Source organism: Paenibacillus sp. MER TA 81-3, from assembly GCF_023713585.1.
Taxonomy (GTDB): domain Bacteria; phylum Bacillota; class Bacilli; order Paenibacillales; family Paenibacillaceae; genus Paenibacillus_B; species Paenibacillus_B profundus.
Window position 1 is genome coordinate 57,672 of the sequence record NZ_JAMAWB010000013.1, and the last position, 57,671, is coordinate 115,342.

Annotated in this window: 50 protein-coding genes and 10 pseudogenes (1 of these 60 only partly in view); 19 read left to right on the plus strand and 41 right to left on the minus strand. The window is 46.4% G+C overall.

Going from position 1 to position 57,671, the window contains the following annotated elements; translation table 11 throughout:
- On the plus strand, positions 1–469 hold the end of the coding sequence (locus M3650_RS19130; protein WP_251576967.1) for a helix-turn-helix transcriptional regulator. 482 nt of this gene lie to the left of the window's left edge; 469 of the gene's 951 nt are visible here — the last part of the coding sequence; its start codon lies beyond the left edge, outside the window; it ends in the stop codon at positions 467–469.
- Between the two features lie 50 nt (positions 470–519).
- Complete coding sequence (locus M3650_RS19135; protein WP_251576968.1) at positions 520–1,095, plus strand: type 1 glutamine amidotransferase family protein; 576 nt, start codon at positions 520–522, stop codon at positions 1,093–1,095.
- Between the two features lie 82 nt (positions 1,096–1,177).
- On the opposite strand, the gene M3650_RS19140 is transcribed toward M3650_RS19135, so the two are convergent.
- Together M3650_RS19140 and M3650_RS19145 are read right to left on the minus strand one after the other, a co-directional pair.
- Positions 1,178–2,374 (minus strand): macrolide family glycosyltransferase, encoded by a 1,197-nt coding sequence (locus tag M3650_RS19140; protein ID WP_251576969.1) that lies wholly within the window; start codon positions 2,372–2,374, stop codon positions 1,178–1,180.
- Positions 2,375–2,626: 252 nt separating this feature from the next.
- Positions 2,627–2,971 (minus strand): annotated as a pseudogene (locus M3650_RS19145) (thiol-activated cytolysin C-terminal domain-containing protein); the annotation flags it as partial.
- On the opposite strand from M3650_RS19145, the pseudogene M3650_RS19150 reads away from it, so the two are divergent.
- Positions 2,940–3,647: pseudogene (locus M3650_RS19150) on the plus strand (IS21 family transposase); the annotation flags it as partial. The pseudogenes M3650_RS19145 and M3650_RS19150 sit on opposite strands and share 32 nt — an antisense overlap.
- A pseudogene (locus M3650_RS19155) lies at positions 3,644–4,219 on the plus strand (ATP-binding protein). The pseudogenes M3650_RS19150 and M3650_RS19155, both read left to right, overlap by 4 nt.
- Here M3650_RS19155 and M3650_RS19160 read toward each other — a convergent pair.
- Positions 4,148–5,677 carry a glycosyltransferase gene (locus M3650_RS19160; RefSeq protein ID WP_251576970.1) on the minus strand — a complete coding sequence of 510 codons (1,530 nt, stop codon included), beginning with the start codon at positions 5,675–5,677 and terminating at the stop codon, positions 4,148–4,150. The pseudogene M3650_RS19155 and the gene M3650_RS19160 overlap by 72 nt on opposite strands.
- 220 nt (positions 5,678–5,897) lie before the next feature.
- On the opposite strand from M3650_RS19160, the gene M3650_RS19165 reads away from it, so the two are divergent.
- The 4 genes from M3650_RS19165 to M3650_RS19180 all read left to right on the plus strand — a co-directional run bounded on the left by M3650_RS19165 (position 5,898) and on the right by M3650_RS19180 (position 9,413).
- Complete coding sequence (locus M3650_RS19165) at positions 5,898–6,764, plus strand: glycosyltransferase family 2 protein (RefSeq protein ID WP_251576971.1); 867 nt, start codon at positions 5,898–5,900, stop codon at positions 6,762–6,764.
- Between the two features lie 113 nt (positions 6,765–6,877).
- Positions 6,878–8,017, plus strand: a complete 1,140-nt coding sequence (locus tag M3650_RS19170; RefSeq protein ID WP_251576972.1) for a DegT/DnrJ/EryC1/StrS family aminotransferase — start codon at positions 6,878–6,880, stop codon at positions 8,015–8,017.
- Positions 8,014–8,655 (plus strand): acetyltransferase, encoded by a 642-nt coding sequence (locus tag M3650_RS19175; RefSeq protein ID WP_251576973.1) that lies wholly within the window; start codon positions 8,014–8,016, stop codon positions 8,653–8,655. The genes M3650_RS19170 and M3650_RS19175 overlap by 4 nt, the downstream gene beginning before the upstream one ends.
- Positions 8,656–8,996: 341 nt before the next feature.
- Positions 8,997–9,413 carry a class I SAM-dependent methyltransferase gene (locus tag M3650_RS19180; RefSeq protein ID WP_251576974.1) on the plus strand — a complete coding sequence of 139 codons (417 nt, stop codon included), beginning with the start codon at positions 8,997–8,999 and terminating at the stop codon, positions 9,411–9,413.
- A gap of 22 nt (positions 9,414–9,435) precedes the next feature.
- On the opposite strand, the gene M3650_RS19185 is transcribed toward M3650_RS19180, so the two are convergent.
- Together M3650_RS19185 and M3650_RS19190 are read right to left on the minus strand one after the other, a co-directional pair.
- Positions 9,436–9,960, minus strand: coding sequence for a hypothetical protein (locus tag M3650_RS19185; RefSeq protein WP_251576975.1), 525 nt, complete (start codon positions 9,958–9,960; stop codon positions 9,436–9,438).
- 222 nt (positions 9,961–10,182) lie between these two features.
- Positions 10,183–10,416, minus strand: a complete 234-nt coding sequence (locus tag M3650_RS19190; RefSeq protein WP_251576976.1) for a hypothetical protein — start codon at positions 10,414–10,416, stop codon at positions 10,183–10,185.
- A gap of 636 nt (positions 10,417–11,052) precedes the next feature.
- Here M3650_RS19190 and M3650_RS19195 point away from each other — a divergent pair.
- Positions 11,053–13,677, plus strand: coding sequence for a hypothetical protein (locus M3650_RS19195; RefSeq protein WP_251576977.1), 2,625 nt, complete (start codon positions 11,053–11,055; stop codon positions 13,675–13,677).
- A gap of 389 nt (positions 13,678–14,066) precedes the next feature.
- Here M3650_RS19195 and M3650_RS19200 read toward each other — a convergent pair.
- A pseudogene (locus tag M3650_RS19200) lies at positions 14,067–14,555 on the minus strand (YdeI/OmpD-associated family protein); the annotation flags it as partial.
- Positions 14,556–15,784: 1,229 nt separating this feature from the next.
- Positions 15,785–17,287, minus strand: coding sequence for a thiol-activated cytolysin family protein (locus M3650_RS19205; protein ID WP_251576978.1), 1,503 nt, complete (start codon positions 17,285–17,287; stop codon positions 15,785–15,787).
- 434 nt (positions 17,288–17,721) lie between these two features.
- Between M3650_RS19205 and M3650_RS19210 the strand changes: the two genes are divergently transcribed.
- Positions 17,722–17,910: a YgaP family membrane protein gene (locus tag M3650_RS19210; RefSeq protein WP_251576979.1), complete on the plus strand. Its 189-nt coding sequence runs from the start codon at positions 17,722–17,724 to the stop codon at positions 17,908–17,910.
- Between the two features lie 251 nt (positions 17,911–18,161).
- Here the strand turns inward: M3650_RS19210 and M3650_RS19215 are convergent, their stop codons facing one another.
- From M3650_RS19215 to M3650_RS19260, 10 genes are all read right to left on the minus strand, one after another.
- Entirely contained in the window at positions 18,162–19,058 is an 897-nt protein-coding gene (locus M3650_RS19215) for a LysR family transcriptional regulator (RefSeq protein ID WP_251576980.1), read from the minus strand.
- Positions 19,059–19,204: 146 nt separating this feature from the next.
- Positions 19,205–20,743 carry an acyl-CoA carboxylase subunit beta gene (locus M3650_RS19220; protein WP_251576981.1) on the minus strand — a complete coding sequence of 513 codons (1,539 nt, stop codon included), beginning with the start codon at positions 20,741–20,743 and terminating at the stop codon, positions 19,205–19,207.
- A 31-nt stretch (positions 20,744–20,774) separates the two neighbouring features.
- Positions 20,775–21,557, minus strand: coding sequence for an enoyl-CoA hydratase (locus tag M3650_RS19225; protein WP_251576982.1), 783 nt, complete (start codon positions 21,555–21,557; stop codon positions 20,775–20,777).
- A gap of 37 nt (positions 21,558–21,594) precedes the next feature.
- Complete coding sequence (locus M3650_RS19230) at positions 21,595–22,497, minus strand: hydroxymethylglutaryl-CoA lyase (protein WP_251576983.1); 903 nt, start codon at positions 22,495–22,497, stop codon at positions 21,595–21,597.
- 22 nt (positions 22,498–22,519) lie between these two features.
- Positions 22,520–22,732: an acetyl-CoA carboxylase biotin carboxyl carrier protein subunit gene (locus tag M3650_RS19235; protein WP_251576984.1), complete on the minus strand. Its 213-nt coding sequence runs from the start codon at positions 22,730–22,732 to the stop codon at positions 22,520–22,522.
- Between the two features lie 58 nt (positions 22,733–22,790).
- The gene (locus tag M3650_RS19240) at positions 22,791–24,143 is read right to left on the minus strand and encodes an acetyl-CoA carboxylase biotin carboxylase subunit (protein WP_251576985.1); all 1,353 of its coding nucleotides are present in this window, start codon (positions 24,141–24,143) and stop codon (positions 22,791–22,793) included.
- A 14-nt stretch (positions 24,144–24,157) separates the two neighbouring features.
- Positions 24,158–25,297: an acyl-CoA dehydrogenase gene (locus M3650_RS19245; RefSeq protein WP_251576986.1), complete on the minus strand. Its 1,140-nt coding sequence runs from the start codon at positions 25,295–25,297 to the stop codon at positions 24,158–24,160.
- 20 nt (positions 25,298–25,317) lie between these two features.
- Entirely contained in the window at positions 25,318–26,511 is a 1,194-nt protein-coding gene (locus M3650_RS19250; protein WP_251576987.1) for a dihydrolipoamide acetyltransferase family protein, read from the minus strand.
- Positions 26,512–26,529: 18 nt separating this feature from the next.
- On the minus strand, positions 26,530–27,513 hold the full coding sequence (locus tag M3650_RS19255) for an alpha-ketoacid dehydrogenase subunit beta (RefSeq protein ID WP_251576988.1): 984 nt from the start codon (positions 27,511–27,513) through the stop codon (positions 26,530–26,532).
- Between the two features lie 12 nt (positions 27,514–27,525).
- On the minus strand, positions 27,526–28,539 hold the full coding sequence (locus tag M3650_RS19260) for a thiamine pyrophosphate-dependent dehydrogenase E1 component subunit alpha (RefSeq protein ID WP_251576989.1): 1,014 nt from the start codon (positions 28,537–28,539) through the stop codon (positions 27,526–27,528).
- 331 nt (positions 28,540–28,870) lie between these two features.
- On the opposite strand from M3650_RS19260, the pseudogene M3650_RS19265 reads away from it, so the two are divergent.
- Positions 28,871–29,164: pseudogene (locus tag M3650_RS19265) on the plus strand (isochorismatase family protein); the annotation flags it as partial.
- 94 nt (positions 29,165–29,258) lie between these two features.
- Here M3650_RS19265 and M3650_RS19270 read toward each other — a convergent pair.
- Together M3650_RS19270 and M3650_RS32685 are read right to left on the minus strand one after the other, a co-directional pair.
- Entirely contained in the window at positions 29,259–29,699 is a 441-nt protein-coding gene (locus tag M3650_RS19270; RefSeq protein ID WP_251576990.1) for a GNAT family N-acetyltransferase, read from the minus strand.
- A gap of 45 nt (positions 29,700–29,744) precedes the next feature.
- Positions 29,745–30,002 (minus strand): GNAT family N-acetyltransferase, encoded by a 258-nt coding sequence (locus M3650_RS32685; RefSeq protein WP_369011135.1) that lies wholly within the window; start codon positions 30,000–30,002, stop codon positions 29,745–29,747.
- Between the two features lie 274 nt (positions 30,003–30,276).
- Here M3650_RS32685 and M3650_RS19275 point away from each other — a divergent pair, with 274 nt between their 5' ends.
- Positions 30,277–31,683: an MBOAT family O-acyltransferase gene (locus M3650_RS19275; protein WP_251576991.1), complete on the plus strand. Its 1,407-nt coding sequence runs from the start codon at positions 30,277–30,279 to the stop codon at positions 31,681–31,683.
- A gap of 21 nt (positions 31,684–31,704) precedes the next feature.
- Entirely contained in the window at positions 31,705–32,979 is a 1,275-nt protein-coding gene (locus M3650_RS19280; protein WP_251576992.1) for a DHHW family protein, read from the plus strand.
- A gap of 327 nt (positions 32,980–33,306) precedes the next feature.
- Here M3650_RS19280 and M3650_RS32690 read toward each other — a convergent pair.
- From M3650_RS32690 to M3650_RS19315, 7 genes and pseudogenes are all read right to left on the minus strand, one after another.
- Positions 33,307–33,554 (minus strand): annotated as a pseudogene (locus M3650_RS32690) (DUF5316 domain-containing protein).
- Between the two features lie 124 nt (positions 33,555–33,678).
- On the minus strand, positions 33,679–33,843 hold the full coding sequence (locus M3650_RS32020) for a response regulator (protein WP_285848549.1): 165 nt from the start codon (positions 33,841–33,843) through the stop codon (positions 33,679–33,681).
- Between the two features lie 131 nt (positions 33,844–33,974).
- Positions 33,975–35,330 (minus strand): erythromycin esterase family protein, encoded by a 1,356-nt coding sequence (locus M3650_RS19295; protein WP_251576994.1) that lies wholly within the window; start codon positions 35,328–35,330, stop codon positions 33,975–33,977.
- 244 nt (positions 35,331–35,574) lie between these two features.
- Positions 35,575–35,916: pseudogene (locus M3650_RS19300) on the minus strand (serine hydrolase); the annotation flags it as partial.
- Between the two features lie 250 nt (positions 35,917–36,166).
- Entirely contained in the window at positions 36,167–37,594 is a 1,428-nt protein-coding gene (locus M3650_RS19305) for an MFS transporter (protein WP_251576995.1), read from the minus strand.
- Positions 37,591–38,685 (minus strand): saccharopine dehydrogenase family protein, encoded by a 1,095-nt coding sequence (locus tag M3650_RS19310; RefSeq protein WP_251577061.1) that lies wholly within the window; start codon positions 38,683–38,685, stop codon positions 37,591–37,593. Before M3650_RS19310 ends, M3650_RS19305 begins: the two co-directional genes overlap by 4 nt.
- Positions 38,686–39,115: 430 nt before the next feature.
- Positions 39,116–39,415, minus strand: a complete 300-nt coding sequence (locus tag M3650_RS19315; protein ID WP_251576996.1) for a DUF4358 domain-containing protein — start codon at positions 39,413–39,415, stop codon at positions 39,116–39,118.
- A 60-nt stretch (positions 39,416–39,475) separates the two neighbouring features.
- Between M3650_RS19315 and M3650_RS19320 the strand changes: the two are divergent.
- Positions 39,476–39,837: pseudogene (locus tag M3650_RS19320) on the plus strand (transposase); the annotation flags it as partial.
- Between the two features lie 166 nt (positions 39,838–40,003).
- Here the strand turns inward: M3650_RS19320 and M3650_RS19325 are convergent.
- The 3 genes from M3650_RS19325 to M3650_RS19335 all read right to left on the minus strand — a co-directional run bounded on the left by M3650_RS19325 (position 40,004) and on the right by M3650_RS19335 (position 42,272).
- A complete protein-coding gene (locus M3650_RS19325; RefSeq protein ID WP_251576997.1) occupies positions 40,004–41,293 on the minus strand; it encodes a DUF4179 domain-containing protein in 1,290 nt (429 codons plus the stop codon).
- Positions 41,259–41,822, minus strand: a complete 564-nt coding sequence (locus tag M3650_RS19330; RefSeq protein WP_251576998.1) for a sigma-70 family RNA polymerase sigma factor — start codon at positions 41,820–41,822, stop codon at positions 41,259–41,261. Before M3650_RS19330 ends, M3650_RS19325 begins: the two co-directional genes overlap by 35 nt.
- 78 nt (positions 41,823–41,900) lie before the next feature.
- The gene (locus M3650_RS19335; RefSeq protein ID WP_251576999.1) at positions 41,901–42,272 is read right to left on the minus strand and encodes a hypothetical protein; all 372 of its coding nucleotides are present in this window, start codon (positions 42,270–42,272) and stop codon (positions 41,901–41,903) included.
- Between the two features lie 471 nt (positions 42,273–42,743).
- Between M3650_RS19335 and M3650_RS19340 the strand changes: the two genes are divergently transcribed.
- Positions 42,744–44,126 carry an SMI1/KNR4 family protein gene (locus M3650_RS19340; protein ID WP_251577000.1) on the plus strand — a complete coding sequence of 461 codons (1,383 nt, stop codon included), beginning with the start codon at positions 42,744–42,746 and terminating at the stop codon, positions 44,124–44,126.
- Between the two features lie 125 nt (positions 44,127–44,251).
- Here M3650_RS19340 and M3650_RS19345 read toward each other — a convergent pair whose 3' ends face one another.
- From M3650_RS19345 to M3650_RS19360, 4 genes are all read right to left on the minus strand, one after another.
- The gene (locus tag M3650_RS19345) at positions 44,252–44,695 is read right to left on the minus strand and encodes a DMP19 family protein (RefSeq protein ID WP_251577001.1); all 444 of its coding nucleotides are present in this window, start codon (positions 44,693–44,695) and stop codon (positions 44,252–44,254) included.
- Between the two features lie 110 nt (positions 44,696–44,805).
- Positions 44,806–46,473 (minus strand): DUF6138 family protein, encoded by a 1,668-nt coding sequence (locus tag M3650_RS19350; RefSeq protein ID WP_251577002.1) that lies wholly within the window; start codon positions 46,471–46,473, stop codon positions 44,806–44,808.
- Positions 46,474–46,570: 97 nt separating this feature from the next.
- Positions 46,571–46,861: a DUF4274 domain-containing protein gene (locus M3650_RS19355; RefSeq protein WP_251577062.1), complete on the minus strand. Its 291-nt coding sequence runs from the start codon at positions 46,859–46,861 to the stop codon at positions 46,571–46,573.
- A gap of 122 nt (positions 46,862–46,983) precedes the next feature.
- Positions 46,984–47,655, minus strand: coding sequence for a hypothetical protein (locus M3650_RS19360; RefSeq protein ID WP_251577003.1), 672 nt, complete (start codon positions 47,653–47,655; stop codon positions 46,984–46,986).
- Between the two features lie 377 nt (positions 47,656–48,032).
- Between M3650_RS19360 and M3650_RS19365 the strand changes: the two genes are divergently transcribed.
- Genes M3650_RS19365 through M3650_RS19375 form a run of 3 tightly spaced genes read left to right on the plus strand, consistent with a single transcriptional unit; the run spans position 48,033 to position 50,485 of the window.
- Positions 48,033–48,797, plus strand: coding sequence for a MerR family transcriptional regulator (locus M3650_RS19365; RefSeq protein ID WP_251577004.1), 765 nt, complete (start codon positions 48,033–48,035; stop codon positions 48,795–48,797).
- Between the two features lie 21 nt (positions 48,798–48,818).
- On the plus strand, positions 48,819–49,451 hold the full coding sequence (locus M3650_RS19370) for a GNAT family N-acetyltransferase (RefSeq protein ID WP_251577005.1): 633 nt from the start codon (positions 48,819–48,821) through the stop codon (positions 49,449–49,451).
- A gap of 26 nt (positions 49,452–49,477) precedes the next feature.
- Entirely contained in the window at positions 49,478–50,485 is a 1,008-nt protein-coding gene (locus tag M3650_RS19375; RefSeq protein ID WP_251577006.1) for an alpha/beta hydrolase family protein, read from the plus strand.
- A gap of 108 nt (positions 50,486–50,593) precedes the next feature.
- Here M3650_RS19375 and M3650_RS19380 read toward each other — a convergent pair.
- From M3650_RS19380 to M3650_RS19415, 7 genes and pseudogenes are all read right to left on the minus strand, one after another.
- A pseudogene (locus M3650_RS19380) lies at positions 50,594–50,908 on the minus strand (lipase family protein); the annotation flags it as partial.
- A gap of 51 nt (positions 50,909–50,959) precedes the next feature.
- Positions 50,960–51,169, minus strand: coding sequence for a hypothetical protein (locus M3650_RS19385; protein WP_251577065.1), 210 nt, complete (start codon positions 51,167–51,169; stop codon positions 50,960–50,962).
- Positions 51,162–52,400 (minus strand): annotated as a pseudogene (locus M3650_RS19390) (ISL3 family transposase). The gene M3650_RS19385 and the pseudogene M3650_RS19390 overlap by 8 nt, the downstream one beginning before the upstream one ends.
- 151 nt (positions 52,401–52,551) lie before the next feature.
- Positions 52,552–53,424, minus strand: coding sequence for a CPBP family intramembrane glutamic endopeptidase (locus M3650_RS19400; protein ID WP_251577009.1), 873 nt, complete (start codon positions 53,422–53,424; stop codon positions 52,552–52,554).
- A gap of 90 nt (positions 53,425–53,514) precedes the next feature.
- Positions 53,515–54,141 carry an ABC-2 transporter permease gene (locus tag M3650_RS19405; protein ID WP_251577010.1) on the minus strand — a complete coding sequence of 209 codons (627 nt, stop codon included), beginning with the start codon at positions 54,139–54,141 and terminating at the stop codon, positions 53,515–53,517.
- A complete protein-coding gene (locus tag M3650_RS19410) occupies positions 54,134–55,000 on the minus strand; it encodes an ABC transporter ATP-binding protein (protein ID WP_251577011.1) in 867 nt (288 codons plus the stop codon). The genes M3650_RS19405 and M3650_RS19410 overlap by 8 nt, the downstream gene beginning before the upstream one ends.
- Positions 54,997–55,380, minus strand: coding sequence for a GntR family transcriptional regulator (locus tag M3650_RS19415; protein WP_251577012.1), 384 nt, complete (start codon positions 55,378–55,380; stop codon positions 54,997–54,999). Before M3650_RS19415 ends, M3650_RS19410 begins: the two co-directional genes overlap by 4 nt.
- Before the next feature lie 831 nt (positions 55,381–56,211).
- On the opposite strand from M3650_RS19415, the gene M3650_RS19420 reads away from it, so the two are divergent.
- Positions 56,212–56,355 (plus strand): hypothetical protein, encoded by a 144-nt coding sequence (locus M3650_RS19420; protein ID WP_251577013.1) that lies wholly within the window; start codon positions 56,212–56,214, stop codon positions 56,353–56,355.
- A gap of 72 nt (positions 56,356–56,427) precedes the next feature.
- On the opposite strand, the gene M3650_RS19425 is transcribed toward M3650_RS19420, so the two are convergent.
- A complete protein-coding gene (locus tag M3650_RS19425; protein ID WP_251577014.1) occupies positions 56,428–57,555 on the minus strand; it encodes an NAD(P)/FAD-dependent oxidoreductase in 1,128 nt (375 codons plus the stop codon).
- Between the last annotated feature and the right edge of the window lie 116 nt (positions 57,556–57,671).

Here is a 57,671-nt window from a genome sequence, read left to right on the forward strand (position 1 = left end):
GGTCGAGCCTCATAAACTTGTTTTCAAGCAGAGCTATTGGTATCTTTACGGTTTTTGTTTGGAGAAACATGATTTTCGCTTATTTAAGTTATCTCGGATCTTATCTTTTGAGGTGTTGGACAGCACATTTATCTATAGACCGAATCATGAAATCAATTTCGATATCATAAACATGATGTCTGCGGCCTCGGAATCTTCGTCGGTATCCCCAATTGAAGTCATATTAGAGTGCAACAATAAGGATATGTATGCGGTCGTGGACAAAATCGGATCAACCTATTTACAGCCTAGTGATGACCGTGAGAGGAATACAAGCTTGATTCGCTTTTATACGTCGAATATGGATGGGGTCGCAGATTTGGTACTTAGCCTTCAAGGGAAGGTTCGTGCCTTAGAACCCGCTTCCCTTCGTCAAATTGTAAAGAATAAACTTGAAAACATGTATGACTTCTATAAAGATGACATATAGCTGTCATCTATTCCCCTGTACAATGATCATAAAAAAAGGGAGCTGAGAGTATGAAAAAAGAAGTACTTGTGTTCATTTCCGATTGTTATGCAGACTGGGAAAGCTCATATATTTGCGCAGAACTGAATAAACCAGACACAGAATTCAGCGTGAAAACGTTGGCCGTTCAGAACAGTCCGATCAAATCCATGGGCGGATTCACGGTTATTCCAGACTATTCAATTGCGGAGCTTCCAGCGCAGTTTCATATGCTTATCTTAGTAGGCGGAACTTCATGGATGAAGCGGGAAAATGATGAGGTGAAGCAAGTAGTAGATTTGTGTGTGGCAAAAGGAATTCCGGTTGCGGCGATCTGTGACGCGAGTACGTTTTTGGCGGATAACGGCTATTTAGATGATATCGAACATACAGGCAATTCACTCCCCTATTTGGAGGAATATGCATCAGGCTATAAAGGCTCAGAGCACTTTATTGAAAAGCAAGTAGTTTCAACTGAAAGATTCATTACGGCTAACGGAACATCAGCGGTTGAGTTTGCTAAAGAAATCCTTTCTTATTTGCAGGTCATGCCTGAAGACCAACTGGATGAATGGTATCACATGTTTAAGGTCGGTTTTTACAAGTAAAGGTCGATACGTAACTAAATAATAAAAAATGCTCATGATTGATTCGTGTATACTAGGGAATCAATTATGAGCATTACGGGGACTAATGTTGGCTAATATATTCTAAAATCTCATCAACTGCTTGTACATACCCACCTGATTCTTGAAAGGATTGCTGCATGCATGCAGCAGCTTTCTTATAAGAGGAGTCGCTTAACACATGATCTGCGGCTTCACGCAGCTGCTGCACAGTCACGCCTTGCATACGCAACGTAATGCCCGCTCCGACTTTGGAGACTTGCTCTGCAATGATCGGCTGATCCGCACTTTGTGGGATTACAAGGAGTGGTACCCCGTAATAGAGACCCTCGTGGGCACTATTCATGCCGCCATGTGTAATAAACAATTTAGCGTGTTGTAGTACATCTGTTTGTGGCACGTAGTTTTTCACGATGAAGTTTTGAGGAATCTCCCCTAAATCAGAAATATGGACTTTATCCCCGATAGACATGACGATCGTATGCTCCGTGTCCCCCAATGCTTCAAAACACAGCTTATAAAAATCAATCGCTTGGTTAAAGACGGTACCGAGTGAAATGTAAATGAGGCTTTTCCCTTGGATTGGAGTAAGGTCGAAGTCTTTTTGATTTGTCCGTGAAGAGAGGGATGGACCCACAAATTGATAAGAATGATCGAAGGCTTCTCCATCAGGTTGGAATTCCCTTGTCGTATACACGATGGTAAGTGGCGCCGGATTACAAAATACTTCGTAAGGAGAATGGATCTCCACATGATATTTTTCCTTCACCTTTTCCGTCAGGCTTTGAAAGGTATCGCTGATAGGCTTAGCGATTTCTGCTGGGACACTTGTATGAAACTGTTCTAACATGCTGACGAATGATGCCTCTGTCTGGGCAAAAGAAGTGCAGGAATTGATTGCAGGCAGCTTCAGCATGTGAGCAAGGATTCGTCCACAACCAAACATGGAATCGTGAATGATGTAATCAAAATGTTCTCCCTTGATCTGTTCAAGCACACTTGGAATGACGATATCTGCCGTAAGCAACAGACCGTTGATTCTTTCGAGTACATAATTTCGCCCACCTGATATAAAGGCTTTAATCAATTTTTGACCATCAAATGTTCGTACGATAGCTCCCGTTTCTTCCATTCGCTCCCGATAAGCTTCTATACAAAAGTATACGACCTCTTCACCACGTGAAATAAGCTCCTGCACAACTCCAATCGTAGGATTGATATGTCCCTCTGAGCCGCCATTTATAAATAAAACACGCGCCATTATTATCACTCCTTATACGGTTGGCTTCCATATTGCCAGATTAAGGGCATTCCCATACCATCACTTGAATCTAATCATGAAATTAAGTTTATCATAGTATGCAAATAGTACAAATATTTTTTGTATAACCCCCGAATAATTCTTCACTCTTGATGTAAATAGTGCAAATATTATCATAAATGAGTAAGTAGCAAAAACATGCAAAAGCAAAAAAACATCTCCCCAAATGAATGAGGAGATGTTCAGATATGATTAGTTAGTAATGGATGATTTCGGGTATAACGTTGTTCCCCAAATTGAAACTTTTATATTGCTGGTTAACGGAACGTTATATTCATCAATAACTGTTCTCCACCATTCCCAAGCAAGACCTGTACATCCTCTTGCAAAAATTCTTATGTTCTTGGCATTAGGTGGAAGTGGAATCTCTGTCGAGAAATGCGCTGTTTTATCTTGCCAATTACCTTCCCAAGTCTTATGAGTAATGATTTCTTGTCCATTTGCATCATATGAAAATTCGTCCCAAGACACTTCAAACTGAGCTGCAAATGCATCACTATGATCAAGCGTAATTTTACCTTTCGTATATTCCGTCGTCGAGACAGCTCCAGGTGTGCCTCATGAGATTCTTACAGACAACATGAAGACCGTCATGGACGAAGCGAGAACGGAATATACCGCTGGTAAAGTGAATGCTAAGTTTTGGGTACGCAGCAGACTTGGGGTTTAAAGTTAGACCTTGTATCGCAGGGCGACCTCGTACTAAGGGCAAAGTAGAAGCTCAAATGAAAATATTAGATGAGATCCATGCCTACCAAGGCCAGTTAAGCTTAACGGAGCTTCAAACCTACATTCAAACGCTATGTGATCGAGTGAACCAATCGTCCATCAAGGAACGGGAAAAGTGCCAGTTCTAGCCCTAGAAAAGGAAAAGAACTCCTTACACCCGTTACCAGCGGAGCGTATAAGAAGTTCCTATCGCATACGTCATAAGCTTGTAAAGATCAATGCATCGAACATGATCTCCTACCAATCCAGACAATACTCAGCTGCTGGGTATCAAGATAAAACGGTGGGAATACAAGTTTATGACAACCATTTATATGCTTATTATAACACGGAACTTTTGGTTCGCCATCCTATTGGTGAAGCAAAATTAAATGATACCGAGGAGCATTACAGAGAGAACTTAAGGCAGTCTATGCCAAGATATCCCGACATTGATGACTTAGCGAAAAAGAATCTTCAAGCGATTGGAGGTGCGTTTGAATGAATTTAACCTCCTACCAGCAGGCAGTTTCGTAACTTAGAATACCTGATACTGAAGCAGATGCAGGCACATTTGAATGAAGTGGTGGACTTTAGTATTCGCAACCAGATGCCATTCATGGACACACTTGCGACATCGATTGGGATTGCAGCAGCAAAGAAACGAACGAGCACCTACTTTATTAAGTGTCACGATCTGATCCAGAATCTTAAGCGTGCCATGTTAGAAAACCGACTAGAAGCAAGATTGAAGCATTATACGAAATACAAGCTGCTCATTATTGATGAGATAGGCTATCTTCCAATTGAGCCTGAAGATGCCAAACTATTCTTCCAGCTCATTGATATGCGCTATGAGAAGCGAAGCTCCATCTTCACGACCAATGTTAACTTCAGATCATGGGATGAAGTGTTTCGGAGCCGAAACTGGCTAATGCTATGGCCACTCTCATTCAATGCATCTTTATGCTTTTTCAAATCTTTCCTTATTTTCTCCCAGGTCTTTTAAGGCATCACAACCACTTTCTCTTTACAGGATGCACAATACTTCGCATACTGGATACAAGTCTCCAATGAATCGTCCGGCTCCATCGGCCACCAGCGGATCGCCCCCGCAGGTGCTTGGGAAGCGAAAAACTCCACTTCCTTGGGGATACGGCCCACAACGATAACCTCGGTGTTCTTAAAGCCCGACTCCATCCCCCTTTGGAAGGTCTTTCTTAATTGAGTATGCTCCGTTTCCGGATGAGAGTAAGGAATCGGGAACAATATCGCAACTCGGGAAGTATCTTCATGAATGACATGAGCCGTTTTGCGGGCGGGATCGTGTACGGAGGTCTCCCATATGCGGCAGTACGGCAGATGCTCCGGCAGCTCCAGCTCGGTCAGCCTCGAATGAATTCTATCGTGGTATACCCGTTCCAGTTCTCTGACCAAGATCTGAATCTGCTTATTTCTTAGAAAAGTGGTGTTGTTTCCTCTTTCGTTCCGATATTGGATATAGAGTAAATCGGGAACGGCCGCGAACTTGGAACAAAGAAACGTCCGAATCAGCATGTCGTAATCGTCGCCCACCAGCAACTCATCGCGATGACCCCCGACCAGATGATAACAATCCCGAGACCATGCTCGGGGATGATTCGGCAACCCGACCAAGTGGCGTACGGTATTGCCGTTGAGCGTCGTATGCTTGTGCGCATTTTGCCAGCGGTTCATTTCACGCAGCCAAACCCGATAAAATACGCTGTATCCAAAACCGCAATCCCAGCCGTACCAATGCGCATGAAGGTTCTCTGCGTATACCTCGGTGCAATCCCCGTAAACAAAGCCGCATTCGGGATTTTGCTGAAAAGCCCGAACGATCTTCTCCAGGCAATCGGGCATCAGGTCGTCGTCATGATCCACCTCTACTAAGATTTCACCTGTACAAAGACCTGCGGCATACCTTTTGAGCGCCCCAATATAGCCATTGCGAGAATCCTGGCGATATCTGCGTACGCGAGGGTCTTTCAAAGGAAGCAAGTCATTCTTGTAAGTTTCCTCGTTATCTCCGGAATCGTCCACAATGACCCATTCCCAGTTCGGGTAAGTTTGATTTAATAGCGATCGATAAGGACGTTGAATTCTTTCTTTTGACCTGTAGCTGGCCGTGAACACGGATATCAGAGGCGTATCGGAGGAAAAACGGGTAGGAGGAACGATTTTGTTTTCAGGGAGAGGATCCGTCGCTCTGATCCAGCAATAAAACAATTTATGCGATTCGAGTTCGTCCGGCGAATGGAAGTGCAGCCAACGTTTTTTTTCCTGAATAGGCAGCGATCTTAGGGTTGTGAAAGGTTTCCATTCATCTCCTATGGACACATAGACACGCGGCTTCCGGGGGCCGGCATCGACTAATGGATCATCAGGTCCATACATTTTCACGGTGATGTGGTTTTCTTCCAACCCCAAGATCGGTTCTTTCAATTTATCCTTCGAAATCTTGTCTGTCAAAAACAGATGAACCGTCAATAAAGGAATAAAGTCCGATGACAAGAGTTGATTCCCCTTTCTCAAATGTCGAACACAAGCTGGAGCCCAAGTGTCGATCCATTCTTTTCTTTCACATACGCAGTGTATTCCGCTGCTCTCCTATTTGTCCACCCAAAAGCCTTGTTATGAACGCACAATTCGCTTGAGACCGCATAGTCTGAGAGGTAGAAATCCTATCGTGCAATGCGGGACACAACTCATTTTTAAGAAAGGTGGAGTTATCTTGGAACATCCGTTGGTCAGTGTCGTTATTCCCGCTTATAACCGGCCCCATACGCTAAAAATCGCTATCGACAGCGTACTTGAACAAACCTACCCGAATATCGAAATCGTCATTTGCGACGACAGCTCCAATAACGAAGTGCAACAAATGCTGGAAGCAGCTTATTTGCCGTCTTATCCCCAGATTAAATATCATAAAAACGAGAAAAACCTTTTTCTTGAAAACTGGCACAAATGCTTCGACCTCGCCTCGGGGGAATATATCAATTACTTGATGGATGACGACGTATTTCATAAAGAAAAGATCTCCAAAATGCTTTACTTTTTTAACGAATTCGAAAACATCACGCTAGTCACGTCCTACCGGCAAACCATTAATGAATCGGGGAGCTTTCTTGCGCCTATCGCCGCAACGGTCAGACTCTACGAAGAGACAAGAGTGATGGATGGAAAAACGCTGGGGAACATCGCATTAACCCGCTGCTTAAATGTGATCGGCGAACCGACGACCGTATTGTTTAAAAAAGCGGACCTTACCGAACCGTTCGGGGTATACCGCGGGAAGCAATACTCGCTGATCAACGATATGGCTGCCTGGTTATCTCTCTTATCCAAAGGAAAAGCGGTTTATCTTCCGGAAGCGCTCAGCTATTTTCGATTACATGCCAGCCAAAACAACAGCGCGCTTGGCTTTAAAGCGTTCAGCGAATGGCTCGATATCACGATCGCCTCCAGAGAGGAGGGGTTTCTTGAAACGGAGGAGTTGTACAAAACCGCCCTTCTTGCTTACCGCGTACGCGTGCAGGGGTATCCGCAATTTGTAGCAGACATTCAGCGGATCGATACGATCTTGAATACGATAGAATGAGGCCCGCGAAAATCTGAGAGCCAGGTATTCGCCGTTCCCCCCGTTCATGGGGTTCATACTCTAAGGTATACACATTGATTGGAAAAAGGATTCCAGTGAGAAGAGGTTGCCTCATGTATGAAATTCCGTTCTTGCGACCGAATTTAGTCAAAAAGGAGCGGTTGCTTTCTTATTTTGAAAAAATAGAAGCAAGCCGGATTTACTCCAATTACGGACCCTTAAATCATCTGTTTGAAACGCGCGTGATTGCCCAAATGTTCGGCGGCATCGGCGCAGCCGTGACGGTGCATAACGCTACTCTCGGGCTGATGCTGGCGATTTCGCAAAGCAAGCGGCCCCGGGGCAAATATGCGGTGATGCCCAGCTTTACTTTTGCAGCGACCCCTCTTGCCGCCGAGTGGTGCGGGCTTGAGCCATATTTCCTGGATATTGAACCGGACGATTGGCAAATGAACAGAGCGCAAGTGGCGGAAACGGTCGAGCGGCTGGGCGAGCAGATCGCGGTCGTCGTCCCTTACGCCACTTTCGGTTCGGCTATCGATTTATCCATCTACGATAAACTGCTGCAGGAAGGAATTCCGGTCGTCATCGATGCGGCTGCCAGCTTTGGAACGACCGCTGTGGAGGATGCCGCACAATTCGGCAAAGGCTTCGGTGGAGCCGTGGTGTTCAGCTTTCACGCGACCAAAACGTTTGGCGTCGGAGAAGGCGGACTGGTGTATAGCGCGGACCAGGATCTCATTCAGCGAATCCGCCGGGCCGGCAACTTCGGCTTCTCCAGCTCCAGGGAATCCGTATTGTTAGGCTTAAACAGCAAAATATCGGAATATACCGCCGCTATCGCCTTGGCCACTCTTGAAGGGTTCCAGGCAGTACAGGAGAGAAGAAAAACGATCATTGGCTATTATCGCCGTGAACTGCAGCAGCAGGATTTAATGCAGCGGGAATGGTCTGTCCAAAAGAAGCAAGGCCGGGTGCCCCTGCAATTTTTCTCTATGCTGAGCCCGGACCCTCCCGGCAACCGGGAAGTCATCCGGCGGTTAGCCTCCCATTCGATTGAAGCCCGGACTTACTTCTCCCCCGCATGCCATCAGCAGAAGCAGTTTCAAAGCTACCCCCATTCCGATCTTCAGGTGACGGAACGGATTGCAGACCGTATTATCAGTCTGCCCCTCTGGGAGGAAATGAATGAGGCCACCGTTGGGCGGATTGTGAAGGTGCTTGGAAGCATTACCGAGGGGAATGCCATATGAGAAAGATCATCATCTGGGGATCGGGCGGACACGCCCGCGAGGTCAACTGGCTTTGCGAAGAGATGGGAGTGCGGGTGCTGGGGTTCGTGGACGAACGGCCTGAAATGAAAGGCCAACTGGTGAATGGAGTTCCCGTATTGGGAACGCTTGACGATATCGAAGCGATGCGGCATGAGATCGAGATTGTTTGTGCCGGGGTCGGAGCCCCGGCATTAAAGAAGCGGTTCGCTTACGATACCATCCGGTCGGGATTCCGCATCGCAGACCCGCTGATCCATCCGCGTGTCCGTTTGTCGAGGAGAGTTATCGTGGGGCAAGGCAGCATGATCTGCGAAGGGGCCATCCTTACCGATAATATCCGGATCGGATGCCATGTGATCATCAATCGAAGCGCCAACATCAGTCATGATACGGTCATTGACGATTATGTCACCATTGCCCCGGGTGTGAATCTGGCGGGCAATGTGGCCGTGGGCGAAGGATCCTACATCGGCATCGGCTCCTCGGTTCGGGAGAAATGCCGCATCGGCTGCTGGTCTATGATTGGTGGCGGAGCCTTTGTCAAAGGCGATATCCCTGACTTTACTATGGCTGCGGGGGTGCCAGCCGTCATCAAAAAACGGCTTGATAAGAATTAGGAAAGGAGAAAAATCATTTGGTTGATTATCTCAAATACGAGGGTCCTTACTATTGTCCTTATTGCAATAATACAATTGTACGTTTTCGCCCGTGGCCGGATATTTACGATTTTCCCAAGTGCCAGTATGAAATGTGGAACAAGCTGACCGCCATGTGTCCCGTGTGCTCCTCTTTCGACAGGGAAAGGTTGTATAAATTCTATATTGAAAGGGTAACGGATTTGCTCGTAAGGCCGCAAAAATTACTGCACATTGCACCCGAGAAAAATTTAAGAGAATGGTTAAAAGGATATCCGAACATTTCCTATATATGCGGCGATTTAATGCCTCAGGATTCGGAAATGGAACGGGTGGACTTAACGGCTATGCCTTACGCTGACGAAACATTCGATGCTGTTATTTGCAGCCATGTACTGGAACATGTTACCGAAGATCACAAAGCGATGGGAGAAATCTACCGCGTATTGAAACCGAACGGCTGGAGCATTCTGCAAGTGCCGATCGCTTTAAACTTCGAGGAGATTCTAGAGGACCCGGCGGTGACCTCGCCGCAGGCAAGAAAAGAACACTTCGGCCAAGACGATCATGTACGCATTTATAATCGGAAAGGATTCGTTGGCCGATTGGAAGCGGCCGGGTTTCATGTCGTTTTATTTAATTTGGCGGAAAAATACGGCATCGAGGAAGCAAACCTGTACGGTTTATCCGAGAAAGATACGCTGTATATCGGGACCAAGCAGACTGTTCCTGAACCATGAATCGACTGTCCCCCAATTGCGATTAATAGCAAAGTGCCGGCTTCCGCTTGGGAGACGGCTTTTTTTGCGGGTGAACGGGCGAAGTCTTGGTTGCTTCCGGGAAGCCAAGTGATGGTGACAACGGCCCCTTCCCGTAGCCGACATCGAAGCCTTGATCGGGGGAATCGCCGGTAAACCATATCGCCGTGCGGATGCCGGCCTTCCGATGGCACGGACGGTATGCCGTTAGGATGAACGCCAATTCACCATTCTTGTATGAGCCCCTTTCCCGATAGATAAAAGCCCCCTGATGCGCGTGAATGATATCGGCGTCCAGCGAAGTGACCCCTTCTTTCACATACAACAATCCCGCACCGGTCCCCATCCTGAGGAAAAAACCCGCGGGGATATGCTCGCACGCACCGACGTGGTAGCCGTACGCGGAGCCCTGCTTAAGCCCTTCCCTCAGACCATAGCCGGGCGGGATCTTTGGTTCCCGACCCGTCGTGTCGTCTTCTTCCCCCCTCATCGTTCCGGCTAAATAAAGCTGTGCGGGTTGACGTCCCAACTGACAGCAAATTAATCGTAATTGCGGCGGATCGGCATCTTCCCCTGTTCCTCGCTTTCCTTGCCAAAGCTGGCGCTGTCGTATGGTATGCGAACGTATCTACCCCGATTTTTAACTGAAATCGGGCCAATCTGGCCCAGTAGCAGTAATCGTCATCCTCAAAATGGCCTGGCGTAAACAGTTCGTCCACAAACCAGATCGACTCCATCAGCTCGAGTTTGCTCAGAAAGTAAAATACAACAAGCTCGATACGAATGGTGTCGGGAATAGCGAGTCGCTTCCCGCCACATTCTTGCAGTTTGTTACTTCGGAATGTCGGTTCAAGGCAACGTCCATCCCTTGCTCAACTGACTGGATGAACGGAATCAGCACCCCCGTCGAAATGACCATGTCTTCGTCGAGGAACAGCACGATTTCCTCCCCGGGCTTCTTTGGTGCAGATGCTTTTGCAGACATTGTGACCGAGCGCTTCCCCAAAGCTGCTCCCTTCGTGCCGGCGTACTTTTCTCGTTAAAAACAGGTTACCCGGCAAATCAAGCTTAGACGGCATTTCATAATATACGATTTCACCTCTGCAAAAGCCGAGGCTCGCTGCGCATTACCACATACTATATTAAAGGCTTCACTATCTTAAGTTTTTTGGGAGTGGAGCTGCATCAGTATACGGAGGTGACATCCAGTTGACCGAATCAGCATTTAGAGCTCGTGCGAGTGCAGATCAAGTTATTATACAACCAGGACCGTTCAATTTATTCTTTCAAACCGTTGAGTATGATTTGAACGGCGAGTACAACCCAGCGGTTTCTACCTTCGTCGCGAGCGAGGGTGGCGTGTATACGATAAGCGTCAGCCTTTTGCTTCTGGCGGACCCTCTAGTGGAATTCATTGCGCTCATATTGGAAGGACCTAACAACTCAGGTAAAATATTCTTTTCAAATACGAATCAACCTGGTGTGGGTTTCACAGTAAACTTCACCGCTCAAATGAATTTCGCTCCGGGTGACAGTTTGAGGGTACTTCTTGTACCCAACGCCGGAGTGCTTGGAGTAGTAGCCGATCCTATTTATACTCATTTGGAGGCTGCACGGACAGATGGAGCAGTTGGGCCGACAGGACCTCAAGGACCTCAAGGACCTCAAGGACCTCAAGGACAGCGCGGAGTTCAAGGCTTCCAAGGACCTCAAGGCACTCAAGGACCTCGGGGCGCTCAAGGCGCTCAAGGACCTCAAGGACCTCAAGGACAGCGCGGAGTTCAAGGCTTCCAAGGACCTCAAGGCACTCAAGGACCTCGGGGCGCTCAAGGCGCTCAAGGACCTCAAGGACCTCAAGGACAGCGTGGAGTTCAAGGCTTCCAAGGACCTCAAGGCACTCAAGGACCTCGGGGCGCTCAAGGCGCTCAAGGACCTCAAGGACCTCAAGGACAGCGCGGAGTTCAAGGCTTCCAAGGACCTCAAGGCACTCAAGGACCTCGAGGCGTTCAAGGCGTTCAAGGGCCTCAAGGCGTTCAAGGGCCTCAAGGCGCTCAAGGACCTCAAGGCGTTCAAGGGCCTCAAGGCGCTCAAGGACCTCAAGGACCTCAAGGCCTTCAAGGACCTCAAGGCGTTCAAGGGCCTCAAGGCGTTCAAGGGCCTCAAGGCGTTCAAGGACCTCAAGGTGTTCAAGGGCCTCAAGGCGACCAAGGACCTCAAGGTGTTCAAGGGCCACAAGGCGACCAAGGACCTCAAGGCGTTCAAGGGCCTCAAGGCGCTCAAGGCACTCAAGGACCTCAGGGCGAACAAGGACCTCAAGGTGATCAAGGACCTCAAGGCGTTCAAGGACCTCAAGGTGATCAAGGACCTCAAGGTGACCAAGGACCTCAAGGTGACCAAGGACCTCAAGGTGACCAAGGACCTCAAGGACCTCAGGGCGAACAAGGGCCACAAGGCGACCAAGGACCTCAAGGACCTCAGGGCGAACAAGGGCCACAAGGCGACCAAGGACCTCAAGGACCTCAGGGTGAACAAGGGCCACAAGGCGACCAAGGACCTCAAGGACCTCAGGGCGAACAAGGACCTCAAGGTGATCAAGGACCTCAAGGTGACCAAGGACCTCAAGGCGACCAAGGACCTCAGGGCGAACAAGGGCCACAAGGCGACCAAGGACCTCAAGGACCTCAAGGCGACCAAGGACTTCAAGGCGCTCAAGGACCTCAAGGCGATCAAGGGCCTCAAGGCGATCAAGGGCCTCAAGGTGATCAAGGACCTCAGGGCGACCAAGGACCTGAAGGGGCAACTGGCGCTCAAGGGCCTCAAGGCGATCAAGGACCTCAAGGGGCAACTGGCGCTCAAGGACCTCAAGGCGATCAAGGACCTCAAGGTGAGCAAGGACCTCAAGGTGATCAAGGACCTCAAGGTGAGCAAGGACCTCAAGGTGATCAAGGACCTCAAGGCGAACAAGGACCTCAAGGTGATCAGGGGCCACAAGGTGACCAAGGACCTCAAGGTGAGCAAGGACCTCAAGGTGATCAGGGGCCACAAGGTGACCAAGGACCTCAAGGTGAGCAAGGACCTCAAGGTGATCAGGGGCCACAAGGTGACCAAGGACCTCAAGGTGACCAAGGACCTCAAGGTGACCAGGGACCTCAAGGTGATCAAGGACCTCAAGGTGATCAAGGACCTCAAGGTGATCAAGGACCTCAAGGTGATCAAGGACCTCAAGGTGATCAAGGACCTCAGGGCGACCAAGGACCTCAAGGTGACCAAGGACCTCAAGGCGACCAAGGACCTCAAGGGGCAACTGGCGATCAAGGGCCTCAGGGTGACCAAGGACCTCAAGGCGTTCAAGGACCTCAAGGTGATCAAGGACCTCAAGGTGATCAAGGACCTCAAGGCGTTCAAGGACCTCAGGGCGACCAAGGACCTCAAGGGGCAACTGGCGATCAAGGCGATCAAGGGCCTCAAGGCGATCAAGGACCTCAGGGCGACCAAGGACCTCAAGGCGATCAAGGACCTCAAGGCGTTCAAGGACCTCAAGGTGATCAGGGGCCACAAGGTGACCAAGGACCTCAAGGGGCAACTGGCGATCAAGGGCCTCAAGGGGCAACTGGCGATCAAGGGCCTCAAGGTGATCAAGGACCTCAGGGCGACCAAGGACCTCAAGGGGCAACTGGCGCTCAAGGGCCTCAGGGTGACCAAGGACCTCAAGGGGCAACTGGCGATCAAGGACCTCAAGGCGATCAAGGACCTCAAGGTGATCAAGGACCTCAGGGCGACCAAGGACCTCAAGGGGCAACTGGCGCTCAAGGGCCTCAGGGTGACCAAGGACCTCAAGGCGTTCAAGGTCCTCAAGGTGATCAAGGACCTCAAGGTGACCAAGGACCTCAAGGTGACCAGGGACCTCAAGGGGCAACTGGCGCTCAAGGGCCTCAAGGCGATCAAGGGCCTCAAGGTAATCAAGGACCTCAGGGCGAACAAGGACCTCAAGGGGCAACTGGCGCTCAAGGGCCTCAGGGTGACCAGGGACCTCAAGGACCTCAAGGTCAGCAAGGACCTCAAGGTCCTCAAGGTCAGCAAGGACCTGAAGGGCCACAAGGGCCTCAAGGTCAGCAAGGACCTGAAGGGCCACAAGGGCCTCAAGGTCAGCAAGGACCTGAAGGACCACAAGGGCCTCAAGGACCACAAGGGCTGCTTTAAGGCGAAACTGACGTACCCGGGCCGTAATGATCTTTATTTAAAATAGATAAGTTCCGCCAATATAAACTGGCTGCCGAGGGTTCTCTCGGCAGCTTTTTTTACCTATAGCTGGAAACTGTAAAAAAGCGAGGGATACATCGTGTTCAATCCTATACCTTAATCACCAAGCGTTGCGGAAAAAGAGAATTTGCCTTTGCATGATTGTAAAAAAATGAAAAGCGAATTACTTCAACCATATTGTACTTTCCTGATCTTCAATTGCCGCGATAACAAAAGAAACACATCGGCTCAAGTTGACGATGTGTTTTAAGTCCCTAGAGCTTATCATTTACATTGTTAGTCTGGACACAAATTGATCAACATATGGCATCCGCCCTCAATGTTATGTTTGATTAATCTATTTTAATCTATTTTCTCATCGAATATACTAATCATTTAATCCCTTAATCCCTTTCCATTGAGAATTTGCTGCATACATTTTTCAACTCTTGACTCTCGAGTTTTGGATTGTTTGGGTTCAGAAAAATAAAGAATGTATGCTCTTTGCCGTCCCGGCGTCAATGCTTCAAAAGCAGTTTTCAAGGCAGGGATTTCATCGAGTTTATTTTGAAATTCTTTCGGAATGTTAAATTCTGTCGTCTTCTTAAAATTCACTTCCAAACCGGTTTTTTCAACTTCAATGGCTTCATAAATATAGGCTTTCAAGATGGTTTCCATTTCGACGATTTCTTGAAGATTGGTGAACCGAATCTGGCGCGCCGCCTGTACATTCTCCATTTGTTGGATTAGAATCCCATGGGCATCCTGTAACAAGGCACCTTTGTGAAACAGAAGCGCACAATAGTCTTTAAATCCATGTATTAAAACTATGTTTTTTTTCTCAAACGTGTAACAAGGATGTATCCACTTAAATTCTTCGGTCAATATGATCGGCTACTTGAATCACATCGGGGTCGTGTTCGACGACAATGACAGTATTGTCTTTATAGCACAGTTTTTGCAGCAATTAGCGTCCCCCATAAGTGAAACTTATTCAGGTTCCAAACTTTCCAAATGACTAACTCCTAATTAGACACCATTTAGTGACGCTTTGATTATAGGTCACCATTTGGTGTCGTATCAATCTCCTTAGGGGGAGCAAATTTCAATATAATATTTGATATTTGTTGTGTACTGGGAGGATCTCCTTTGACTAAAAAAGCATTGGATCGTTTTATTCGATAATGAAGACACCTCAATGATTCACTTTTATTAGAGACCACAAATCATGAGGACTACATTTCTATCACTGTACAAAAGGGAAAATCCGTGATTATTCTGCCTTTACTAATTCAAATCTTCTTCATTCTTTCTGTTATGATATGATTTTGATTTAATGCTTTCACCTTGGATGTACTGTTACTATTAAAATAATCATGAATTTCTTTATTTTTTCGAATCGTATTTTGATGGATTCCCAATCCTTCTGGGTCTATTTCTTTAGATTTGTCTGAAACCGTTCAGGTTATTCCCCCAACAACCTTTGACATAGTACCAACTTTTTCTCGGCAATTCCCTTTTGAATATCAACATAAGAGATCCAGTTTTCTTATCAGCGCTAATGCCAAGTGATTTGCCCACGGGAATCCTACACATTGCTGGACAAAATACTTACGGTTCCATCCCCTCATAAAACTCATTCAACCAGTCTTGTCTATCCTCGGAGCTATCTACTTCGAATGCTGTGAAAATTGCCGGCTTCACGATCTAAGAGCGCGTCTGATTTCACGTATTTGATCAATAGTTTTAATGTCTCCGGGGAAATTCGAATGAACTTAATTCTAGGACTTCAAATAAGCAATAACGGAGCTCTCACTGATTCTGTTGACTTGATCGTGATAATATTCTGTTAGGGGGATGAACGCTTATATCTCTGGGGCTGTCCCAAAAGTAACTAGAAATAAACAGGGACGCCCCTTTTCTCAAAAATGTAAAACAAAAAGAAACCGTTCTTTAGTAAGATGGAAGTACCACCCACAATTTGCTCAAGTGGGCAACGATGAAGCAAAAAGGTCGAGTTCGGGAGCAAATGTAGCCCCTAACTCGACCTTTTTTTCTAATCTAACGGTTATCTCACAGGTAGTTACTTTTGGGACAGCCCCTTTCAGAAATGACTAGTGACTGATGGCTGCTGACGGATATAACGTTGTTCCCCAAATCGAAACTTTTATATTGCTGGTTAACGGAACGTTAGGTTCATCTAAAATTGTTCTCCACCATTCCCAGGCAAGACCTGTACATTCTCTTGCAAAAATTTTGATGTTCTTGGCATTAGGCGGAAGTGGAATCTCTGTCGAGAAATGCGCTGTTTTATCTTGCCAATTACCTTCCCAAGTTTTATGAGTAATGATTTCTTGTCCATTTTCATCAAAAGTAAACTCGTCCCAAGAAACTTCAAACTGAGCTACATATGCACCGCTATGATCAAGCGTTATTTTACCTTTCGTATATTCTGTCGTTTTCGTCTCGATATAGTCTGTATTGTTGTGAACCGCAGCTATGGAATTGTCTTTCAAGAAGACACTGGTATATGAAATAGGGTATGCTGGATTCTTACTGCTAAATTCTGCATTGTCCTTGATTACATTTTGGATGACATCGAAGTCTTTTGAGACGATCTGGTTATGTGTTTGTGCATCGCCGCCTAATACAACAGCAGTAAACGAACTGTTTTCATAAATATCTTTGTACTGTCCGCTAGCTTGTATGCTAGGATTATTGAGCAATAATTTAAATGCTGTTTGTACATCGCTGCTCTTTGAGGTCGTCTCTAATTTCACGTAAATGGTTCTGCCATAAGCTACGTTAGATACCATTAGTGGCGGAGCCTCATTACTTACCCCTTTACGGACTAATTCAGCAAACGTCACACTGTCATCAAACAAGTCTGATGGATTGTTAGGAAGCGCTGCACTTACGGTATAAAAGATTTGCTTATAAGCAGCAACCATCACTTTTTTCTCGCCGCTTGCAACCGCGTTAAAGTCGATTCCGAGCGTACCGTTAAGCACTTTAGAGTTCACATTCAGTGCACTGGCAATTTGATTTTGACTGTAAACCATGGATTCTGCGTACTGTAATCTCGCAGGCAGTGTATGCGTGCCGGAATACTTCTCACCCCAAGTAGACACGAGCTGATCAACGGCACTAGAAACACTTCCATAAGTTGGATTTTGGACGGTAATTGTATTTTCACTCTTCAACCCAGGCAGATCAATGCTAATATCTAATGGTTTTCTCGCGGCCATGACCAGACTAGGCTGATTATCCGCAAAATCCTGATTTGCAAGCTGTATTGCGCCTGGATAAGTACGATTCGTGATCGAATCAATAATTGAAATATCTACGGGTGAGGTTGTGAGCGATTTTTTATCCCGTTCAACCACAATAAATTTACCATTGGACTGGGTGCCTTGTTTGGGAACAAAACTACTGATTTGATCGCCTTTTACGGCCAAAACTTCATTGCGATCATAATTTAGGCTTGCGATCCCGGCATCAATGTCATTAAGTTCGTTTGTTGCAGCGAATGAAATACTCGAATAAGTAAACACATGTAAACCAATTAATAGACTTACGAGCACTTTTATTCCTTTACCATGTTGTAGAATCTTCATAAAGATCTCCTCCTTTGATGTAAAAACTGTATCGGTATTTTGGTATAAAATTATGAGATTTCTATAAAAATTACAAAGCTCAGTAACTTTTATAACACTAGTTATAATTTTTTGAGTCTAATTGATTGGCGATCTTCTTGACGTCTGGCAAATGGCAGTCATGAGTGCTCGCTCTAAGATTTTTTCCTGTATGGCAAACCTTTTACGTAAGAGGGCATGAAAAAGCTTCACTGATTGGCTGAGAGTAAGAAGGGAGACAAAAGGACACTGTTCCTCGCCCAATGCAAATGCAACGGCTAAACGGTAGTGACAATATATCGTCAATAAGTGCTAGCCAATCTATTCCACGCATGAGAATGCATCTTATCTCAAACAATAACTTGCGGCAACTCTAAGTATAAGCAAATTGACTTTAACTTACGGAGGTGTAGAACTTGAACTGTAACGTTGGTAAAACGGAACAAGCGATTCGAATTACAATTGGAGCTGCGATCGTCTTTGCGGGACTGTATTACAGAAGCTGGTGGGGACTAGCTGGATTGGCTCCGATAATTACAGGCACAACCCGATATTGTCCGGCGAATGCGGTCTTTGGAATACAAAATTGCAAAGTTAATCATTGATCCATTTCGTTTTTATATTTTCCGTATTCAAATGACACATGGTTGAAGTTTCCGACAATGGGTCTAAAACCTTGTTATTAGGTTTTGGACTCCCCTTCCTACTTGTTCCCCAACTCCTTGGGACAATCAATATGTCAGGCTTAGGGCATGTAGCGAAGGTATAGGTTGGTTGGGTCGATACTTAGATCTCCTATTGCTTTTACAGGGCAGCCATTTTCCGCTAGCTGAGTGCTTCCCGCCCACAGCCCCGTTCATAATCCCGGTTGATTCGGCGGATTGGCCTGGATATAGGCAATAAACTCCCGGGATGCATAAGAAAGGTATTTATCCCGGGGATAAATAAGCGCCAACTCCCAAGCAATCTGCGGATGGGAAATCGAAACGGTATGAACGGCAAGATGATGCAAACGGTTCGACATCGATCTGGGGATCAATGAAATTCCTAATTGAGACGCCACCATCTCGCAGCAGAAATCCCACAGGGAGGTCATATGAGCCACCTCTGGTTGGAACCCGGCCTGCAAGCATGCTTGCCAAACTACGTCATGAAGGGCGAATTCCTTGGTGAACAGAACAAACGGCTCATTCTTTAATTCGACTAAACTGACGGATTTTCTTCCGGCAAGCCAGTGGTGACTGCTTACAATGACAACCAGCTCTTCAGATAACAATGAAACCGTTCCATACAGCCGAGTGTTCACCGGCAACACAGTGACCCCAAAATCGATATTTCCTTGCTCCATCTGCATCTCTACTTGTTTGGCGCTGTATTCTACCATTTGAATCTCAATCCTGGGATATCTCTTCTTGAATCCGGCAATTATTTTTGGGAAAAGCAATGCGCTGATTGTAGGCATTATTCCCATCTTCACTTTTCCTCTTTGTACTTGAACCAGCTCATTAACAGAAGAAGATAACTCCTCCAGCAGTTGCAAAATGTTTAAAGCCTTCTCGTTAACCAGCTTTCCTGTATCCGTGAGTACAGCCTCCCTCTCGGAACGGTCAAGCAAAGTAACTCCCAATTCGTCTTCGAGGCTTTTGATCATCTTACTGATGGATGGCTGAGAAACAAACAGGACCTGCGAAGCTTTTGTAAAATTTTTATGTTTGGCTACTTCTACAAAATAATGAAGCTGTCTAATATCCATTTGATCCGGATCTGCCTCCTTCCCCTATTGGCAAAGCGGTATCCAAACCATTCATCCTCTGGCTCAAGATTATGATATGCCGTCCACGCAAAAAACAGCACCGGCGCGCCGCTAAACGCTTGGTGCTGTTTGGAAATGCCAGCGAATTAAACCGGATATACCGGGTGCTTCCGCTCAGAGAAGACGACAACCTTTGATGAATAAGCCTCCAATCGATTCACTAACTCGTCACGCAACGAATCGGCCGGAATAATCCCGTCAATAATCATTTCGGAGGCTAGCCGGTAAATATCAATATCCTGCTTATATTCCTCCCGCTTTTGTTCGATAAAAGTGGCCCGCTCGTTTTCAGGCAGTTGAGCAATTTTATTCGCATAGACGGCGTTGACCGCAGCTTCCGGTCCCATCACCGCAATTTGAGCCGTAGGCAATGCGAGACAGCAATCCGGTTCAAACGCAGGACCAGCCATCGCATAGAGGCCTGCTCCGTATGCTTTACGGACGATCACCGAGATTTTGGGCACGCTCGCTTCGGACATGGCAGAAATCATTTTCGCGCCATGGCGGATAATTCCTGCCCGCTCCACCTTGGTGCCGATCATAAAACCGGGAACGTCGGCGAGAAACAGAAGCGGGATATGAAACGCGTCGCAAAGGGTAATAAATCTGGCTGCCTTATCCGCCGAATCGTGAAACAGCACGCCTCCTTTAACCCGCGGCTGATTGGCAATGATCCCAACCGGATTTCCGTTCATTCGGGCCAATCCCGTAATCAGTTCGCCGGCGAACAGCTTCTTAATCTCAAAGAATGACCCCTCGTCAATAATCCGGTCAATCAGGTCATACATATTAAACGGGGCATTCTGATTGGATGGGATGATTTCTTCTAATGAGTGCTCAAAGCATTGTGGTGCCGCTGCTTCCACGACCGGCGGTTTTTCGGAATAATTAGCGGGAAAATAGGAAAGATATCGTCGTGCCATCGAAATGGCTTCTTCTTCGTTGTTGGCCAGCACATCACCGCATCCGGATACCGAGCAATGCATGCGCGCGCCACCCATTTCTTCTAACGTAACCTTTTCTCCGATAACCATCTCCGCCATCCGCGGGGAACCGAGATACATGGATGCATTTCCATCCACCATAATCACGATATCGCAAAATGCCGGAATGTATGCTCCGCCTGCAGCCGAAGGACCAAAGAGCAGGCAGATTTGAGGAATTTTACCCGACAATTTGACCTGATTGTAAAAAATACGGCCAGCCCCGCGCCTGCCAGGGAACATCTCGACCTGGTCCGTAATGCGAGCACCTGCTGAATCCACGAGGTAAATCAATGGCACTCTCATTTTGTCGGCCGTCTCTTGTATTCGAATGATCTTCTCTACCGTACGCGATCCCCAAGAACCGGCTTTTACGGTGGAATCATTGGCCATCACACACGCGATTCGCCCGTTAATCTTTCCAATCGCCGTAACCACGCCATCCGCCGGAAGGTCTTCTGCCACACAGTTGGCAAATAACGCATCCTCCAGCTCGAAACCCGGATCAAACAATAGCTTCAGACGGTCGCGAACAAATCGTTTTCCTCGTTCCGCATTCTTTTGATGATAAGCCTGCGCCCCCCCTTTGAGGATCCGTAAACTACGTTCCTGCAGCTTCTCCGGATTTATTTCCATGGACATCCCCTATTCCTCCTTATCTCCAACATGCTTGTTACTCGCCCTTAAATATGGGGGGACGCTTATCTTTGAACGCCTGCAGTCCTTCCGAGCGATCCTTTGTCGGAATCGTTACTTCATAGGCATTTTGCTCAATCGCAAGCCCGGTGCTCAGATCCGCATCACATCCCTTATCGATTGCGAACTTGGCCTGCGCCACGGCGATAGGAGCATTTCGAACAATGTGGCTCGCTATTTCTAATGCTTTATCGAGAAGGGATTCAGGCGGCGTCACAACTTCCACCACCCCCATGTCCCTAGCCTCTTTGGCATCGATTTTTCTTGCCGTGAAAATGAGCTCTTTGGCGCGCCCCTTCCCGATCAGCCTCGGCAACCGCTGCGTTCCGCCTGCGCCAGGAATAATCCCAAGCGAAGTCTCCGTAAGGGCGAATGTTGCCGTTTCGGAGGCGATCCGAATGTCACATGCCAACGCCAATTCCGTTCCCCCGCCAACAGCGGCTCCGTTCACGGCGGCAATGACCGGCTGGGGCAAGGCTTCTACATCATTGATGCTCTCGCGAATCAAAGAAACCGTCCTACGCACCCGGTTCATGTCCATTCCTGCGCGCTCTTTTAAATCGGCGCCTGCGCAAAAGACTTTCTCTCCAGCCCCTGTGACTACGATACAGCGAACAGACCGGTCAAATTTACATGCCGCAGCCGCATCCCGCAATTGTTCCAGCATCTTTATCGATAGCGCATTGGCGGCTTCCGGCCGGTTTAAAGTCATGAGCACAATTCCATTTCCCATGTTGGAGACCAATACGGCTTTTTCCATGCTCCTCCTCCTTCCCTGAACCGAATCATGAGCCTGCCTATCCGTTCGAGCTGCCGACCTGAAGATTACGGCTTGGTAAATCTCTTCCTATCTTTTCCTGAATAAAACGGGCCGCGGAGAGCAGCTTTTCCTGATTTACCCCAGTTCGAATCCCCATCGCATCCAGCATGTAAAGCAAATCTTCCGAAGCCACATTGCCCGAGGCGCCAGGCGCATACGGGCATCCGCCTAAACCGCCGACTGAAGCATCAAACTTCGTGATCCCCATGTCCATGGACACCAGAATATTAGCCAGAGCCGTCCCGCGCGTATCGTGAAAGTGCAGGGCCAGTTTTTTGGCATCGAAACGCTGCAAAAGAATATCCAATACACCTTGCACCTGCTTAGGATTTGCAATGCCAATCGTATCCCCAAGTGATAACTCGCCAATCCCCATTTCGAACAAAGTTTCCGCTACCCGGATCACCTCGTCGATGGACACAGGACCTTCATAGGGACAACCGAAGACGGTTGACACATAACCGCGGACTGACTTTCCTGCTGAGAGAGCTTCTTGCGCCACTTCTCTTAGAATGGGAAAGGTAACGCGAATAGACTTGTTTATGTTCCTTTGATTATGGGCTTCGCTGGCAGACATAAAGACGGCTGCTTCATCCACATCGACTTCCAGCGCTCGCTCTAGACCTTGACGATTCGGAACGAGAGTTGAATACATGATGCCAGGCATCCGTTCAATTCCTGTCGCAACTTCAGCGGCATCTGCCAGCGCCGGGATCCACTTGGGATTCACAAACGAAGTGATTTCAATGGATTTGAGTCCGGTGCCGGACAATTGGTTGATCCAAGCGATTTTATCCTCTGTTGGCACAAAGACCTTCTCATTCTGTAATCCATCCCTCGGACCAACCTCTTTGATCGTCACACTCGCCGGCCAGTTCATCTCCCCAACCCCCAGCATACGTTTACTCCAGCTCGATCATTAGATCTCCTTCATTAACAAAGTCGCCTTCGCTCACGATTACTTCCTTTACCGTCCCGCCGGAACCAACCGTAATCGCGATCTCCATTTTCATCGATTCCAACACGACCACGTTTTGTCCCGCTTCGACTTGATCCCCAGGCTTGACAAGAATTTTATATACATTCCCCGCCATAACCGCCACGATTTTGCTCATCTGAATAACCCCCTGTTCTACGAATAGCCTTTCGTTAACTCGTCGAGGCCCTATCCGATCAAGTCATGTCTTCTCCATTAAAATATTTCGCAACGAAACTCGTTGTCGTATCGCCTGAACGGAATGCGGGATGCGCGATGACTTCTTGCAGCATTGGGATGTTTGTTTTGATGCCCTCAACCTGATAATCGGCCAGCGCCTCTTGAATCCGGTCAATCGCTTCGTCGCGATCCTTCCCTTTGACTATGAGCTTAGCAATCATCGGATCATAGAAAGGAGTGACCATGGAGCCATCATGTACAGCCAACTCATGGCGGATTCCGTCTCCTTCAGGTATAGCAAACTTCGAAATCACTCCCGGAGATGGGAAGAACGTCTTCGGATCTTCCGCATAAATCCGCACTTCAATCGCATGACCGTCGCGTTTCACATCGGATTGACCAAAATTCAAGGAATGTCCGGCCGCAATTCGCAATTGCTCTGCAACCAAGTCTAAGCCGGTAATCTCTTCTGTAATCGTATGCTCCACCTGTAGACGAGTATTCATTTCAAGGAAATAGAAATTTTTATTCCCGTCAACTAAAAACTCGATGGTTCCTGCATTCCGGTATGCGATGGATTGAGCCGCCCTTACCGCCGCTTCTCCCATTTTGCTTCTCGTGAGTTCATCCAAATAGGCAGAAGGGGCTTCCTCCACTACTTTTTGATGACGGCGTTGAATGGAACATTCCCGTTCCCCTAAGTGGACTGTATTCCCATAGGAATCGGCCAAAATCTGAATTTCGATGTGCCGGGGATTTTCCACAACCTTCTCTATATACATGGCCCCATCTCCGAAGAAATTAGAGGCACGTTTCTGGTTCCCTTCAAATGCTTGCTTCATTTCCGATTCGTTATAAACGATCTGCATGCCGATCCCGCCACCACCGGCTGAAGCCTTGAGCATGACCGGATAGCCGATACGATGGGCTGCCCGTGCTGCTTCTTCCGCATCCGCTAATGGATAGGAAATGCCGGGGACTACAGGCACACCCGCTTTTTCCATGCTGTTTCGGGCTTCAATTTTACTACCCATGCGGGCAATGACATCCGCTGATGGACCGATGAATACGATACCCGCTTCCTCGCAACGGCGTGCAAATTCAGCATTTTCCGAGAGAAGTCCGTATCCGGGATGAATCGCATCCGCTTTTGACAGACGGGCGATGTCTAAAATTTTGTCGATTTTTAAATAGCTATCTGTTACTTTGGGATTTCCCACCTCGTAGGCCTCATCTGCCATTTTGACATGAGGGGCTTCCTTATCCACTTTCGAGTATATGCTGACAGTGGCAATGCCCAGCGATTTGCAAGTGCGGATTACTCGAGCCGCAATTTCGCCCCGGTTGGCGATTAGAATCTTTTTGAACATAGATACAATCCCCTTTAACAACCGATCTGGCGTGCAATGACCATTCGTTGCACTTCCGAAGTTCCTTCCCCGATCTCTAGCAGCTTGGCGTCCCGGAAGAATCGCTCGACCTGGTATTCCTTCATATAACCGTAACCGCCATGGATCTGAACGGCTTGATCGCACGCCTTCATGCATATTTCCGAAGCAAATAATTTGGCCATCGCCGCTTCCTTCTTGAACTTCCTGCCTTTATCCTTAAGCCATGCCGCTTTATACACCATAGTGCGTGCGAGTTCAATATTCATGGCCATGTCGGCCAGCTTGAATTGGATGGCTTGAAAGGAGGATAAGCTTTGGCCGAATTGTTTTCTTTCTTTGGCATATTGGAGTGATTTTTCGTAAGCCCCTTGGGCAATTCCGACCGCCATCGCTCCGATACCGATTCGGCCTCCGTCAAGCGTAGCTAAAAATTGCTTGTATCCATGTCCTTCTTTCCCTAGAAGATTTTCTTTGGGAACGGTTACATCTTCTAAAACTAACTCCGTTGTATTCGAAGCGTGCAGACCCATCTTTTCATAATTGCTAATGACCGTAAATCCTGGTGCATCTGTAGGCACGATAAACGCACTGATTCCATCCGTCCCTTTGGAGCGATCCGTTACGGCCGTGAGCGCCAGGCTTTTGGCAAAGCTTGCATTGGTAATAAAGCATTTGGAACCGGAAATGATCCACTGAACCCCATGCAGCTTCGCTGTCGTTCGGGTTCCGCCTGCATCGGAACCGGCATTCGGTTCCGTCAGCCCAAACGCCCCCAAGTATTCTCCTGTACACAGGGGGGTTAAGTATTTTTCCTTTTGCTCGTGCGTTCCGAACAAATGGATCGGTGCCCCGCCTAACGAAATATGGGCAGAATAGGTGATGCCCGTGGATGCGCATACCCGGCTTAATTCTTCTACAGCGATAGCAAAGCTTATTGTATCTGCTCCCCCGCCGCCATATTGTTCGGGAAAAGGCAGACCCATGACTCCCAGCTTCGTTAATTTCTCGAACACAGCCTCCGGAAATTGCTTTGTGCGATCCCGTTCATCTGCGCCCGGGGCAACCTCGCCTTCCGCAAAATCACGCATCATCTTCTTTATCAACGCTTGTTCTTCGGTTAAATCAAAATGCATGATTTCATCGCCCCTTTCTTTTAATCGAGTCCGATGTCCGTGCTATAACCTTCAATCTTTTGCTTGACTCTATGCAAGAAGCGGCCGCACACCAGACCGTCCAAAACCCGGTGATCCAAGGAAAGACAGATGTTCATCATATCGCGGACGGCAATCATGTTATCAATGACGATCGGACGTTTTTCGATGGCTTCAACACTTAAAATGGCCACTTGCGGAGGAGTGATGATTGGGGCGGAAAGAACGGAGCCGAAAGAGCCTGTGTTATTAACGGTAAAAGTTCCGCCGGTTGTATCCTCTACCGCTAACCTGCCCTCCCTCGTCTTCTTGACCAATTCATCTACTGCTTTGGCAAGATCGAAAATGCTTTTTTGGTCGGCGTCCTTAATGACCGGAACGAATAACGCTTGATCGGTGGCAACGGCAATCGAGATATGAACCGCTTTCTTGACGATAATGTGATCATCTGCCCACTGCGAATTTAAGATGGGGAATTCCTTCAAGGCTTCTGCAACCGACTTGATAAAGAATGGCAAATAAGTTAAATGGATTCCTTCTTTTTTCTTAAACTCCTCTTTGATCTGGTCTCGATAACGTACCAGATTGGTGACATCGCATTCAACCATAAGCCAGGCGTGAGGGATTTCCTGCTTGCTTTTTAGCATTCGTGTGGCAATCGTTTTGCGGATGCCGGTAACCGGGATCGTCTCGTCGGCTTGAGTTAACGGAGAATGGACGGCAGACAGGTCATCCACCGAACTCTTTCCTTGCAAAATCTCCAAGATGTCTTTTCTGGTGATGCGTCCGGCAACGCCTGATCCTTCTATACGGGAAAGATCCAGGTTGTTTTCTTGCGCCAGCTTAAGCACAGCCGGCGAATAGCATTGGTTCATGGCTGCTTGCGTTGTCGCATCATCGGCTTGCTGATATTGAGCGGCGGCTGACGTCTTTGATTCAACCGGCGTGATCGCTTGTTCTTCCACCGCAATACAGCAAAGCAAAGCTCCTACCGCTACCGTTTCGTCCTCTTGAACGATAATTTCGGATATCGTGCCGCTAAAAGTAGAAGGAACCTCCGCAGTAACTTTATCTGTAATCACTTCGCATACGGGATCATACTTATTGACTTTATCCCCGATGTTTACGAGCCACTTGGAGATGGTTCCTTCCGTTACACTTTCCCCTAATTGGGGCATAACGATTTTCTCAGCCATATTCTCCTCCCGATCGGATCATAATTGCGCCAATTCTTTCATGGCCTGATATACTTTATCCGGATTGAGCATGAAGAATTTCTCCATTGGCGAACTATACGGCATAGCGGGAACGTCCGGACCGCAAAGGCGTTTAATCGGAGCATCCAATTCAAAAAGGCATTCCTCTGCGAGCACAGCTGCTACTTCAGCCCCAACGCCTCCCTCTTTGTTGTCTTCATGAATAATCAGCACTTTACCGGTTTTACGGGCAGCCTCTACAATAGATTCCTTATCCAGAGGATAGAGCGTACGCAAATCCAGAATGTGAGCGCTGTATCCTTCTTGGGACAGTCTTTCTGCCGCTTCCAACGCAAAATGCAAGGTAAGTCCGTAAGAAATGACCGTGAAGTCTTCTCCTTCCCGCTTAATATCAGACTTCCCGATGGAAACAATGTAATCCGAGTCCGGCACCTCTCCTTTAATCGATCGATAACATCGCTTATGTTCAAAGAAAAGAACGGGATCTTCATCGCGGATGGCTGCTTTTAACAGTCCTTTGGCATCATAAGGGGTGGAAGGTGTGACCACTTTTAAACCGGGTATGTTGCAAAACATGGCTTCGACGCATTGCGAATGATAGAGGGCGCCCCGAACTCCTCCTCCATAGGGAGCACGAATGACCAAGGGACAGTTCCAATCTCCGTTCGAGCGGTATCTCATTTTGGCTGCTTCATTCACAATTTGGTTTACAGCAGGCATGATATACTCGGCAAACTGAATTTCTGCTACAGGCCTCAATCCATAAGCGGAGGCCCCAACCGATACACCTGCAATGGCCGCTTCGGATAGTGGCGTATCTATAACCCGTTGTTCCCCAAACTCCTCATAGAATCCCTGTGTAACCCGAAACACCCCTCCACGTACCCCGACGTCTTCTCCTAGCACAAATACCCTTTTATCTCGCTGCATTTCTTCCCGAAGAGCTTGGGTCACTGCATCAATATAAGAAATTACGGCCATTTCTCACTCCCCCTATTCTGCATACACGTGCTTAAGGGCATCTTGCGGAGCCGAATCCGGGGCATTCTCCGCATATTCCGTGGCCTCATCGACTTCCATGAGCATCCGGTCATGGATTTCCTTCTCTTTACGTTCATCTAATATCCCCACATCTTTAAGATAAGTCCTGAAGGTTACTAGCGGATCCTTCTTCCTGGCTTCTTCCACTTCTTCACGGGAACGGTAGGTTCGATCATCGTCGTCGCTTGAATGAGGGACTAAACGATAGACGACCGCCTCGATAAGCGTTGGCCCTTCTCCTCTTCTTGCTCGATCGGCCGCCTCTTTCGTGACCTTATATACTTCTAAGGGATCATTGCCATCCACACTGATGCCGGGAAACCCATAGCCTTTTGCCCGATCCGCGATACTTTCACAAGCCGCCTGCTTTGAAAACGGGACAGAAATGGCATACTTGTTATTCTCGCACAAGAAAATGACAGGAAGCTTGTGCACCCCTGCAAAGTTCGCCGCTTCGTGAAACTCCCCTTGATTGCTGCCCCCGTCCCCAAAGGCCGTTAACACGACAAGTTTTTCCCCCTGCATTCTTCCAGATAAAGCGATTCCAACACCATGCGGCACTTGACTCGATACGACACTGGACCCGGAAAGAATATTCAGTCTTTTACTCCCGTAATGCCCTGGCATTTGGCGTCCGCCACTGTTTGGATCTCCCGCCCTGGCAAAGGCGGACAGCATCAATTCCTTTGCCGTCATCCCGAAAACAATGGCCATACCCATGTCCCGATAATACGGACACAGAAAATCTTTCGTTCGATCCAACGCATAAGCCGCTCCTACCTGTGCTGCTTCATGACCTTGGCAAGAAACGAGAAAAGGGATCTTTCCCGCACGATTTAGAATCCACATCCGTTCATCTACTTTTCGCGCCAACACCATATGCTGATACATTTCAAGAATCTGCTGATCCGATAAATCGAGTGCTTGGTGCCGGTTCTTGACTTGACCATTTCCGGTTTTATTCATATCATATCCCTCCGACAATTGTGCCGCTGCCTACTGCGGTTACCTTTATGTTACATACCGTCATTCCAATCGTGAAATATAAATTGTGCATAGAAACTATGCAAAAAAAATATAGCCAGTTTATTTGTTTGTTGGCTATATCGCCCTTGTACCAACTTGAGGCGTGGTTGCCCGGAGACGTCCGGAGCGTGGATTGTGCCGATAGGGCAGGGATTTGGGTCGTAGGTACGAATTATAAAAAACGCCTCGAACCTATTGAGCACATAAGGCGCTTGACTGACCTGAATGGTCATAAAATAAACCTGGGCTTCCCCTCGTAGATAAATTCTACAAAACTGATTTAGAGAATATTTTACAAAAGAATAATATTCGAACTGTTATTGTAACTGGTTACTCAGCTAATGGAGCGGTTCTTCACACAGCTACAGCTGCTGCATTCCGTGGATATAATGTTGCGGTTCCTGTTGACGGAATGTCTGCTGCCAATCCATATGCCGAACAGTACACAGCATGGCATTTGCTTAATAGTCCTGGAACACGAAACCGAGTCGTATTAACGAAAACTGATTTCATAACACTTTCCAGTAAACTTTTAGGAAAATCTGGATCGATGCGTATTCGGTAATGTTGTGTGTGATGATGACAACACAGTTATGAAACTTAATAAACCGAATCAGACGTTCCATGCAAGTCTTATGAGTCACTGTACTAGCTCTTTTTTATGGTATATTGACTTTTCTTTGAAACCAAGACGCTGAATACAAATTTTTCGCAGGATTGCCTTTGACAACCCCTAGCTTCACGATTTTTTCGCCGCGACGCATAATTTCATTTACAAGAAATGAAACAAAAGCTCTGCCGTATCCACGCGATTGAAAATCATGTCGAACAGAGACATGACTCAGCTCACTGCCGTCAATAATTCCGACCGCCACGATTTCACCGTCGACAAGCATCACGTATATGTTGCTTTTGTTTTCTGCAAAACTCTTCCGTTCCCTTTCATTAGGAGGGAAATAATAAGTCGGGAGCATACCTACGCGTTTATGCATCTTATAAAAAGCGATTTCGCTAATACTATGACATGTAAGATAATCATCATCCTCATATTGCCTGCCAAAAATATGACTTTCAGGTAGAGGTTCACCTTCCCGCTCCATGATGTAAGATGAATAGCTTATATAATGACCATTTTTATATAAAAATTACAGAGATGAACGGTCGCCATCGATACATGTACCCATCGAACGTTCTACTGCCTCGTTTTGGGAAAGCAATTGATCCGCCTTTACCATAAGTGCGATCCCAATACCCATTCTTCTATATTCCTTGCTGACAAATATCGTTGTCTCCGCTTTTCTCTTTAAACCATCAAATGAGAGAAAAGCTACTATTACGCCGTTATAACGAGCAACAAAAATACTGTCAGAGAAAAAATAAGAATAGAGGCTTCTTTCTGCCAGTTAGCCTAAGGAATCTATTGTTTTGAGCTTCTCCTGAAGGTTTTACATGAGATGGAATAGCTGGTATAATACTCAGGATTGTTGAGGCAACCAATGTTACAGATGAAAAACTGTGACCCAAAAGATGAACACTTGGAATCAAAGTGACAACATCTTTTCGGGTCTTTTGCAGTTATTATCAAACTTGCGATAATAGCGAGGCAAGTTTTCCGGTCATATCATTCTTAAATTCAAGCAATCACACCCATGATCCAACATAAGGAGGAAGTTAGTTTTGGTCTTTAGTTCAGTCATATTTTTGTTTTTCTTTTTACCGCTTGTTCTTACTCTATATTTTGCTGTTCCGTTCAAATTCAAAAATACGATTCTATTAATTTTCAGTTTAGTCTTCTATGCATGGGGTGAACCGAGGTATGTCATTCTAATGATATTATCCATTATCATGAACTATGGTTATGGGATTTGGATCGATGTAACGGAAAATCAACCCAAAAAGAAAGTCTACATATTAACGATGGCAATCGTTGCTAATATCGGAATTCTAGGCTTCTTTAAATATGCTAACTTCTTTGTTGATGTCATAAATGCTTCCCTACAAACGAATATTCATTTGAAGACTGTGCCATTACCTATAGGAATTTCTTTTTATACATTCCATGCGCTCAGTTATTTAATTGATGTGTATAGAAAAAAAGAAAAAGCGCAACGAAATCTATTCAGTTTGTCGCTTTACATCACATTTTTCCCGCAGCTAGTAGCAGGTCCTATTATTCGATACAATGCTGTCGCCAAACAACTCAGTAAACGCGTATTTTCTTCTATACAGTTCACTGAGGGAATCAAGCGTTTTATTCTAGGTTTGTCTAAAAAGATACTCTTAGCCAACCCACTCGGGTTCACAGCAGACACCGTGTTCGCCACGTCTACAATGGATCTTTCAACCGGGAGTGCTTGGATTGGAATAATCGCCTATACGCTACAAATCTATTTTGATTTTTCAGGTTACAGCGATATGGCGATCGGTTTAGGTAAAATGTTTGGCTTCGAATTCGCAGAGAATTTTAACTATCCTTATATTTCTAAAAGCATTTCTGAGTTCTGGAGACGCTGGCACATCTCTCTTGGCAGTTGGTTCAGGGACTATGTATATATCCCGCTCGGTGGAAGTAGAGTTGCCCAGTGGAAGATCTATCGAAATTTATTTATTGTGTGGGCACTAACGGGACTTTGGCACGGAGCCAGCTGGACATTCATTGCTTGGGGCACCTACTACGGGATTCTTATCGCTCTGGAAAAAGCCGGTCTTGAAAAGATGCTTTCTAGGATTTATCCCTTAAACCATGTTGTGGTGTTGCTGTTAGTCATGATTGGATGGGTATTCTTCCGTGCTGACAACTTTGGATACGCGACAGATTTTATTACTTCTATGTTCTATTCTCGTGGCAATGAAATATTCGATTCCCAAGCACTTTCATTGTTATCTTTAAATTGGTTTTACATTGCTATTGCTATTCTTGTTTCGACGCCGGTATTTTCAAAGCTTCAAAAGCTGCAATTCAGCAAGTCGATAACCAGAGTACAGACCGCTTTTACCTTGTTGTTCTACTTCTTCCTGTTCGCGGAAGTGATCTTATTTCTTATTAATTCGACTTATAATCCTTTTTTATATTTTAGATTCTAATTTTTCAAAAGGAGTAACGAAGTGAATAAATCTATTTCAATCGTTTATATGGTCACCTTTTTAACTATTATTTTCGGCTTCGGAATTGCTAGCATCATTTTACCGGATCAGGACATTTCCACTAGTGAAAATAGAGCGTTAAGCAAGTTGCCCTACTTCAGTATCGAAGCCATTTCAAATCGTAGCTTTTTCGAAGACATGAATCAGTATGTAAATGACCACATCGTGTTGCGTGACGAAATGGTTAGAATCTACCAGAAACAGCAAAACTCTGGGATGTTTAACGCCATGTTGTTCGAGAACATGGTCAACGCTAATAATCCACATAAACCCGAAGATGGAACAATAGTAAAAGATTCACGGATCGTGTCCAAGCTTTTGGTGACTAATAATAAGTGGATATTTCCAAATACCGACAAAGTTCTGCATACCCATAATATCGATGCTTCGACTGCCAAATTAAACGATGCGGTTAAATTTGCCCAAGATCAAGAAACAGAAACGTTTTTCGTCTTTAACCCGTCAAGAACCAAATCATTGATGCATTTATACCCGAAATATCTGCAAACCGACGCGTATGCCAAATCGAAAAATTACTTCTTATCTAAACTCGATAAACATATTAACGTCATTAATATTGGTGATAAGTTCGATACCTTTACTAAAGCACAGTTAGAAGAGCTTTACTTGGAAACCGACCATCATTGGAATATCAAAGGCGCTTTTACAGCTTATCAGGAAATGATTACTCAAATCTCTAAGATGTCGACCAAATTCGAAGACAAGCCGATGTCTTTAAGTGATATCCATGTTTCTCAATTAACGACCGGCAACTTCGAAGGCAGTTATAATACTCAAATCAATTATGCCTTAAATCCCAAAAAATCAGATAGAACGATTATTTACGAACCTCGTACGCCGTTCACCTTTAAAAATTTTGAAGTTATTAATAAAGACGGCCAACAAACCATAAAGAACTTTAATGAATTTTATGGTTTCAAAAAAGGTCGGAGCACTTATTCTTATGGCACCATCTATGGCGGCGACAGAAGAAAAATCACTTATGAGAATTCAAACGCTAATAATAAATTAAATGTCCTGCTGCTTAAAGATTCCTTCATGAATCCCATTACGCCGTATTTAGCTCAACATTTCACCAAACTAACCGTTCTCGACAATCGATATTACACGGAATTCAGCTTAAAAAAGATTCTAACGAGCGAGCATTATGATATGCTAATCATCGCTTTCCACGACGACAATCTGTTTAGCGGTACTTATGATTTTGAGAAATAGGACGACAAATACGTCTAAGCAAAGAAAGCAAAGTCTTCCGCAGAAGACTTTGCTTTCTTTTACCGTCATAACCAATAAAATCATGTATATAGCTTCGCAATCCGGCTTTAATTCAGTTCCTTGTCTGTAATCTACTGAATTTCTTCCCGCAGATGCCACTCTTTTATTCAGCATCTTCCCCATTGCTTACTACCCCAATTAATAAATAAAAGACCGGTCAATGTCCGATTTTCGATATGTGGAGATTGATCGTGGTGTGGTTTACCAGTTGTATTCGGGACAGGTAGAGATGAACACGAGAAAACGTATGCCTAATTACGTCATTGCTCAAAACCATTTCGAACCGAAGTAGAGGATGATACACGTAAGAAGATTCGGCAAACCGACCAGTAAGAAAAAAGTGGATAATTTGAACCTTCGATTCATGGATTCCTGCCTTCGGTCGCCATATCTACACGTCTGGAATCGAGATCAATAAAAGCTCCAGAAAAAAGAGCGGCTAATATTAAGGCAGCCAATCCAACATACCCGGATAACCTGATTGCAATGGAAATATCCCAAGCGGCGACGGACATAGCGGTAATGACGATAAGACGCTGACTAACACGTTCTATGTCTCGATCTGGCTCAATTTGCTCGCGTGAGAATAATTGATTCGGGTGCAAGAAGAGCAGCCGAACAGCTCGAATTCCCGACTCGTCAGCGGAATCGGAAGGTTTCGATAAATAGCTGCAGGCTGTACAGATCCAGCGTTAGATCCCCTTGATGCAGCAGCTTCGGCTGGTGATCGAGATGGCTGCACTGCTCCCGGTGCAGATGCGCCTTGATTCTTGCTTTGAGCTCATGAATGCTGAACGGCTTCACGATATAATCGTCGCCGCCAACGTCGAGACCTTGAATTCGAATGGTACCTGCTTACGCGCCAAAAATCCCCCTGCAGCAACACACTTGGTGTTCACGACAGGGGGAGCGATCGATTCTCCAATGGAACCGGATTAGAATTTCGTTGTTGGTTCCTTCACTTTATCGAAGACGATGATGCCGTCGAACTGTTCTTTCGGAACGAAGCGCATCGACATCGGCACGATGATCTCGGACGTCATGCCATCCTCGGCTGCATAGATCGGCTTGAACATCCATGCGTTGTTCTGGTTCGGGGACTTGTGCTTCGATAGATCGGCAAAGGCAATCTTATAACCGCTTCGCATCATCACCTCCTCCAGACTTCCCTTCGGCATCGGCTTGATATCGAAGCTCTTCTGCGTCGTAATGGTGCTCGCCTTGCCGCTGTTCATATACAAACCGACCACATAGGCCTTATTCTTCAGCTTCTTATGGAGCAGTTCGCCCATGCTGGTGAAGCTGCCAATCCATTTTCTTTGCTCTTTCGTCTGAATTTTGGATGTATTTTTCGCCAGATGATCATTATGCGCCCATAAAATCACTTTTTTTCCGGGGTACATCACTTTCATTAACCACTCGACGTTATCGGCCATGATCCGGTCGCGGAATTCATAGCTTTCTTTCGTATCGTACGTCCCCATCTCCATGAACTTGACCCGATCTTCGAGCGTTTTGACCGCAATATCCACCATATGCGGGTTGGCTGGGTAAGCCGCAGCGAGTTCTTTCTTGTGCTCTTGGATGAACTGGATCAATGCCTTATATTCCGGTTCGTACGCTTCCTTGACCTTTCTGATCTCCGCCTTCGCCTCCGGATGGCTGTCGTCCATGCCGTATTGGTTGAGCACTTTATAGAAATCCGTCATCGCTTGCATTTCGAAGTTGAAATACTGCTCGCCTTGATCCTTGTCCACCTTGGCAATCCAACCGGCAATGAACTGCGTTAGGTATCCCGAAGTGAATTGCATGTCATAACCTGCAAGATACAGCGGATCTTTGGTTCCCTGCTGCTTCTTGATGTAATCGAATAGATTCAGCGTCTCCTTGGAATGCCAGATCGGGAAAATCGAACGCTGCATCATCTCTACCGAGGTCCATGTGCCGGCATTCTCGTTCGTCATGAAGGCGTCCCCAAGTCCTGATTCAAACGCGATCACGTCAAAATCCAGCTCTTCATGCAAATATTTGATCAGTCTCGTCTTCATGCTGCTGTATTCCGCGACACGGTGGAAGTTCTCGCCGAGGCTGACAACCGTCTTATCCTTCAAGATCGGCTTCAAGAACGCCAAATCCTTGTAGTCCGATGAGGTTAGCGATGTAATCTCCCGTACATTCTCTTTCAATCCGGCGTTCTTCTGCGGTGCCGCCGATGCGTTGACTGGGGATAGAATGAGCATAAATGCCAGACCCAGAGCCATCACTCCTGTTAATCGTTGTGTTGCTTGCATGTTGAATATTCTCCTCCTTCGAAGTCCACTATCGTTGCTTTCTTATCTGCAGAGACATCGTAACAGGAACTTCTAAGGAATGTATAAAGATGGAGTAAAAATCTTCAATGGGAGTGACAGACCCGATCAGCCCGAATATCCACGCGCAGCCTTGAAAGTGACTGAACGCCATCCCGCTATTCTCGTAATGCGTAATCTCCCATCGCCCGAAAAATAATCTGTCGCCAATCGCTGCATGCTTGTGAATCTTCGAGAGTTGATCAATTGAGTTTTCTGCAGCATAGCTCCTGCAGCCAGAGCTTTGGAGGTAGATGCATATGCAAACCTTTCATTAGGACGATAAGTTACTGTCTGGTTTGCACCCGTATCGATCGCATAGACGCTCAGTCGAGCATCAAACTTTTTCTCAAGTTGAGCGAACTCTCTGTAAGCTGCATGATTTGCATGTTTGATTTGCTCTGTTTTTTCTTTTGCTTCTACCTGTAAAGAGGTTACCATTTGCAAGACTCAATCTGAGTATCCCGACACATATCCCTATTTTTCCTTTGCCTAGAGCGTAAACAGCGGCAGCTACGCAAAAACGTATCCGTCCCCGAAAGGACGAATGCGTCCCGGTACCACCCTATTTCGAACGCCAGCCGATGCAAAGGGCAAAGCAACCACCCGCAAGAGGAGCCTTCCAGCCCGTGAGCCCTCTCTCTGTGCATGCGTTCCGTGGCGCTCATGCCTTTGGTCTTTGCTTTTCATGCTTTGCCTGTATTCTATATTGGACTTCCCCTGCCATACCGTGATTTTCAAGAGCGAACGGCACCACGGCGCAGGACAGGGGCCTGCCGTCATTTCTCTGTACTGATGCCATGTCGTCGCTTCATCATCCTTCTCCCTGCGTACCAGCTGTATCCGAGCGGCAGCAGGCTGGCAGCGCCGATCCAGGCGCCGAAACCAAAGATGTGCAGATACGCCTCCAACGGTTTGGCGGGATCGCCGTCGTCCATAAGCCCCAATCCCAGCGCGGCGCCGAGCACCAAGCCCACGTTACGCGTCAATGCAATCATGCTCCCGATCGAGCCTGCGTCTTCCTTCACGGCATAGCTCATAATAAAGCTGTTATTCGGCGAGGCGATCAAACCCATCCCCGAACCGATCAATGCCAGCGTGCAAATGATTCCCCACAGCGGCAGCCCGCCGAATGCCCCGGAGAACAGCATGAACCCGCCTGCCATGGCGCACAGCCCAAGACACATCAAGCGCCGTGAGCCTATATGATCCGATAAATGACCCGCGACGGGACCGATCACGGCCAAGAGGAGCGGATACGCCAGCATGACATAGCCTGTATCCGCCGCGGATACCGCAGTGGTCTCGGAGATATAGAAAGGCATGAGAACCAACGCGATATTGGCCATCAGGAACGATGCGCAGCTGATCATCAGGCCGCAGGCCATGGCCGGAATACGGAATGCCGCGAGCGGCAGAAAAGGATCCTCCTGCCGGGACTGCCACAGCCAGCTCAACGGCCAGACGATTAGCAAGACAGCGTACAGTAGAAACATACTCGGAGAGCCCCACCCTAAGGCGCCTCCGTTCACAATGACGTAGATTCCTGTGCCGATGCTGCCCAGGAACAAGATGGCTCCGACCACGTCCAATGAGGCTTTCCTCGTTTCCTCCTTCTGATCAGCAGGGATAAAGCGCACCGCCAGCCCGGTTGCGACGACCGCCACGGGCACATGAATCAGGAACGCCCACTGCCAGCTCAGCCAGGCCGCGGTGAAGCTGCCCGCAACCGGTCCAGCCATGCCGCCCAGGGCAACGGCGGTGCTCACGAACCCGAGAGCCCGCCCTCTGTGCGCGCCCGGCATATGAAACGTGATGATCGCCATATTCGTCGCCTGGAACATCGCCGCGCTTGTCGCTTGCACAATCCGCATCAAAAGGAGGATTGTGAGATTCGGCGAGAGCGCGACCAGGACAGAGCTAATCGTGAACAGGGCAATACCACAGTTATGAATGCGGCGATGCCCCCAACGATCGCCTAACTTGCCCATCAAGGGAAGAAGCGACGTAATGGCGAGCAGATACCCCGTCGTCATCCATTGCACTGTCCCGATATCCGACTGGAACACGGTGATGAACCGGGGAAGTGAAACGTTCACCACCCCGGCGGTAAAGTGAGACAAGAAAGCGCTGAGGCAAATAGCCGTCATCATCCATGCCCGCTGGTTGTCAGCTGTTCCGGGCTTGTCGTGTGCGGAAGCGCTCAACAGACTTCCCTCCCCTTCAGCGGAAGAGCAGATTGCCGGGTATCGAACATGATGTACGGCCCCAGTTCCTTCAGCATGGTTGCCACATCGGTCAACTGCTCAAGATGATAGACCCCGGCCGGGCTGTGCGAATCAATCAGCATCGCGGCGGCCGCAGCCACGACTTGTGCCGTCACGGCTGATTGATCCCTGCCCTGGAGGAAGTATTCCGCTAGTGCAGGCTTCCCCTCTTTGCTTCTTCCCCGAGCTTCCGCCTTGACGGCGAACCGGTCCCCGCCGAAGCGAAGCGCCCCGAGGCTGTGGATTATCCGCTTACGCAGCCAGCCCGCTTGGAGCAGCCGGACGGCCCCCGTCCTTCGGGCTCCGGCCAGCAGTCCGGTGACCAGGGGGGAATCAAGGCAGAAGCGCGTCGCTACGGAAGGAACGTCCAATGATCGCGAAAGGGTCTGCTGGTCGGAGAACGGGAAGCGGTAGGCCAGGCGGTTGCCGATGTCAGCGCCGAAATCGAACGTTTTGCTGTCCGTGAAGCTCAGTGCCTCCACTTGCCTCCCGTTCTGCGTGATGTCGAAGCGGGCGCCCATATTGTCTGCCGTCCATTCGATAGCCGCCTCCCCATGGGCATCACCGAGCTCAAGCATTATCGCGAGATCGATCTGATCCGTCTCGCCCAACAGCCGATGTGCCCCCAGCGCCAGGAGATTGGTCAGGCCGGGAGCCAACCCCACGCTTAACAACGCCGTCGCCCCTTCCCGGCATTTTTCCACTTGGCGGAGAAAGGAGCCATTGGCCGACACATCGATATAGTGCGTGCCAGCGCGGGAGCACTCGCGGACAAAGCCCGTATCGGTCTGATCCAGACACATGATAACGAGCTTCAAGCTGTTAAGCATGGCAGAAGGTATCGGTTTCCGGATATCGATTTCCAGCGGCCTGATTCTTCCTCCGGTGGAATGGCAGAAGCACTCGGCCCGTTCGCGGCTTCGTCTGGCTGCATACACCTTGCCAGGATAACGCTCTCCCAGTCTCACGCAAATGGTCCTCCCTACATGGCCGTAGCCCCCGATGACAACAATATCCTCTTTTGTATGCATCTCTATCACCATATTCTGTAAAATTTAGTAATTAATAAACATTCTCAATTATACAGGATCGAGTTAATTTTACCATCCCATATTTCAGTGATTGCAGCATGATTTATTTGATTTATATCATTAAATAATAGCTGCATTAATGAATTTGTTGAGATGTATCTCTACGACAACCATTCGCCTGTTGACCTTGGTAAGAACCCGGACTGCCAGAGCAGCATATCGGAAGGCGTGCCGGCCAAGGAATTGCGGCATCGCTTTATCTGTCCGCAAACCGATTTCTCAAGCCAGGGACTGGAGTTGCCCTCCGATGGGAGCTGAGCGAACATCTGCAATTAAGTTTCAGCCTGTTTCCTGCTTGAACTCAATTATGACCCCCTCTGAATGTACATATAACCACATTATTTTTGACGGGTCGCTGAAAGGCTTTGATTTATTTGAATGCCTCGTCAAATGCCCGTTCGATCTGCGCAGCATCCGTTGAGACCGCAAACAGAATATAGGAAAATTGCACCTTTAGTACGCGTTTTTCGAGAAGAGCATATTCATCGGGGCGATAGTCTTTGAATTTGACCGTTTGTGCGTCGATTCGTTTTGCAATATTTGCTTTGACGTTGGAGTTAGCCGTATACAGTATGAAGTCCTCAACTTGTTCGGTGCCAAGGACGTACAGCTTCTTCAGCTTATTCGCATCCCCTTTTTTAAGCTTATCCAATATGACCGACTGCTTCATGTGCTCCTCTATCTTGGCACATGTCATGGATGTGATGCTGTCGCGCAAGCCCGATCATTTATTCCGGGCGTAGGCGATAAGATGGCGGCAACTATTGGATCAGAAATTGGAGATGCTCAGCAATTTGATGATCCCAAGCAACTCGTAGCGTTTGCGGGGTTAGATCCGGGTGTGTATAGTTCCGGGCAATTTGTGGCCACAAGCAACCGGATAACAAAGCAAGGCTCCAAACGCTACGTCGAGCGTTACATCTGGCAGTCCAATGTGGATTAAGACGTGGCACGAACCCGAAGCTAAAGGGATATTACGATAAGAAAAGACAAGAGGGCAAACCCTACAAGGTGACGGTGATTGCTTGCGCCAACAAGCTAGTGCATCACATTTACGCCATCTTGAGAAAGGGCCAGCCCTACCAAACATAAACCATAATTAACCAATAACCTCCACGCCAATGGAGGTTATTAGGTATGCATAGAAAATTATATCAGCATCTCACCGTCAAGCCAAGACATTAGGGCTTGACAAACATTAGCTGGTTTTTGTGTTGTGTAACATAAGGCGATAAGCTGTTATAACAAGCGCATGATTTTATTTTTTGTTATCTACAGGAATCGATATTCTCTTCTTATAGGTTTTAATATATTTGTATCCGTCTACCAGTAAAAATTCTGGTTTTTCTGTCGTGTTAAACGAATACGTCTGCTCCCACAGAATGTTGCCGTTCTTCAAATCCCAAGGTCGCACGTTAGAGGTCGATGATACGGGAATTGCTTTGCCGCCGGCTTGTATGGATAAGTCTTTATCCAAGAGAGTAAACTGTCTTCTCGCAATGACGACATCATAACCTACAGCCGTTTGTTTAACGCTTCGAATCCAAAACTTTTCATCACCTATTTTAATGGAACGATCGGATGGTGATGCAAGCGAGATGGGGTCTTGAATTGTGTGATATCCTTCAAAATTGACGAGTTCAAGCTCAATATGCTGAATTTTGTCTGTTGGGAACGCATCAAATTCTAGCTGAAAGTCTGGACTACTTCCCTTCCTACCTCTGGCTTCAACTTCTGTTCCATTTACATAAAGCTTGGTCTGGCCAGAAAATCTCGGGTATTTCTCTAATTCATAATGCCCCTTTATGATGGTCGAGGTTGGCGAAGCTGTAATGTAGTCGTAGTGAATCGACCCTCTATCAACAGCGATGGATTCGGAAATATCCTCTCTAATAATACTCTTCATCGCTTTGTTCGCTTCAAACTCGAAGGAGAGTGGATAGGATATTTTCTCCCCATTCAGCCATTCATTGAATGTGAGGGTTAATGTTCGAGAAAATGGACTAACCGGCTCGAAATCACCACTTCCCACGAACTGGCTTTTGTTTTTGCCGGGACCTCCGCTCCCACCTAAGTAATCCGAATCGGTTAAGAACCCTTGCACTCGCACAAGGTCGTAACGTACAAAATCATCGTACGTATATTCAGTGCCTGCAGGTCGGTCAATTGTGTAATACATGCGAAAAACATTATCGTCCGCAATCACGCCATTAATGGTTAGAACAGTGCCGTCTTTGAACGTTGTGCTTTTGTTTACCTTTTGTCCGAGTCCCTGCTCCATCATTTCGGTAAAGCTGAGAGAGTTCAAGCTGACGCCGCCAAACAACTTGAGTCCATAATAAGCCAAGGCCGGATACTCATATACGCCAATCATTAGAATGAGTGCTGCAGCAACAGATGCAATCCATGCCCGGACTTTATTTCGGTTTCTTTTTTTGTCAGGAACATGTTGAAGTGCATCTCGAAGTCTGCCCTCGAAGTCTGACGGAGCCTGGATTTGATTCAAGGTTTCTTTATGCTCCTGTAACTTCTCCTCGATCGTTGTCATAACGATCACCTCCGATCATCACTTTTAGTTTTTGTATGCCCTGTGAGATTCTCGATTTGATGGTACCAAGCGGCGCACCGGTCATATCCGCAATGGTCTGATACGGAAGATCATGAACATAGCGAAGCTCGATCGCTTCCCGCTGCTGCGCATTCAGATGAGACAGCAGCACCTGCATGTCCATTTCGGACTCGGTATCACGATAGGGATTATTGTCCGCTAATGCAGCAAGTGACGGTTCTTGCTCGTCTTCCAATGGGACGAATTGCTCCTTTTTGCGAATCATTGTTTTGCACCGATTGACGAGAATCGTCTTGCTCCAGCTGTAGAACGCTTCGCTCTTCTTCAATTGATCTATCTTCTCATATAGGACGACGATCATGTCTTCCATTGCATCCAATGCATCATGCTCGTTGCCCATGTATGTATAGGCAAGACGATAATAAGCGTCCTTATCGGCCATAATGAGCTGTAATAATGCTTCTTTGTTGCCTTTTTTGGCTTGTTTGACAAGATGGCTTACTCTCATGTTCACTCCCCTTTTCATAGATAAGAGATCGCAGGGGTCAGAAAAGTTCATTTTATATATAAAAATTATACATAAGCGTCAAATAGCCCACACCTTGTTGCCAGATGTGGGCTCGAATAAACGATTGATTACGAACACCGCCCAGTGATCCAATTCCACATAGGCGTCATCCAAGTCTTGTTCGGAGGCAAAGTCTTGGAATTCGGAAAATACCGCTTCATCTTGCTCTGTTAATTGGCGTAAGTCACCTTCTATGGTTTCTTGCAGCAATACGTTCCTGTCGGCTTCTGTAAAATAGAAGATATAATCTGCACCATGCAGTGTAACCCCTGCATCAATTAATTTTTGCCGAAATATGTCCTCAGACAGTTCTACTTGCTCATTAAGGCCTGCCTTATCAGCAAGCGCCGGCGTCAGAACCGCCATAACCTTCCCGTAGGTCGTTTCCAACACCACAACCCGACGATCTTCGCTAAGATCAGGATTGATGACTACGTAAAGACTTCATCGTGATATAGGATGTCCCCGTTCCCAAATGGCTCTCGCCAAAAGTCGGTTATTATCTGTGGAAATAAAGGCATCCCGCTTGCTTGGTTTGTTTGCATTGTCATTATGTACAGACCTCTATTCCTTAAAGTATTCATTACCGCATACTATAATTGTGAATTAAGTCATACACCGTTTCAATGTTGAGTACTCTTATATCTATTTATTGCCTGTCTTCTCTCCTGGATGTTCGCTGATAAATGTACACAGCCGTTTAATGATGTTACTATTTAGTAAGGTAGAAGATTCCAAGCATGTTGGAGGATGGATCATTTCAACTGGTGCCCTATTGACGATCGCTGGCGGAGGTGTCGCTTGGGTGACGTCGATGTAAGACGAAGTAAATTTTATAGAAATATAATAGTGGAGGCTACGATGAACTACTTACATATGGAACAATTGAACCAATGGCATGAAGAAGACGAGCATCAACGGATCGTGGACTCGCTGTTAGCCATTCCCGAGGAGGAACGGGACTATGAGACGGTCAGTAGACTGGCCAGAGCTTATAATAACTTGGGGCTTTATGAGGAAGCGCTCCATCAATTTGACAATATAGCTGAAGCGGGCCAACACGATCCGCTGTGGCACTATCGGGTAGGTTTTGCTTTCTATCATGTAAGACGCTTTGAGGATGCAGCACAGGCACTACGTACCGCTGACAAACTAGAACCTGGCGATCCGAATATCGAATTCTTAATGAGATTAAGTGTGCAAAAAGCAGAAAAACAGCAAAGACAAGAGCGCCGGATTGCTGCCAAGCAAGAAGCAGCCTTGAAAGCTAACGGATCAGCAGCGGATGCGCCTTTTTCGGATATGTCGCTTGACGATTTTTGGGACGATAGCGAGTATGCGAGAAAATCCTATCAGTCCGATTCTCCTACGGATGAGCTGATCGCCTCGATCGAGGAAGAACTGGGATACAAGCTCCCCTCCTCTTATATCGCACTGATGAAGCACCGCAATGGCGGAATTCCCAATAACACCTGCTTTCCAACGGAGGACGCCACTTCCTGGGCTGAGGACCATATTGCTATTACGGGAATTTTGGGTATCGGCCGTGAAAAAAGCTATTCGCTCTGCGGGGATCTCGGCAGTCAGTTTATGATTGAGGATTGGGGATATCCTGACATTGGCGTCGTGATCTGCGATTGTCCTTCAGCAGGCCATGACGTCGTCATGCTGGACTACCGAGCTTGCGGAAGAGATGGCGAACCGGAAGTGATTCATGTTGATCAGGAGGACGATTATGAAATTACGTTCCTGGCCGAAAATTTCGAAGCATTTATTAGCGGTCTGGTGAGCGAAGAAGAATATGATACTTCCGAGGAGGATAAGTTAGCAGATCTTCACAAGGTAGCTCACGGCAACTTTTCTCCGTTGCTGGAGGAGCTATGTGCTAACGTAATCGAAATGGAGCAGATTGAGCAAATAATCCGCCGCATCTGTACACAGATTGTCGAAGAAAAAGGTCATTTCTCTTTTCATGCGGATGAATTATCGTATCTGATGTATGATGTGCAGTTTTGGTTGTATACAAAGTCATATCCAGAGACCAGTCGTGAGCAGTACCTAGGTATTTATGAGAAAATGATCGCCTTCGGCGGTGAGTTCGGTCAAGGCGGTTACGGCCCATCCTTTATTACAGATTGGCTGGATCGCCGCAAGAAGGAAGGGCGTATCATACAGGTTAATGGACACCTTCGGTTTACGGATCAGTCGATTGAGGAATTGGTTCAGCAGCTAAGAGAAGTCTGAAGGCTGGTCAGATTAAGCATAGACAGAGCCCACGTTCGACGGACGCGGGCTCTACTTCTTTTTCGTTCTCTTGTATCCCTATGTTTCGATTATTACGCAGCTGTTCTTGTCACTAAGTCACCCTTTTACGGAGTGTGTATTCCCAACTGCTCTACGTAATATTGATGTGCTATTTCCGCGATACGATCCTCGTCTTCCCAAAATTGCTCATCCAATTTATCCAGCCGTTCGATCTCTTCCTCAGTAAGGAACTTCGGAATATCCCATAGCTGTGTAAGGCGCTTGTCTCCTGACAAACGTTCGATACAGGCATATCCGGACTGTATGATTTCGAGTGCATGAACCGCTCCGATCGCTTGTAACGCCCGAACCGCATGGAGATATGCCGCTTCTCCCCAATTGCAAAAAAACTGTATAAACCCGCCGTTATAGAGATCAGCTTCCAGCAGCCACAAGGCAACAATCTCTTGTTCCTCCGGAGTCAAAGCGTTCCAGCCTGAATCATTCTTCTTATCCACAAAAGCGATGGCAAAATCGAACCAAATATCGCAGATATCAGTCTTATCCATTTTGTTTCCCCCTTTATATGTAAGCCTTCATAAATCAGAACATCATTATACGCACAATGTCGCTGCCATCCTGATTATTTATCCGTTCACCATAGATGATTTCAAAAGCATTAACAGAGCGAGAGCGCCAGCAGCTGCTCCAGTCTTTCTTTTAGCGGAGCTTCTGCTTTTCGTGCCGCTCCCTCCAGCTTCTTCACGCTTCCAAAGACTCGGCACACGACCATCTCACATTGGTAGCTCTCTTTGTCTTGCAACGCCTCGATAAGCGCCTCGGCAAGCTCAGGGCGGTCGATGGTCAGATTTTTCACCTTAGTCCCCTCGTCAATGCCTGCCAGCAACATGGATACGATCACCTGCATATGCTCTGCCTTTACGCCATGCGCCTCGATAAATGCCTGCGGGTAGCCGTCCTGCACCATCTGGTGCTCCGTATCCACCATTCCCATATATCGGCATACCAAGGAGAAATAATCCTCGCTGTATAAGCCGAGTCCTAGTACGGCATAAGTGCCCGGCATAGCCGATTTCTCGCTTGGCTCCACATCGCTGTACCATGCGAACTCCTCCATTGCCGTATCCGCATATTCTGCAACCTTTGTGAACAACGCCGGATAGCTGAGTGCATTGGCAAAAAAACGATGCAGCTTGGACTTCGCCAGCTTTTTATACGGAAGCACATGCTTTTGACTGCTTTTCAGCTTTAAAGTGTAGCCTTTGGGAAAGCCTTTACGCAAAAGATCGATGATATAATCGAGCGCTTCTCCGTATGCTGCCTCCTCCTCAGAGAGAATCCGGATGTCGATCGTCTGCGTCACATCATTGTTGCGGGCCTCTACTCGCTCTCCCTGATAGGTACTCGCAAATTTTCCGCTGCCTATTTTCAAATAATCTGCTGCTCTCTTTGAACCCAATTGCACCGCCAGCTCCAGATACTTCAGCCGAGTATCCGGCTCGTTGAAGCCAATCTGTACGGATGCATAAAGAAAGAATTCCATTTCTTCAGCATCTTCAGAGGGATGACTCGCTTCCTCCTTCAACACCCACTTATCACTATAATCATCGGTTTGGTTAAAATGCTGCGGTAGAAAATGATCCTCCGCCCAACTTTTGAAGGCCCAAGTATATCGGCCGATCCAATAGGATTTGCGCTCTTGGTTCGTAGTCAGCTTATCGGAGAGGCGGCGGATCAAAGGATCGATCTCTCCTGCGTTCTGCTTCATGAGATCAGGATTGACCAAATGGCTGGCAAAAAAGAAGTAATCTTTTTCAGCTGGCACCACTGGCGGCTCAGATAAAACCTTTGTTTGAATAAATTGCTCCAGTGTCTGTTTTAGTTGACTCAACTTTGGCTTATTTATGACCTGTTGGTTAAGCGATAATAGCGAATGCTCCCATTCAAACTCCAATACAACTTTAAACTTGTAATCAAAGAAATAAACTCCCAGCTCCTCAGAGCGGAACAGTCGCTCTACTCGTTCGCACAAGGCAGGAAAGAATTCCTCAATTAGAAGCTCATTGGTCAACTCTGTAAGATATGAACCCGCTTCAACTTTATAGGAGCTGTCAGACCAAGAGTATGGCTCGTGAATATCGATACGTATGCTGCCATTTGCCCATGTAAACTTGCCTTTTCTCCATGCGACTCGAAGATAATCCATGACTCCAGCCTGCAATCTGCTATGTTCCTTAAACTCCTTGATCCTTTTGCTTTCTTTTGCGTAAATCGAAGTAACTTCTTTCCACACATCATTCAAAAAAGCTTCTACAGCGTGATTCAACGGTGTCTCCTCCTGACTAAAGTGAAAATGCTTTCACCTTCTACGTTGCTGCCCATATTACACTTCAACATGAGAGCTAGCCTCTTTACGATAAGTTCTAATCCAAGCTCGCCTTCCAACGCATTCCCTCTGCTGATTTCTGGAGATCCGAATCATCTTTTTCCAGCCAGTATTCCCCTTCCATCAGCTCATACATGTCCATCAGCGTTATCTTGGGGGTGGCCGGATTCTCGAAGATAGACAGCATCGGTTCTGGCCCATTGTCCCAGTTGTAGCTGTTCACGACTGCATGCAGCAGAACCGGCGAGTCTAAGAGACGAATCTTCTTGCTCATCCTGCTGAGAGATTCCTCATATAAAATCTCATCAATGGTCTCCTGTTCTTGCACCGTCAACGTTAGACGAACCGCTCCATCCGTATCGAGGAGCAGATCAGCGATTCTGTTGTCACTACGAGCCGCGTTCCAAGCGGTGGCTAAGATGCCCTGCGTAAGATCGAGACAACTTCCGTTTACGAGCCAATATATAGCTTGTGTTCGTAGAAGACTGCGGAATAACCGAGTCTGTACAGCTCGAAGTACGGTGCTAACGGATCAACCTTTAGTCCGTAACGGTGCCACTGCAAATAATAAGAGATCCAGTAATTGCAGGCAATCGAGTAATAAGCCTCATCCAGAACTTCAATCGGTTCATCATCGTCCGTATGCTCATTGATAACTTCGAACAGCGCTTCATACACATCAGGATCGCGAGATTGGCGGATGGTGTTTATCTTCCCATGCGGCAGGAGTTGAACTTCTTTAATTCCAGACAGGTATGACGCTGCATCTGCCGCACCTTCCAATTCTTCACACTCGTCCATCAACTCCTTCAGCCCTTTTATAAGCTGTTCGCCATGTCCTTTCAGTACATCTGGAGGCACATCTGCAGTTTTACTATTAAAATAGGCTGGCACCGTGTCTCCGCCAAAATCCGCGGGATCGAGGATGTCATACATCTGTTCAATACGCTGCAAATAGGCCTCTCCATCTTGAAGCGGCTCAAAGGTAGCCTCTACCCCTTTACCGCTAGGCATATACATTTGAAAATATCCATAGAGTGAATCTGCATCAATAACTTCATCGGCTTCTACTTCTTCATCCATGAGCTGGATTAAATATCTTGCGTACGACTGTTTATCCATATGTACACTCTCCTTATCGCAATTCATTAGGGACAATCCCGTCATTGTAATCGTACAGGTGAAAAAAATCAGGAAATTGGAGTCCTATGTTCCATTGATAGATCAAGTAGAAGGAAGGGATTCCATTCCTGATTATGGTTAGTATACGGGGTGAGGAAGTTAGCAATCAACCTTACAGCCCACTAGTATTTGGGGAAAGATACCTCGGTCCTACTTGGTTAAGCCTTTGTTCCCTATAAATGCTGGTTCGGTCATTAGATCAAAAGACACACTATTTCCTGTTTTATAAAATTATTTTTCAGCAAGCACTTGACCTTAGGTCTGACCTAAGGTGTATCGTTGAGATATTCCAAGTTTCCCCCATAGGAGTGAACGTGATGAAAAGTGAAATTACGATTAGTGAATTAGCGAAGCTGATGAACGTGTCTGTTCATCAAATCCGATATTTTGAAGAGAAAGGCGTTCTTCAACCCAGCTACACAGATAACAACCAGTATCGAATGTACGAGGTAGAGCAAGTATACCAGCTGGCGCAAATTCTGTTGCTTCGCAAGCTGGAGGTGCCGGTTTCATCCATTAAGGAATGTATGACTTCTTATTCTGAAGATCAATACCGACAACTGCTTCATTCTTCCCTGCGAGATATAGAAGCGGAAGTGCAGCGTCTTATGGAGCTCCAACAGTTTATCCAAAAAGTGTTGCATGAACAGCAAAACGTAATGAAATCGACCAGCTCGTATCAAATCAAGCGGCGAGACACTTCATATTTCACACGGTGGATCGAGATGTATCCCCAGACAAAGCTTACTGCCAAACAATTGGTTGAGCAGCCGAAGCATATTCTGAACTTATTCGAAATGGATATCCACTACATCGATGATGGTTCAAGCCTAAACACCTTGTGTCTGGAAACGCAAGAACCTGGCGATTTTTCTTTGCCGGAGGGGGATTACCTTTCGCTGCTGTGCATCATTCAAGAAGTGGATGAGCTTGATCAAGTCGTTGAACAGTTCTATGACTATGCTGCTGCGCAATCTTATGTTGTATTGGGACCTCTAATCCTCATTGAGAAATCGTATTTGTCTCTGTTCAGCAACAACAAGCTTCACTACGAGCTGCAAATGTTAATAGAGCGGTTGTGAAATCCGAAGGAGGCCATAATCATGACTACGGCGCGGATAACGATTGAACCGATGCAGGTCAAGTACAATGCCCAAGTTGGCCGATTGCTCGTTCACGGGTTTCGCGGGAAGTTCCAGCACCTTACGAACTTGAGTGAAGAGAAGCTTGCTCTTTTTTTCGAGAAGCTGTTGGATCACTTCCCTGCTGAACCCGCTAGCTTGAGGATTGTCGCGCTGCAAGCGGGAGAAGTGATCGGAACTTTATCGATCAAATGGAATGCGAATTCAGATGTTCAGCAAGAAAAGAGCAAGCTTCCAGCGTGGAAGAATTTTAATCACATTGGGAAATGGAACTTTCTTAAACTGTTCATAGGGTTATCCTTATTAGAACATAAGCCAGTGGCGAAGGAATGTTATATTGCTGACGTGGCTGTCCACCCCGATCATCGAAGCAAGGGAGTTGGAAGTTTGCTATTGGAATGGGCGCAGCAGTTTGCCATAGCAGAATCAAGCTTGAGTATATTAAGCTTGCACGTCGCAGGTACGAACCCACGGGCAAAACAGTTGTATGAGCAGTTATCCTTCTCTACTCATACTCAAGAATATAGTATTCTGCGCCACTTCTTCTTCAGTGAAGGAAAATGGAATTATATGACTCGAAAATTGAAATCATAGAGAGCTTTTTATAAGGAGAAAGCAAGATGAAAAAGAAAATAACGATTTCCTTGATCATGATCGTTTTGATATTGGGCGGTGCTGGACTATATATTTTGAATCAACACAACTTTGACATGGTTGAGCAATCGGTTGAAATTCCCTCGCCTCAAGGTAAATTGACAGGCACCTTAGTACTGCCTAAAAACTACACGAACAAGCTGGGGCTCGTGTTGTTCATACATGGGGACGGCCCCATTGACGCTTCCCACAATGATGGCTATAAGCCGCTATGGGAGCGGCTGGCTTCCCTTGGTTATGCTTCCTTGTCTCTGAACAAAAGAGGCATTAACGGTTCGGAAGGCAACTGGGAGCATCAGAGTATAGATGACCGTGTGGAAGAAGCCCGTCAGGCGATTGCATGGGCAAAAGAGCAGCCGATGATTGATGAGAAGCAGATCGGGGTGTGGGGAGCGAGCCAGGCGGGCTGGGTCATTCCGAAGCTTGCCAAGAAGGAGCCGCTCGCTTTCAGCCTTGTTCTATCCCCTGCGATTAACTGGATCAGACAAGGTCAATACAATACACGCAGTGAAATGCAAGCTGATGGAAAATCGGAAGCGGAAATACAGGACAAACTGGCCTATAACCGACAAGTGCGAGAGCTTTTAGAGAAACATACCCCCTATGAAGAGTATGTCAAAATCGCTCGTGAAAATAGTCTGATGTCGAGAGACAGATGGATATTCGCCGGTAAAAATCTAATGTCAGACGCTACGGATGATCTTCGTCATTTCAACTCACCTGTCCTCTTGATGCTGGGCGAAGAAGATATCCATGTCGATGTGAGGGATACCGAGCGGGTATATCGAGATATTATAAAGCCTGAGCTGCTGACCGTTGCTGTCTTCCCTGATGCTGATCACTCGATGCTCAGCAAGCAAACGGTGAACTCGAATCTACGTGCAACGCTCATTAGTCTCTTCGCTCCCCGACAAATTACGATACCGGCTTATATGGACGCGATCGAGCAATTTCTCAAGAAACTTCCTAAATAAACTGATAAATAATATGGATTCCATTCGAAAAGGATGCCCTTCATGATGTTGAGGCGCATCCTTTTTACATGTGCAAATGATATTACATTGTACGTTTCTCGGCTTTTTCTAACCTTCACTGCAAACTCCTTTGAACGGCACACACAAACTCGTATCCGGACAAAAACCAGGGTTATTCTCGCACAGTAAGCTAGCGTAATTAGGATTCTTTTGGCTCAGATTCTTAAAATAACAGACAATCTCATGATTACGAATAGCCAAACTATTCAACTGAAAGGAGACCGGATATTTCGTCTTCACATGCTGATAGAATAATCCGTCCCTCGTAAACGTTAGCAAAGCGCGGGTCTCCAATACGAGGGCTACCGTACGTATATACGAAGGGGTACTTAAACTTGTGTTTACTGCAATGTCTAAAGCTGCTGAATAAGATATCTGTTGTTTGAACTATAAGACACCATCTTAGCCGCTAATTTATATATTCTCTTGTTTCAACGCATCAATAATGTTTTCCTTCTTTACCTTTGCGCTAGAATATAACATGGCCGAACCGACAATGACGAATACGGCGGCAATGACAGAGAGAATACTCACCCAAGAAAAAGTAAATTCAATCGCAGCGATGGTTACCTTGTTTAATTCCGGCTCAATCCCAAAGTTAGTGCTTGATTCAATTTTAACCATAATGCGCGTAGTTGCATTCTACGAGAAGACCTTGCACGTAACGTTCGCGGTTTCGAGTAAAATAGTGCCTACGCTGAAAAGCTTTTATTCGGTTGTTTCGCCCCTCAACCGCAGCGTTCGTCCCGTGACAACGATGGTAATTCAGGATCTCGGTTTTCCAATTTTTAATGGTTTTCAAACAAAGCATAATCGCCGGATGTTGAATTTGTTTGCCCTGAACGAGCCAGTGATGCAGCCATTGCTTGGCGGTATGTACATTTGGTGAGCAATCGTACCATCGACTGAAACTTTCTTTCCAAGCGTGAGCTTGCTTCAGCAAAGCGGAATATCCCAGTATGTCTCGTAGTTCCTCCTGCTTATCAACAGACAAGGATTCCACACGAGGATTCAGAAGGCGATGCTTTGCCTTAAGATGTGCTTTCGCTTGTGGAGCTAGGGTAGGGGTGATCGATTTGCGAATCGATTGAACCGCCTCTACGACATACCGCTGCACATGAAAACGGTCAGCTACACGGATGGCTTCAGGAAAACATTCTCGAATCCAAGTGTGGTAATACGGAGCTAAATCCATCACAACAGCCACGGGACGCAGCGCTAAAAAAGCAGGACTCTGCTTTGCATAGATCCGTAGTTCATCCAGCTTTCGACCAGGCAAAATGTCCAGTAGCGTTTCGCCGCGTAAGTTATGAATGCCCGTATTGTAGGTGTGTCCTTTTCGAATGGCAAAGTCGTCAATCCCCAGAACAAGCTTGGACATAGAAGCAGCTTCTTTCCATCCTTGCTTTTGCAGGCGTTTACTTTCGATGGCTAGCCACTGCTCATGCTTGTGATGAAGGGTGCTGTTTGGCAGGAAATGAAGCTCTGCGCTTTGTTTGACCGTAGCCACACGTGCCGTCTGAAGTGCTTGCTGTTCAAAGGCTTTCGTATATCGCTTCCCTGGATCAACAAAGGAATAATTCCAGACGAACCCGCAATCACAGGACTTTCAGAACAGTCGGATGGCAGGAACGAGAAGATAGATTCTTTGCCCTCCAACTCCCAGATGACGAATTCGGCGAACCCGATTCTGTCCTTTACTGATGACGTGCTCCGTTAATTGGCAACATGGACAGGCTTGTCTCACAGCGATGGGAGTTACTTCGATATGGAGGGTGCTTTCATTGATTTCCAAGACTTGTTTTGTTTTTACATCTGGCAGTCGGAGTAAAAAATCGGTATACTGATTGTGCATCTGTCATTCCTCACAGTTGGATTGGTCGCACAACCATCTTACGGAATGTTCAGATGTTTTTCTATTATTCAAGCACTATGTTTTGGATTGAGCCCTTTATATACTTCACTTTATTTTTACTTCAGGCTATTGTTGATAATGTTCAATGTATTTATGAATGAGTATCGGTCCGAATCATTTTCCTTTTCTGTATCAAACGTTTTGTGCCTAATATAACGAGCGATACGATAATGCCCCCGATTTGCATCATGGCGATAGCGAATAGAAAGCTGAGTCCGTGCACTGAGTCTTGGTAGGTTATGATTGGCGGTACGCCATATACATGCGGGAGGATGGCAAACCTCATAATTTCTAAGTATGTAAGGTGATAACCAATCGATGCCCAGAGACTTCCGGTCCATAAACGGAGTAACTGCAAGCCTACTCCAAAACAAAAAATGATTACGATATAAGAGATGTCAAGCGATACTCCGGGTGCAAGTCCAACGAACGCTTGAATTAGGGCAACCGCTGTCGTGACGGCTACAAATAGCAATGTTTGAAGTAATACGGATAACCAAGCTGGGAATCGATGACGTAACACATCATACAGAAACCCTCTCAATCCTAGCTCCTCTGGCAAAGCTTCATACAAAACTGCAAACACAACATTGATGAGCAGCGCAGCGAACCACTGATCGGGGGCATGCCATTTTTCAATGACAATCCAACCTTGAGAACTGGCTATAATGAAGCCCATTGCACCCAGTGCAATTGCCAAGAGAACCCCAGTAAAAAAGTGATATCCCCTTTTCCAGGAATATATCGGCGTCTTCGGTTTTATGCCAGTCATCCGATAGAGATGCTGATATAAATACAAAATAATAGGAACCACCAGCCCGCTCATTACAAGACCCTTAACCAAATATTGAGCATGCTTCGATGATCCGAACAACTGAACAGTAACATCACCGGAAGATGAAGCTAGAAACAGAGCAGCGACTAATGTTGACCATCCGGCGAGCAATAAACGTATCCATTTCATATTTTGATTTTCTCTCAAGTGCATCACATCGTAGTCCCTTCATTCCTTACAGGAGTCGTTTTATTTTCTACAAAAGAGATTAAGCGCTCTCTAAAGATCCTTTCTAGTAAACAGAACTGCAGCTATAAAGTAGGAAGCAATGAACAACAACATGATCCCGATCAGAATAAGATATACTGTTAGGTTACTATTTGATCCGTTCTCGTTGATCATATTCATAAACATAGCCGTAGGCTGCGCCATTGCAATTAGTATGATGTAGAGCACACCATTGATAATGGAAGTTCCTTTCTTACTAAGCGAATAAAAGAGCGGCAAATAAAAGGAAATCAGGGCTAGCACGATGGCTGCTGGACCCAGTATGTCCATACCTGAATATGCTGGCTTATTAAGCGCTGGGAATGCGAATGTAGCGAACATGTGAATGCCATAAGATGCAAGGACACTGACAAGGGTAATAATAATGGCCGTTATGTATTTCGCTTTAACGATATGCTTACGGCAAGTCGGCAGCGTAACCAGAAAATTGTGGTTATGGTTTTTGATATCGACCGTCGTACAGAGACTAAGTGTGGCGAAAGCGGTATAGATGCCCACAAGGTGTATAGACGATGAATGCTTTGGTATAAAGAAGGCACTGAATACAGTAAGAAACATGAGACTCATCCATATTGAGCTTTTTAAAACGATAAAGTCTTTCCGAAGCAAGTTAAGCATGTATGCGTCCTCCCTTGGCAGTGAAATACATGATGTCTTCTAAGGTTGGCTTATCTAGAATTGCATAATTCCCGAACAAATGCTCGGCATCCTGCCGATTATCCACTAGACCTTCAAAACCAACAGTGGTTTCACGAATCCCGATAAACTTATTTCGAATATCTGCATCAAGCAGATCTGAGTCGCCTTTTACAATAGCGTATCTCTCGAATATCGTATCTTTCACTTCACTGAATACGAGCTTTCCCCGATTGATGAACGTAATATAGTCCGCAATACGATCCAAATCTGTCGTGATATGAGTCGAGAAAATAATCGAATTTCTCTCGTTCTGCATCATCTCCGCAAGCAGATCGAGCATCTCCCTACGGAACACAGGATCAAGTCCAGAGGTTGGCTCATCCATGATGAGAAGCTCTGCCTCATGCGATAATGCAACTGCAAGGGAGAACTTGACCTTCATCCCCTTGGATAATTGTTCAATTTTCTTCTTCGGGGACAACTCGAACTGTTCCAGATAGCTGTTAAATTTCTGTTCGTTCCATTTCTTATAGAAAGGTGCGATCATCTTCTTCATGTCACGAATCGTAATGTGTTCATAATAGAAGCAATCATCCGACACGATGCCGATGCGCTGCTTGATTTCTACTTCTTGTGCAGGCATCTCGCAACCTAGTATCTTTATGCTCCCTGAGTCAGGACGAATCATGCCAAGCATCATCTTAATCAAGGTGCTTTTCCCAACGCCATTGGGGCCAATCAGACCGGTAATGTAGCCCTGCTTCACATCCATAGATACCTGATCTACTGTAAATTCAGGGTATGTTTTCGTTAAATTACGTATTTCGATTGCATTCATGGTGTGTGCTCCTCCTCGAACAATAGTTTTATATGATCAATTACATCTTGTTGATTCATATTTAATTCCTTGCTTTCACGAATGATCTCTATCATTTTTTCTTCTAGTTGTTTCATACGCTGCTCCCGAATGAAGTCTTTATTGGCCCCTGATACGAAAGAACCCTTGCCTACAACGGAGTCGATCAGCTTCTCTTTCTCCAATTCTTCATATACACGCTTGGTTGTGATGACACTGACTTGTAAATCCTTGGCCAGCTGCCTAATGGAAGGGAGACTGTCTCCTGCTTGCAATTCACCGCTCAGGATGCTCTGTCTAATCTGGTTCATAATCTGTATGTAAATCGGATCGCTCGATGCGTTGGATATTATTATTTTCATGTTCCATCACCTCGCTTCCGTTAATAAAGTGACTACCGTATATATATAATATATACACTATCCGCACTTGTGCGTCAATTTATAATTTATTTATTGTTTGAAGTTACATATTTTATTGAAAAATGCGCAATCCAATGAATATATGTTATTGTCCTCTGACAGGTACTTTCGTCGATGCGCTTTTACGTACAGATTTCGCAATACGCAAGCATCCTAGCTACAAGAGTGGCTTGGTCCCTCTCTTGGTTGTACTTTCACCAGCTAGATAATGCGTGCCTCTGGGCACGCAAAAAACAAAAAAGCACCAGCATCTCTACAGAGGTACTGGTACTTCCAGTTTTAGATATTGTATGTATCAATCAACATCAGTGACACAAAGTTATCCTTATTGAGTTTATTTACACAAAGTTACCCTTTTTAGTAGGGTCTAAATTAATCTGTTGAGGGTAACTTTGTGTCAACGTACTGCTTACAGGCTTACTTGGCGCTGCCTCTACAGCAAAATTCATGGAATCAACCATTTTTCAGACTGCATGGGTAGAGTATTCAAGGCCTTTCCCAAAAGGGAGAAATTCCAGTCCGTTATTCAGTTGTTTGTATTTATAATACAAGAACCCAATAACAAAATCTGCTTAGTGTTGCAATTGCTACTTTTGATACTACTTTCATTTTGTAATGCTCCTCTCAGAAAAATATTTCGCGCTTTTGTTACATGCAAAAATGACCCGCATCACCTGCGGATATAGTAGCTGCGAATGCATCTGCATCCATCTCCAACACCTGGCTTTCAAGCGGTGGCAATTCATTACGTCCAGATTCCATGAACATAAGATGTTTAAAGAGTCTCTTATTTCTCACATCCTGGAAGATGCGGATCAAAATAAGCTGACCGTGCAGAGTTACGATATGGGGAGAGGAAAGAAACTCAAAGGGGCGGCCATTTCATGTGTTGAAGCGATGACAAGAGTATTTTAAGCGAAAAACGCCGCTATGCTTCTAAGAATGAGAAGTTAGCGGCGAATCTGTTCAAAAGATGTATCTATTTGTTCAATTTTCATCCAATGCTTTTCGAATATCATAATCATTTAGATCGATATCCAGCTCCATTCCTACTGCCAATTTTGCCAGCTGGCTTCCCAGATAGGGTCCTACCGTCAATCCGGATGATCCCAGTCCATTTGCCGTTATAAGACCATCCCAGCCAGGGACAGCGCCGATCACTGGGAGAAAACCGGGTGTAAACGGACGAAAACCGACTCTTATCTCCTGTAAAGTGCTGTTTGCTAATTTTGGTGCCAATGTTAGCCCTTTATTCAGGATTTCCTGTATTCCTCCTGCTGTTACTCTCGTATCGTAGCCTTCGATCTCATTTTCATGAGTTGCCCCTATAACGATTTTTTGATGGTCAAAGGTGAGCATATATTGATCAGAAGGCGGCATAACTAAAGGCCAACTGCCAATGTCCTGTTGATCAGGAACGTGTAAATGCATAATTTGTGCTTTTTGAAAATTCACCTTAAAGTGAAGCCCTAAAGGCTGAAGTAGTGGATTTTCCCATGCCCCTGCACATACAATAACGAGATCAGACGAGAAGCTTTTCTCACCGACGGCTACTCCTGTTACACGGTTCGACTCATATTGAAGCGTGGCATCCCCATCGATCAAGACCGCCCCGTTTCTTTGTGCAGATCGGAGTAATGCATCGCGCAGCGCACGACCATCTACCCGAGCGGCACCGCTAATATGAACAGAATGATAGTCTTCTGCTAACAGCGGAAACCGCTCTTGGGTTTCTTTTTCATTAAGCTGGGTAATGTCACCGATTTCCGGTGCATCCGCTTTTCGTACATGTGCCCGCTCCTCCATCTTTCTGAGCTTCACCAAATCATCATGGATACAAAGAGCGCCGACTTGAGCATAGCCTGTTTCTGTTTCGCCCTCGCTTTTGAGTTCTTTAACTAATCCAGGATAAAAATATGCGCCGGCCTTTGCTAACTGGTACCAAGCTTTATTGCGTCGCTGTGATAGCCAGGGGCAGATAATGCCGGCAGCAGCATCTGTAGCCTGTCCTCTATCTTTTCGGTCTACAAGAAGGACATCTGCACCCATTTTTACTAACTGGTATGCTGTTGATGCCCCAAGAATTCCTGCTCCGACTATGATGACTTTCTTCATGATTACATTCCTTTCCTAACTCTCTGTATCCATTATAGCGAACCTCGCATGGTTGCATAACATGAACCATTTATTTCAAACCTTCTGTAGGTCGATCTCGGAGTTGATAGGCACTT

Coding starts and splice junctions, on each gene's coding strand:
- M3650_RS19135 (WP_251576968.1), top strand. CDS start 520: ATGAAAAAAGAAGTACTTGTGTTCATTTCCGATTGTTATGCAGACTGG.
- M3650_RS19140 (WP_251576969.1), bottom strand. CDS start 2,374: ATGGCGCGTGTTTTATTTATAAATGGCGGCTCAGAGGGACATATCAAT.
- M3650_RS19170 (WP_251576972.1), top strand. CDS start 6,878: ATGTATGAAATTCCGTTCTTGCGACCGAATTTAGTCAAAAAGGAGCGG.
- M3650_RS19175 (WP_251576973.1), top strand. CDS start 8,014: ATGAGAAAGATCATCATCTGGGGATCGGGCGGACACGCCCGCGAGGTC.
- M3650_RS19180 (WP_251576974.1), top strand. CDS start 8,997: ATGGAACGGGTGGACTTAACGGCTATGCCTTACGCTGACGAAACATTC.
- M3650_RS19190 (WP_251576976.1), bottom strand. CDS start 10,416: ATGTCTGCAAAAGCATCTGCACCAAAGAAGCCCGGGGAGGAAATCGTG.
- M3650_RS19195 (WP_251576977.1), top strand. CDS start 11,053: ATGGAGCAGTTGGGCCGACAGGACCTCAAGGACCTCAAGGACCTCAAG.
- M3650_RS19205 (WP_251576978.1), bottom strand. CDS start 17,287: ATGAAGATTCTACAACATGGTAAAGGAATAAAAGTGCTCGTAAGTCTA.
- M3650_RS19215 (WP_251576980.1), bottom strand. CDS start 19,058: ATGGATATTAGACAGCTTCATTATTTTGTAGAAGTAGCCAAACATAAA.
- M3650_RS19220 (WP_251576981.1), bottom strand. CDS start 20,743: ATGTCCATGGAAATAAATCCGGAGAAGCTGCAGGAACGTAGTTTACGG.
- M3650_RS19225 (WP_251576982.1), bottom strand. CDS start 21,557: ATGGAAAAAGCCGTATTGGTCTCCAACATGGGAAATGGAATTGTGCTC.
- M3650_RS19230 (WP_251576983.1), bottom strand. CDS start 22,497: ATGAACTGGCCGGCGAGTGTGACGATCAAAGAGGTTGGTCCGAGGGAT.
- M3650_RS19235 (WP_251576984.1), bottom strand. CDS start 22,732: ATGAGCAAAATCGTGGCGGTTATGGCGGGGAATGTATATAAAATTCTT.
- M3650_RS19240 (WP_251576985.1), bottom strand. CDS start 24,143: ATGTTCAAAAAGATTCTAATCGCCAACCGGGGCGAAATTGCGGCTCGA.
- M3650_RS19245 (WP_251576986.1), bottom strand. CDS start 25,297: ATGCATTTTGATTTAACCGAAGAACAAGCGTTGATAAAGAAGATGATG.
- M3650_RS19250 (WP_251576987.1), bottom strand. CDS start 26,511: ATGGCTGAGAAAATCGTTATGCCCCAATTAGGGGAAAGTGTAACGGAA.
- M3650_RS19255 (WP_251576988.1), bottom strand. CDS start 27,513: ATGGCCGTAATTTCTTATATTGATGCAGTGACCCAAGCTCTTCGGGAA.
- M3650_RS19260 (WP_251576989.1), bottom strand. CDS start 28,539: ATGAATAAAACCGGAAATGGTCAAGTCAAGAACCGGCACCAAGCACTC.
- M3650_RS19270 (WP_251576990.1), bottom strand. CDS start 29,699: ATGGAGCGGGAAGGTGAACCTCTACCTGAAAGTCATATTTTTGGCAGG.
- M3650_RS19295 (WP_251576994.1), bottom strand. CDS start 35,330: ATGCAAGCAACACAACGATTAACAGGAGTGATGGCTCTGGGTCTGGCA.
- M3650_RS19310 (WP_251577061.1), bottom strand. CDS start 38,685: ATGCATACAAAAGAGGATATTGTTGTCATCGGGGGCTACGGCCATGTA.
- M3650_RS19315 (WP_251576996.1), bottom strand. CDS start 39,415: ATGAAGCAGTCGGTCATATTGGATAAGCTTAAAAAAGGGGATGCGAAT.
- M3650_RS19325 (WP_251576997.1), bottom strand. CDS start 41,293: ATGACAACGATCGAGGAGAAGTTACAGGAGCATAAAGAAACCTTGAAT.
- M3650_RS19330 (WP_251576998.1), bottom strand. CDS start 41,822: ATGAGAGTAAGCCATCTTGTCAAACAAGCCAAAAAAGGCAACAAAGAA.
- M3650_RS19340 (WP_251577000.1), top strand. CDS start 42,744: ATGAACTACTTACATATGGAACAATTGAACCAATGGCATGAAGAAGAC.
- M3650_RS19345 (WP_251577001.1), bottom strand. CDS start 44,695: ATGGATAAGACTGATATCTGCGATATTTGGTTCGATTTTGCCATCGCT.
- M3650_RS19360 (WP_251577003.1), bottom strand. CDS start 47,655: ATGGATAAACAGTCGTACGCAAGATATTTAATCCAGCTCATGGATGAA.
- M3650_RS19365 (WP_251577004.1), top strand. CDS start 48,033: ATGAAAAGTGAAATTACGATTAGTGAATTAGCGAAGCTGATGAACGTG.
- M3650_RS19370 (WP_251577005.1), top strand. CDS start 48,819: ATGACTACGGCGCGGATAACGATTGAACCGATGCAGGTCAAGTACAAT.
- M3650_RS19375 (WP_251577006.1), top strand. CDS start 49,478: ATGAAAAAGAAAATAACGATTTCCTTGATCATGATCGTTTTGATATTG.
- M3650_RS19385 (WP_251577065.1), bottom strand. CDS start 51,169: ATGGTTAAAATTGAATCAAGCACTAACTTTGGGATTGAGCCGGAATTA.
- M3650_RS19400 (WP_251577009.1), bottom strand. CDS start 53,424: ATGAAATGGATACGTTTATTGCTCGCCGGATGGTCAACATTAGTCGCT.
- M3650_RS19405 (WP_251577010.1), bottom strand. CDS start 54,141: ATGCTTAACTTGCTTCGGAAAGACTTTATCGTTTTAAAAAGCTCAATA.
- M3650_RS19410 (WP_251577011.1), bottom strand. CDS start 55,000: ATGAATGCAATCGAAATACGTAATTTAACGAAAACATACCCTGAATTT.
- M3650_RS19415 (WP_251577012.1), bottom strand. CDS start 55,380: ATGAAAATAATAATATCCAACGCATCGAGCGATCCGATTTACATACAG.
- M3650_RS19420 (WP_251577013.1), top strand. CDS start 56,212: ATGTTTAAAGAGTCTCTTATTTCTCACATCCTGGAAGATGCGGATCAA.
- M3650_RS19425 (WP_251577014.1), bottom strand. CDS start 57,555: ATGAAGAAAGTCATCATAGTCGGAGCAGGAATTCTTGGGGCATCAACA.